The sequence below is a fragment of the Oceaniferula flava genome (assembly GCF_016811075.1).
GTDB lineage: Bacteria > Verrucomicrobiota > Verrucomicrobiia > Verrucomicrobiales > Akkermansiaceae > Oceaniferula > Oceaniferula flava.
The window spans coordinates 1-57,325 of record NZ_JAFBGL010000010.1; the positions used below are offsets into that span (position 1 = coordinate 1).

A 57,325-nucleotide genomic window follows, 5' to 3' on the forward strand; every position below is an offset into this window, starting at 1 on the left:
GCCCTCTAAAAAAAGTAACTGTTAGGCTATAGTGAAAATGAATTTTCAACTTTGCTTTTGACATACCTTCTCATGGAAGGGTTTGCACCCTTCGTTTGGCTCGAGGTATGCAGCGCGCTACGTGACGAAGGGGGCAAACCCTTCGCTACGGAAGCTGCACGCTCGTATCAACCCTAGTGCATGGTCTTGATAGCCTTCACTCCAGCTGCCAGCCGAAATAGGTTGGCGACGGCGTCACGTTTGATCTGCTCCATCAAGATATCGAAGAGTTTGAAGGCTTCGATCTTGTATTCCACCAGCGGATCTTTCTGCCCCTGGCTGCGCAGGTAGACGCCTTCACGCAGTTCATCCATTTCGGCGAGGTGGTCTTGCCATCCTTCATCAATGGAGAAAAGCAGCGCCCTTCTTTCTTCGCGATCCAGCAGTTCAGCGGGGATGTTTTCTAACTGCTTGTTGTAGCTGGTCTGCACCTGCTGGACGACTTCATCGACGATTTCGCTGGGCTGACCGATGGTCAGTTCATTCAGCTCCACGCCAAATGAGGATGCGATCCAGTTCTGCAACGGGGTGAGATCTAGGTCGTGGCGATCGCACTCGCTGAGCTTCTGCTGCACGCCATGGGCGACGATTTCCTCCATCGTCTGCAGCGCCAATTCGCGGATGTTTTCGGTAGCGAGCACATCGTTTCTGAAGTCGTAAACGATCTCGCGCTGCAGGTTCATCACGTCGTCGAAATCGAGCACTTGCTTGCGGCTCATCGCATCGCGTTGCTCGAGGCGCGTCTGTGCGGTTTCGACAAGTTTGCCGATCGGTGGGATCTTCCGGTCGCCCCGCTGCGCCATATCCACCAAGGCGGCCATCTGGGCTGGGTCGCCGTGGTTGCGCATCAGGTCGTCTTCCAAGGAGATGAAAAACTGGGAGCTGCCAGGGTCGCCTTGGCGCGAGCAACGACCGCGAAGTTGTCGGTCGACCCGCCGAGACGGGTGTCGCTCGGTGGCGATCACAAACAGACCACCGAGCTCCGCCACGCCATCGCCCAGTTTAATATCAGTGCCTCGTCCCGCCATGTTGGTGGCCACGGTCACGGCGCCTTTCTGGCCTGCCTTGGCAACGATGGTGGCTTCCTGTTCGTGATGTTTGGCATTGAGCACAGAGTGAGGGATCTTGGCGAGCTTGAGCATGCGCGAGAGGGTTTCCGAGGCGTCCACGGAGCCGGTTCCGATGAGCACCGGCTGACCGGTCTGGTGCGCGGCCTCGACGGTGCGGATCACCGCCTGGTATTTATCCCGGCGGGTTTTGAACAGCTGGTCGTTGCGGTCGATCCGTTGGTTCGGCAAGTGCGAGGGGATGGGCAGCACATCGAGTTTGTAAATCGCATGGAACTCAGCCGCGGCGGTCTCTCCGGTGCCGGTCATGCCTGCCAGCTTCTCGTAGAGGCGGAAGTAGTTCTGGATGGTGACCGTGGCGTAGGTCTTGGTCTCTTCCTCAATCTCCACACCTTCCTTGGCCTCCACCGCCTGGTGCAGTCCATCGGACCAGCGCCGCCCTTCCATCTCGCGGCCGGTGCTTTCATCGATGATGGTCACCTTGCCATCGCGCACGACGTAGTGCACATCGCGCTCATGCAGGCAGTAGGCGGTGAGTAGCTGGGAGATGCCGTGGATCGAGGCCGCCCTTGCATTGCGTTCGTCGCGGATGTCTTGCAGCGCTTCCGCCTTTTGTTGCTCGCTGCGTTCGCTATCGGACTGCACGGCGGCCATTCTTGCTGAGAAATCCGGCAAGGTGAAGCTGTCGGGATCATTGGGGGCGAGGAAGAGTCGACCTTTTTCCATCAGGTCGGCATCGCGGCGTTTGTCATCGATGGCAAAATAGAGCTCGGCCTTCAGCTTGTGGATGTCTTTTTTAGCGGAGCGTTTCTGATACTGCAGCTCCGTCTTTTCTAGCAACCTCCTGAGGTCCGGGTTTTCCATGAAGCGCAGTAGCTGGCGATGCCTCGGGTGGCCGAGCTTGAGCTTGAGCAGGGAGAGACCGGCGGCCTTGGTGTCGCCTGACTCGAGCTGCTGTTTCACTTCGCTGGCGATCTGATTACACAGCGCGGTTTGACGTTTCACCAGCTTCTGCACCTTCGGCTTGAGCGCCAGCAGCGGTTGCTCGGTCTGCTCCACCGGGCCTGAAATGATCAGAGGGGTGCGGGCGTCGTCGATCAGGATCGAGTCGACTTCATCGATGATGGCGAGGTAGTGGCCGCGCTGAACTTGCTCGTCGCGATCCTGAGCCATGCCATTGTCGCGCAGGTAATCGAAGCCGAATTCCGAGTTGGTGCCGTAGGTGATATCGCATTGATAGGCAACCCGGCGAGGCTGCGGATCCATGTCGCTCTGCAAACATCCGATGCTGAGGCCCAACGATTCATACAGCGCGCCCATCCATTCGGAGTCACGTTTGGCAAGGTAATCATTCACCGTGACCACGTGCACCCCAAGGCCGGTAAGGGCATTGAGATAGACCGGCAGGGAGGCCACGAGAGTCTTGCCTTCACCTGTCTGCATTTCAGAAATCAGCCCGCGGTGCAGGGCGATGCCTCCCACCAGCTGTACATCGTAGTGGACCATCTCCCAGGTCATCGGTTGGCCGCTGACGAGGATCTCGCTGCCACAGAGTCGACGTGCCGCATTTTTCACCACGGCATAGGCCTCGGGGAGAATCTTGAGCAAATACTTCGCTCGGGCGGCGGCGAATTGAGCTTCGATGTGCTGGAAGGCTGCCTTGGCGCTGGTAATGGATGCGCTGTTGGGCTCGACTTTTTTGGGCAATGACGAGAACTCCTTGCGCAGGGTGGCGAAGCGGGTTTCCAACGTCGTGGCCATTGCGCCGAGCTCCTCCGGTCCCATCCGCTCCAGCTCAAACTGGGTGACGCTTTCTAGCGGGTGGTATTTCGCCAGGTCCTGTTGCCACTGGCGTGTCAGCTCTTGCAAGCGTTCGGCCGGTTGCCGCTGGAGTTGTTCTTCGTGGGCGTTGATCCGATTCACGATCGGCTGGATCTTCGCGAGCTCACGCTGGTTTTTGTTGCCGAGGATTTTAGGAAATAAGGTGGTAATCATGGAATGAAATAAGTTGTGCGGATGCATGTCGATCCGCAGAAATGTTGTTTTGTTAGAAAAAGGCAGAGCCCTACCCAACAGGCAGGGAGTGGTCCCTCACACAAGGAGGGACGTTAGGGGCACACGCCAGCCGAGATAAAAACGATCAAGCCCCCCCGTCTGCGAATAGAACGCGAGGGGCTGGTCAGCTAAAGACGTGATGCGTAGGCTTAGCCACGCGGCGGTGCGCGACCGTAAACAGCGCTGCCACGACGGGTGACGACAAAGGGGCGCTGGTGGGAGCTCAGATCGGTCCGCTGAACCACTGGCGCTCTGAGCGAAACGCCACTGGCTGTGCAAGCCATGAGACCGGGGAAATCGCGGTCGGGTGACGTGGACGGAGACTCGTTGGTCGACAGCTGAGTGACGCTGCCGCCATTCACCTGCGATGATTTACGGAGTGAAACCTTAGTCGATGCCAGCGCGTTACAGCCCAACAAAGCCACCACCGCCAAGACCCAGGGGATCAATGCGTGAGGGTGAGCTTTCGAGCGTAAGGTGGTCATCGGAGATTCGACTCAAGATTCTAGAGGCTGATCGACTCCTCTAGAATCGGAGAGACCGAAAATTTGTCAAACGGTTTAATGCGGATGACGGAGGGAGCTTTGGAGCGCGCCGAGGTATCGGCGCTTATAAGCCGCGGGGATTGCTTGTTGGGTGAGAGGAGCTGGGAAAGCTTCCTCATGTGCCAAAGCGGCGATACCTCGCCGCCGTTTATAGTTACTTCGCAGTCAGGGCCTCGGCGGGGATGGCGGCGGCTTCTTGGGTTCCCGGGGTTTTCCACAGCAGGGCGGACTCAACAGCCTGACCTGATGTGCGCACGCTGAGGGTGAAGGGATGAAGGCCTTCTGTCAGGTTGAGCTTGCCGCCGCGCTGGTTGGATTCGGCGGAATCGGTGTCGGCGACGACGATGCCGTGAATGCGAAGCACTCCGCGAACACCTTTAGGCAGGCTGAACTGGTAGCGACCTTGCTGGTTCACCTTGATGGCTCCGGTGAACTGGGTATTGCCGGTGATGGCTTTGGTGTTCAGGGTTTTGACCGACTCACTGGGCACGGATGGATCTGAAATACGGATGGCGTAGGGGAACTTGCCTTCGATGCTCTGGCGCACCAGTTGCGGTGCTTGGGCGGCATCGATGGCGGGGATGGCCAGGCCGTCATAGGGGCGCTTGGCAGATTTGTTGGTGCCGTGCAGACGTGCCGATGCGGTGAGCCAGTGGAACTGGGACGGGATCCCTTTTTGACCTGCCAGATTGGTGCTTTCCTGAGGATCCTTCACCACATCGAAGACCATGAAGGGCGTGCTGGCGGTTTCCACATTGTAGCGGATGGCTTTCAGATTGCCTTCGCGCACGACCTGCATTTGGCCACGCTTGGCATTGCGGCGAGCGGCTGGGAATTCTGGATACGCCGGAGTTTTCTTGTGCTCGTAGTATTCGACGTAGATGCTCGACGGCTGTTGTTGGCCCTTACCAGTGAGGGTGGGGAGCAGGGAGACACCGTCGGTAACGGCTGGGGTGGGAGCCTTGGCGATGTCGCAGAGGGTCGCCATCCAATCGTGCATCTGAGAGGGGCTCTGGGTGATGCTGCCGGCTTTGATCACACCAGGCCAGCGCGCCAGAGCACCAGGACGGATGCCACCTTCCCAGCAATCGCGTTTGATTCCGGTGAAGGGGCCAAAGCTATCGAAGAAACCAGGTTTCAGTGGTTGCTCGATGTAGGACTCCTTGGACGGGCCGTGATCGCTGCTGAAGATCACCACGGTATTTTGATCCACTCCGAGATCCTTGATGGTCTGTAGCAGATCGGCCACGGAGTTATCGATGCGGCGGATCGACGAGGCATAGCGTTTGGCCACCTCGGTCCATGGCTGGAGTGGGGTGCTGGGATCGTTATCGTGATCGTATTTGCGCTCGGAGTAATCCGGGTGGATGTAGCTGTCCGGCTTATTGGAGGCGGTGTTGATCATTTTGCCGTCCTTGCCTAGCCACTGCATGCCGCCTTTGACGCCCAGGCCCTTGGGGTAGGGCATGGTGGCGATCTGCGTGGCGGCGTGCGGGGTGTCGTAGGACAGGAAAAGGAAAAACGGTTGGTCGGGTGACGTTTGCTGATGTTCGATCAGCCACTTTTTCGAGGCGGCGGTGAACAGATCGGTGGTGTAGCAACCTTTCAACTTGGCGCCGATCTCTTGGTTTTGTTCCCAGACCTCGGCGCGTTTTTTGAAATGGATCAGGTCGGCCGGGTAGTGCTCGTGGCCATCTTTGTGGCGGACTCCGCCGAGAAAGTAATCAAAACCACGCTTGGTGGGGTAGGCTGGCCAGCTCGATGGGTTTTTCCCTTTTCCCTGCAGTCCCCATTTGCCGATCAGGGCGGTGTGATAGCCTGCCTGCTTGAGGGTGGAGGCGAGCGTTGGCTGGTTTGGCAGTGCCTTGTCGAACTGGTTGTTACGGATGGCGGCGTTGCCTTGGTGTTGGCCGGCGAAGAGAGAGGCGCGTGATGGCGCACAGACGGGGGCAGCGACGTAATGAGCGCGGAGCTGGATGCCATCGGCCGCCAGCTGATCGATGTTCGGGGTGGAAAACCACGGTTTGTCCGCTTCATCCGCCTTCTCCCGAGCCTTTTGATTGAACACTCCGATGTCTCCGTAACCAAGGTCATCGCAGAGGATGAACAGGATGTTTGGCTTGTCGGCGGCCGTCAGGGGTGAGGCAAGCAGGGTGCAGAGGAAGAACGTTTTGATCGATTTCATAAGGTGTGGGGAATTCGTTGGGAGGAAAGGAGGCTAGGAAAAAAATCCCCCTAGACCAGCTGGCTAGAGGGAGGAGAAATTGGGGGGGAGATTAGAAAGGAATGTCGTCACTGGCGAGGTCCTCTGGTGAGGGTTCGACCTCCTGGGACGCTGGTTGAGCGCCTGTGGGTGCCTGATTGCCAGCGCTTTCTCCGCCTTGGATCTTCCAGCAGTTGAGGTTGACGTAGTATTTGCCCTTATACTCGTTGCCGCGGATATCGAAGTGGACGGTCACGTCTTGGCCGGGCTCAAATTTGTCGAGCCATGCGCACTTGTCTTTGACGATCTCAAACTTGATGTCCTGGGGGTAGTTTTCATCGGGGGTGGTGATGACAAACTCGCGTTTGCTGAACCCGCTGGGGAACGTTTGGGTATCGAGGATGACTTTGATTTTTCCGGTAGCTTCGTACATGCGCAAACTCTATTCAGGATCAGACCCGCAATACCACCGAAAAAATTGTCAACAGGGGCAGCCGCGCGGATGTTTGACTCTCGAAGGGTGGGCTGTCGCATTGCCGTCAGGTGCTTTGTTGGAGGTCGCGAGAAGACCGGTGATACGCACGAAGAAGGGGGATTCGGAGGGTAGGTTGAGACGTGTTGATACAACTTTCTCAAAATGAAACTTTACACTGTAAAGTTATTGTCGTATTAAACTTTCATGCCTGAGCACGCAGACTTACTTGAACAGCACCGGATCCCGGTGACCGCCCAGCGTTTAGCGGTGTTACGCGCAGTGGATAAGAAGCCTCATGCCACAGCCGATATTTTGGCTGAGACCGTGCGACAGGAAATAGGCACCATCTCACGTCAGGCTATCTATAACGTCCTGACGCTGTTTTCGGAAAAAGGCCTGGTGCGCCGCATCCAGCCAGCGGGCTCTTCGGCGCGTTATGAAAATAGGGTGGGCGATAACCATCATCACCTGGTGTGCCGCGAGTGTGGTCTGACCGTTGATGTCGATTGTGCCACGGGTGAAACGCCCTGCCTGCACGCGGCGGATGATGCCGGCTTTATCATTGATGAGGCTGAGGTGACTTACTGGGGGCTGTGCCCTGAGTGCCAGGCGTCGAAGGCCAAGAACTAAACGATTTTCTCTCTACCAAAAACAAACAGAAACTAACAAACTAAACTAACCATACGATGTCCAACGAATCCAAATGTCCGTTTTTCCAATCCGCTCCTGCCGGCGGTGGCACTTCCAATGAAGACTGGTGGCCGAACCGCCTGAAGGTGGAGCTGCTTCATCAGCATTCCATCAAATCCGATCCTATGGGCGAGGAATTTGATTACCGCAAGGAATTTGCGAGTCTGGATCTGGACGCGGTGAAACAAGATCTCACCGAATTGATGACCGATTCCCAAGACTGGTGGCCGGCAGATTTCGGGAACTACGGCCCCTTGTTCATCCGTATGGCCTGGCACAGCGCCGGCACTTACCGCACCGGAGATGGGCGTGGTGGTGGTGGTCGCGGTCAGCAACGTTTTGCTCCGCTGAACAGCTGGCCGGATAACGTCAGCTTGGATAAGGCGCGCCGTCTGCTGTGGCCGATCAAACAGAAATACGGTCGCAAGATTTCTTGGGCTGATTTGCTGATCCTGACCGGCAATGTGGCCTTGGAAAGCATGGGCTTCAAGACCTTCGGATTTGCCGGTGGTCGGGAGGACACTTGGGAGCCTGATCAAGATGTCTACTGGGGCAGCGAGACCGAATGGCTCGGTGGCGACAAGCGTTACGACCATGGCTCGGAAGGGGCGGATGAGGATCGCGGTGTCCTGGTGTCCGATGACGCCGCCGATGGCGATGTCCACGATCGGGTGCTGGAAAACCCACTCGCTGCAGTGCAGATGGGCCTGATCTACGTCAACCCCGAGGGGCCTGATGGTAACCCTGATCCGATTCTTGCAGCGCATGACATCCGCGAGACCTTTGCTCGCATGGCGATGAATGACGAGGAGACGGTGGCGCTCATTGCCGGCGGTCACACCTTTGGCAAAACCCACGGTGCAGGACCTGCCGACAATGTGGGCGATGATGCCGAGGCCGCTCCTTTGGAAGCACAGGGGCTCGGCTGGGCGAACAGTTACGGCACCGGCAAGGGTGGCGATACCATCACCAGTGGTCTCGAAGTCACCTGGACCTCGACGCCGGCGAAGTGGAGTCATGGATTTTTCAAGAACCTGTTTGAGAACGAGTGGGAACTGACCAAGAGCCCGGCAGGTGCTCACCAGTGGGTCGCGAAAGATGCTGCCGAGACAATTCCTGATGCACATGAAGCTGGGAAAAAACATCGTCCCACCATGCTGACCACCGATCTGTCACTGCGCTTTGATCCCGAATATGAAAAAATCTCCCGCCATTTCCTGGAGAACCCGGATGCTTTTGCCGAGGCTTTTGCCAAGGCCTGGTTCAAACTCACACACCGCGATATGGGACCGAAGTCTCTCTATCTGGGGCCAGAAGTTCCTGAAGAAGACCTGATCTGGCAGGATCCTATTCCTGCCGTTGACCATGCGCTGGTGGATACTGCGGACATCGTTGATCTGAAGAAGAAAATTGCAGAGTCTGGCTTGAGTGTCTCAGAGTTAGTCTCCACTGCTTGGGCATCAGCTTCTACGTTCCGAGGTTCCGATAAACGCGGCGGAGCCAATGGCGCACGCATTCGTCTTGCACCGCAGAAAGACTGGGAGGTGAACAAACCTCAGCAGTTGGAAAAAGTGTTAGGTAAGCTGGAAGAAATTCAAACAGCCTACAATGACAGCGCATTGAATGGTAAAAAAGTCTCCCTGGCCGATCTGATCGTGCTCGGTGGTGGCGTGGCCATCGAGATGGCAGCGAAGGCGGCCGGTCACGATGTCGAGGTGCCATTCACTCCAGGCCGCACCGATGCCAGCCAGGAGCAGACCGATGTGGAGTCCTTCGAGGCCCTGGAACCCAGAGCCGACGGCTTCCGCAACTACCTCGGTGGCAAGTTCACTGTGCCAGCGGAGCATCTGCTGATCGACCGCGCTCAGTTGCTGACCCTAACCGCGCCGGAACTGACGGTATTAGTCGGTGGTTTGCGCGTGTTGGAAACCAATGCCGATGACGAAGGTTACGGTATCCTGACGACTCGCCGTGGTCAGTTGACGAACGACTACTACGTCAACTTGCTGGACATGGGGATCGAGTGGAAATCCGTCTCGCCCTGTGGCAATGCCTACCTCGGCTCGGATCGCCAAACCAAGCAGCCAAGGTGGACCGGCACCCGTGCCGACCTCGTTTTCGGATCAAACTCCGTGCTGCGCGCCGTCGCCGAGGTGTATGCCTGCGCCGATGCCGAGCAGAAATTCGTCAACGACTTCATCGCCGCTTGGGTGAAGGTCATGGAGCTGGATCGCTTTGACTTAGTCTAACGAAATTCACCCAACAAACGCGCTTCACCATCATGTGGAGCGCGTTTTTTTGATCTCTGAAGTTGACTGTTAGTTAGAAGTTAGGGTGCGTCCTTGTTGACGATGGCACGGAACTCGCCGTCGACGTAGGTGGCCTTACTGACTCCGTAAATGGTCAGCCAGGAGAGCACAAAGCCGGGGATGATCTCATAGACACCCGGACCGCCGAGGAAGGACTGGTTCCAGTCCAGAGCGATCCATGCGATCACCGTGGCGGCTCCCACCACCATACCGGCAAGAGCGCCGGAGCCGGATGTCTTTTTCCAGATCAGTGCCAGAATGATCATCGGGCCAAAGGCGGCACCAAAGCCAGCCCAGGCGTTAGCCACCAGACTGAGCACTTGCGAGTCTGGATTTCCCGAGATCAATGCCGCGACAATGCCCACCGCCAGCACACTGAGCCGACCAATGAAGACCAGTTGTTTATCGCTTGGCTTCTTGTTAATGAACAGTCGGTAGAAGTCCTCTGTTAGGGATGATGAGGAGACGAGAAGCTGGCTGGAAATGGTCGACATAATCGCTGCCAGCAAAGCGGCGTAGAGGAAGCCGGTGATCAGCGGGTGGAACAGCAGGTCGGAAAGAATCATAAAGATCGTTTCCGGATCGTCAACGGTGATGCCATTGCGCTCGACGTAGGCCCGGCCGAAAATCCCCATGCCAACGGCGCCGATCAGGGCGACGAGCATCCAGCTCATGGCGTAGTTGCGCGCTTGGCTGACGTCCTTGACGGAACGCACCGCCATGAAACGCACGATGATGTGCGGCTGACCAAAATATCCTAATCCCCAGGCAAGTGCCGAGATCAGACCGACCGCTGTGACGCCACTGGTGAGGGACAGGTAGCTGGGGTCGATCTCGCTGAGTCGCTCGGCGGCGCCCCCGATGCCGTCGCCTTGCCCTGTGGTGAGAATGACGATGGGCATGATCACTAGCGCAAGCATCATGATGACGCCCTGGCAGAAATCGGTGAGGCTGACGGCGAGGAAGCCTCCCACCACGGTGTAAGCGAGCACCACAATGAGGGTGAACCAGACGCCGAACATGTAGTCGCTCATGAAGCCGAGGTTGACCATCTCCCCGAAGGCGCTGGCGAAGAGTTTGCCTCCGCCGACAAGACCGGCCGCGGTGTAAACGATGAAGAATATCACCACAATGATGGCAGAGGTCATCCGCAGAGGCAGGGCACGGGAGGGGAAACGATTGGCCAGGAACTGCGGAACTGTTAGCGCGTTGTCGTAGCGTTCCGTCTGTTCGCGCAGGCGGGGCGCGACGATGATCCAGTTGCACAAGGCCCCGACAAATAGCCCAATTCCGATCCAGGCTTCAATCAATCCCGCGGCAAAAAGCGCACCGGGTAAACCTAACAGTAACCAGCCAGACATATCAGAAGCCCCGGCTGAGAGGGCGGCGACGGCAGGGTGAAGGTTGCGCCCGCCGAGCATGTATTCCTCGGAATTCGAGGTCGATTTTTTCGCCGCGTAAAACCCGATGGCGATCATTAATGCGAAGTAAAGAAAGAGACTGGTCCAGATTCCGATGTGCATAAAGAGTTAGGTAGTGGGGTGGTGCCGCGCCTTATGATGGGAAAAGCTCAACCGTTGAGCCACACCGCGCGAGGAACCACAACCTCTCACAGCCATGCTGTCTGTCAAGGGAAGCTCTGGAAAGCTGCCGATGTGTTAGGAATGCAGAGGTCTTGTTCCTTAGGGTTTTTGTTAGATTGCTTTGAGCTTAACTCGACGGCTTTCCATAGAAGATTCGTTGACGCAAGACACGAGGAAATCGATGAAACGCTGGGCGTAGGGATGAGTCGTGCCTCGGGCGACGTAACTTGCCAGTGATGTCTGGGGCAGCTTCGGCAGGGTGTCGTTGATGCGTGGCAGCTTGTCGCCGAGCACGGAGCGGGGCAGGACGCTGATGCCAAGTCCGGCACGGACCGCCGATTGCACGGCATGGACGGAGTTGGCTTCGATAGCCAATTTCCACGGAGTGCCAATTTTTGTTAGGGTGTCAAAGGCAATCTTGCGATAGCAGCAGGGGGATGGCATGAGGACGAGATCGAGCGCCTGGGATGGTTGATAGTCGGCTGGCAGAGTCCCGGTCCATACCAGAGGCTCATCCCAGAGAATGTCGCCTTTGTTTCCCTCCGGGCCGGCGAAGACGAGATCGAGTTCGCCATTTTTGAGCTTAGGGAAAAGGTCCGCTCCCATACCGAGGATCAGGCTGAGATCACAGTTCGGATGCGCCCGGCGGAATCGTGCCAGCAGGGTGTGCAGGTGCTGGGGCGCGAGGTAATCGGCAAAACCGACACGGAGCAAGGTGGCCTCATCCGGTGCGGTCACCGCGAGGGCTGCTTCGTCGGCCAGTTCAAGGATGCGGCGGGCGTAGCTGATAAATGTCTCGCCAGCGGCGGTCAGGGCGACTGAGCGAGTGTTGCGATCGAGCAGTTTGGCGCCCAGACGGTCTTCGAGTTTGGCGACCTGCAAGCTAATGGCCGACTGGGTGCGGTGAATCCGCTTGGCCGCTGCAGAAAAACCACCTTCCTCAACCACCGCAATGAGGCTGCGTAAGGAAAGCAGATCGGTATCGAGGGTGAATTGAGATGTTTGCTCGGAAGCACATGGCTTATTCGATTAACTCATAGGTGGTATTAAAACAAGCAATTTCACAAATGAAACGATTGAGTTATGATACTGACATCGATTGGGAGAAAATGCTCCCGCAAACAAACTAACTACAAACAAAGAAAGATAAGAACGATGAAAGCAATGCTATTGAAGAGTTACGGTGAAGACGCAAAATTTGAAACTTCTGAAATAGAGAAGCCTCAGGTGCGCGCAGGTCACCTACTGGTGAAGATCGCCGCGACCAGTGTCAACACGGTGGACACGATGATCCGCACCATGGGCAAGGATCTTCCTCTTTCGCCAGATACCCCTGCACTGTTAGGTATGGATTTCGCAGGCACCGTGGAGGAAGTTGGCGAGGACGTGACTGATTTCTCCGTAGGCGATGAGGTATATGGTTGTGCAGGAGGTCTAGCAGATTTACCCGGCACACTGGCAGAATACATTGTCGCGGATGCAGATTTGGTAGCGAAGAAGCCAAGCAACCTATCGATGCGCGAGGCCGCAGCGCTACCTTTGGTGGCGATCACTGCCTATGAAGGCCTGCAGCGCGCGAATATCAGCAAAGGTCATAAGGTGTTAGTGCACGGCGGTTCCGGCGGCGTGGGACACATTGCGATCCAACTAGCCAACTACTGGGGCGGTGATGTGTATTCCACCGGCGGTGGTGATGAACAGCTGGCGTTAATCAATGATCTGGGAGCTAAGCCGATTAATTACAAAACGGAATCCGTGGAAGATTACGTGGAGTCTCACACCGATGGCGCAGGCTTTGATCTCGTATTCGACTCCGTGGGTGGTGAAAATTTACTGAACTCATTCGAGGCAGCCGCATTGAATGGTCAGATTGCGACCACAGTCTCCATGTGCGAACTCGATCTAACACCAGCCCACATGAAAGGCCTCTCGCTGCATGTGGTCTTTATGTTGATCCCCATGCTGCATCATCACCAGCGCAGCGAGCACGGCAGAATCCTCGCAGAGCTGGCAAAGATTGCCGAGGCGGGAGCATTGAGAGTGGTCCTTGATGAGAACCGTTATTCTCTCGAGCAGGCCAATGAAGCTCATGCACGATTGGAAAGCGGCAAGGGAATGGGTAAGGTCGTGGTGGATGTTTAATGATTAACTCAATAGAAAATATGAAAAAATTAATAAAGAAAAACGCTCTGATCGGGTTGCCAGTGGTAGCAGTGACAATGTTAAGTAGCTTGCTATCGAACGTGGCTGCCGAGGAAAAATCAGACGAGGGGGATAGCGCTGTGGTTGCTCTGGCTGATGTGAAGTGGACACCGCTGAATAAGGCGAGGGGTGACGCGAGTCCGCAGGCGGCGACCTTGTGGGGCGATCGAGCTGGTGATGCCGCTACCGGATTTCTGGTGAAATTCAAAGATGGCTTTTCCTCTCCACCGCACATTCACAACGTGACTTATCGAGGAGTGGTTATTTCCGGATTGATCCACAATGATGATCCAGCAGCCGCTAAGATGTGGATGCCCTCTAGCTCTTACTGGACACAGCCTGCAGGAGAAAACCATATCACGGCGGCTAAAGGAGAGAACAATATGGCGCTGATCGAAATCGATAGTGGCCCGTATTTGGTTCTGCCGTCAGATAAGGCGACAGATAACGGAGAGCGACCGATCAATGTGCATGAATCTAACATTGTCTGGCAGGATGCAACGGAAACGACACGAATCGAGGTGGGAGCCTCGCAGAAATCCCCTCAAATGGCCTTGCTCTGGATGAAGGCGGATCAGGCGCGAACCAATGGATCTCTACTGAAGCTACCCGCAGGTTTCCAAGGTGAGTTACGCACCGGAAAAGGGCGATTTCGTGCCGTAGTGGTCAATGGACAGGTGGCTATGCAGCAAGATGAAAAATCATCCAAGCTCGTGGCTGGCAGCTATTTCACTCACCTGGGAGCGACCGTGTATCGATTGAAGACAGAAAAAGAAACAGTGCTCTACCTACGCCATGCAGGTGGGTATCGGGTCGTGGCGAAGTAGCGAACAGGAATCTATGTTAGATGTGAATGATACAACGAATCAATTATTAGAAATGAAACAATATATCATGGAGCCAGGGGCGGATGCGATCCGTCTGGTCGATGCTGAGGTGCCGAAGCTGGGGCCGAAGGACGTTAAAGTGCAGCTGAAAGCCGCGTCGCTGAACTATCGGGATTTCCTGATGAGGCAGTATGCGAAGGAGGCCATCGTGCCGTTTTCCGATGGTGCGGGTGTGGTGGTGGAGGTGGGTGCCGAGGTGCAGGATTTCCAAGTGGGAGATCGGGTGCTGGGTTTGTTTTTTCCCAACTGGATCGACGGCGAGATCACCCGTGAGATTCATGGAGTGGCGCGCGGCGGTGGCTCGGTGGACGGAATGCTGTCGGAGTTCGTCCTCGGGCACGAGCAGAGTTTTGTCGCTGTGCCAGAGCATCTTGATTTTGCCGAAGCCGCGACCCTGCCCTGTGCCGGACTGACGGCCTGGCACGCCTTGTTCGAGCACGCACGACCCGCGAAGAAGGGCGATACGATTTTGATACAGGGAACGGGAGGCGTGTCGATCTTCGCCCTGCAGCTCGCCGTGGCATTTGGTCTGAAGACGATTGTGCTTTCGAGTTCTGATGAAAAATTGGCACGTGTGAAGGAAATGGGAGCCACGCATACCATCAATTATCGCGACACCCCGGACTGGGATCAGGAGGTGTGGGAACTTACTGGGAAACGCGGCGTGGACCTGGTGGTGGAGGTCGGTGGCGCAGGCACCTTCGAGCGCTCGATGAAGTCGGTGAAATACCACGGCGTGATCAGCCTGATCGGTGTGCTGACCGGCACGGCGGCGGAGGTGAATCCGTTTATGATCGTCGGCAAGAGCCTGCAAGTGTTCGGCATCTACGTCGGCAGCAAAGCCATGCAGCACCGCTTCCACGCAGCATTGGAAGAACACAGTCTCACACCCGTGGTGGACAGCGTCTTTGAGTTCGAAGATGCCGATTCAGCTTATGTTCACCAAAAGTCTGGTAAGCATTTTGGCAATGTGGTGGTGCGAGGGATGGATGCTTAATCGGCTGTGTCAGGGCGTTATTGTCTGACTAGATGGCAGACGTCTGCTTACAGTCCGGATAGCCGGTGCAGCCCCAGAATTGGGAGCCTTGGTTGGCTCCTGTTTTGGCAGTGCGGATGGCCATGGCTCTGCCGCAGGCTGGGCAGTGCGGGGCTTTGTGATCAGACGAATCCGTCTGATCGGAGCGATCTTGGTTTCGCTTCGCGATGCGAGCGGTGGCGAGGGTTTCACGGTAGCCACCGCCTTCTACGAAGGCCTGTTCCATGGCGATGAGTTGTTTGTCTAACAAGAAGTTCGCTTGGTGAATCAGGCAGAGGATCGCGTTGGCGCGGATGGCGGGGTCTGCATGCTCTAACCAAGGGCGGTAGAGCGTATAGCGGGCACGGTCGCCGGCGTCTGTGGGCAGGTTTAGATCCGACTGATCGGTCTGATCTGACGGATCTTGTTTTTGGCACTGGCGTGCCAGAGCCCGCACTTGAGATGCCTCGGGGGCATCCTTTGGCCAGAGCGGGAGATCGTTCTGGCGGAGGTAGTCTTCGAAATCCAGCAGCAGCTCTTCTTGAGATGCTCGCGCGACATTGGTGAGTTTCAGTTCGGAGTGGGTGCTGGTAGAACCAGCGCGGTTGCCCTCTGCAATATTCTGCCGACCACTACGTGCAGCCTGGACCATCTGGTCAGTGGTGCGGGAGTAGGGATCGATGAATTTTTTGCAGAAGGCTACCGTGGCATCGTAGATCAGGGTGGTTGTCTGGAATGATGCCAGTTTGCGGTAACCGCCAGTTGGGCGGAGTTTTTTCATGGGGTTAGTTTTAGATCGGTCTGATCCGTCTGATCAGACCGATCATCAGAATCACACGGAGGCCAGCTCCTCTTTGCTCATGTCATCACCGGTGTAGCCATTTTCCTCAGCATACTTTCTCACATCTGCGGTGATTTTCATCGAGCAGAATGTCGGTCCGCACATCGAGCAGAAGTGGGCGGTTTTGGCACCTTCGGCGGGGAGGGTTTCATCGTGGAAGTCGATGGCTCTGGCTGGGTCGAGGCCGAGGGCGAACTGGTCGCGCCAGCGGAACTCGAAGCGGGCTTTGGAGATGGCGTTGTCTCGTTCCTGCGCAGCCGGGTGGCCTTTGGCGAGGTCAGCGGCGTGGGCGGCGATTTTGTAGGTGATCACGCCTTCGCGGACGTCGTCTCTGTTAGGGAGACCGAGGTGCTCCTTCGGTGTGACGTAGCAGAGCATGGCGCAGCCATACCAGCCGATGTTGGCGGCACCGATGCCGGAGGTGATGTGATCGTAACCGGGAGCGATGTCTGTTGTCAGCGGCCCGAGGGTGTAGAAGGGGGCTTCGTGGCACCAGTCGATTTGCTTCTGCATGTTCTCTTCGATCAGCTGGAGCGGCACGTGGCCGGGGCCTTCGTTCATCACCTGGCAACCTTTGGCCCAGGCGCGGGTGGTGAGTTCTCCCTGGACTTCGAGCTCGGCGAGTTGGGCGTAGTCGTTGGCATCGGCGATGGAGCCGGGGCGGAGGCCGTCGCCGATGGAGAAGGAAACGTCATAGGCGGCGCAGATGTCGCAAATTTCATCCCAGTGGGTGTAGAGGAAGTTCTCGGCATTGTGGTGCAGTGCCCACTTGGCCATGATCGATCCACCACGACTGACAATACCGGTCATCCGGCGGGCGGTGTGGGGGACGAAGCGCTTGAGCACGCCGGCGTGGATGGTGAAGTAATCGACGCCTTGCTCGGCCTGCTCGATCAGGGTGTCGCGGTAAAGCTCCCAAGTGAGGTCTTCGATCTTGCCGTTGACTTTTTCCAGTGCCTGATAGATCGGCACGGTGCCGATGGGAACTGGTGAGTTGCGCAGGATCCATTCGCGGGTGGCGTGGATGTTTTTGCCGGTGGACAGATCCATCACGGTGTCGGCGCCCCACTTGGTGGACCAGCGCATTTTTTCCACCTCTTCATCGATGGTGGAAGCGACGGCGGAGTTACCGATGTTGGCGTTGATTTTTACCAGGAAATTGCGACCAATGATCATCGGCTCGTTTTCCGGGTGGTTGATGTTGGCAGGGATGATAGCACGGCCGCGGGCGACCTCGCTTCTGACGAACTCGGCGGTGATGAGCTTCGGAATTTCAGCGCCGTAGGTCTGGCCCGGGTGTTGGTGGTTCATGACGTTGCGCGAGACCTGTTTCATCGGATCGATCTCGGACGGACGCGGCATCTCGTAGCCTTCGGGCGTGGAGTTCTGCTGGCGGACGAATTCCTTGATTTGCTCGGACGCGTCATCGGGCAGCTCGTCAACGGTCGGGTAGCGATCGTGGATGGTTTTGAACTCCTCCATGCGACCGTTGTTCTCGCGGATCGCGATGTATTCCATCTCGGGAGTGATGATGCCTTGGTCGGCATACCATTTCTGAGTGACCGGGTGGCCGGCGGAGGCACGCAGCGGCTTGCGCTTCAGGCCGGGGTATTCCTTGAGCTTGTTCTTGGCGGCTTTGTTTTCGTTGTATTTCTCCGCGTGTTTCTCGGAGAGGTAGCCATTGTCGGCGGCGGTGATTTCGCGGCCATCGTATTCCTCGACGTCATTGCGGTCGAGAATCCACTGGCGGCGCAGGGCAGGGAGGCCTTCGCGGACGTTGCCGTCGAAATCAGGGTCACCCCAAGGGCCGGAGCAATCGTAGACACGGATCGGTGGGTTTTCTTCGACTCTTCCGTTCGGGTGCTCGGTGTCGGACAAGCGGATCTCACGCATCGGCACTTTCACGGACGGGTGGATGTTTCCCTCCACATAAACGCGGGTGGAGTTGGGGAAAATGGTCGGGTCTTTTTCCAGGGCGGCAAGCTCCTCGGAGTTATCGATGTCCTCGACAAAGTTGCCGGTGTAGTCGGAGCGCTGGTGGGCGTTTTCCGGAGTGATTTCGTTATCGTCGCGTGAGATCATGGTAGTTGTGGTGTGATGGTTGAGTTTGGGGGGATAAAAAAAGAAAACCCACCGCCTGGAATATGGAGCGATGGGTTTGGCGACGTATTTCGATGTCCGAAAAGAAACGCGACTCCCTTCGCCGGTGTTAACCGTGGCAGGTTCTGAGGGTCATGGGCGGTTTTGCTCATTCTCAGCCTCGTCGGCTCCCCTGTCTTAGCGTTCGGATTTTAATGACTCGGCCTGAAGTGTCAAGGTGGGGTTTTTACGAGGCGATCTCTGAAAATGGGGAGTAAGAGACAAATAAATAGAAAAAAATAGGCCGCTTCATCTTAACTAAAGGTTCGCTGTGAGAGGGTGGGCCGCATGAAACGACTCGATATTTCTTGGCTGACCAAGCCCTCTCTGCGGTCCGGCATGGTGCTGCCCTTGGTGGTGGCCGGGCTTACAGGCTGCCAGACGATGGATTTGAGCAAGCAACCCACTCAGCCGGTGAAGCTGCCGCAAAGCTGGCAACATGGTGCCGATTTCCCGCAAACGCAGGTGAACGTGGACCTCGCTCAATGGTGGAGTGAATTCCATGACCCCGTGCTGACCGAGCTGATCCGTGACTCCCTAGCCTCGAATCCCGACCTGAAATCAGCCTTCTCGGCCGTGCGTGAAGCTAGGGCGCGGAGGTCCATCGAGAAGAGTGGCCTGTTGCCGACGCTTAATGGCGTAGCTTCAGCCAGTGGCAGCCGCAGCAAAGATTCCAGCTCCAGCTCGACCACCTATTCTAGCACCGAAGTTTACTCGGCAGGTTTACAGGCGTCATGGGAAGTGGATCTCTTTGGCAAACAACAGGCTGCCGTAGCCGCCGCTCAGGCTGATCTGGCCAGTTCGGTGGCCACTCGGGAATCGGTTCAGGCGTCGCTGACGTCCGAAGTCGCCCTCGCCTATGTCACGTTGCGCAGCGCGGAAGCACGCATGAAAGTGGTGCAGGAGAACGTCAAAAACTTCGAGCAAACTTACCAGCTGGCGTCGTGGAAAGAGCAAGCTGGCCAGACTGACTCTCTGGATGCGCAGCAGGCGAAGAGCAATTTGGAGCAACTCCGGTCGACGCTTCCCTCGCTGGAGCAAACCATCGGTAATGCGAAAAACTCACTGACCTTGATGGCTGGGAAAACGCCGGGAGCGCTTGATAAGCTGCTGGCGAAACGATCGGGCAAAGTGCCTGAGCCACCACGGAAATTGGCAGTCGGCATCCCCGCAGACACGGTGCGCCAGCGCCCTGACGTGCGTAGCGCAGGTTATTCTTGGCTCGCGGCGGTGTATCGCACCGATGCGGCAGAGGCGGAGAAAATGCCTTCCTTGACCTTGAGTGGAAGCCTCGGCGTGGACAGCGATGGTCTTTCCAAACTGCTCCGTCCTGAGCAAGCTGCCGCCAGTGTGATTGCGGGGCTAACAGCTCCTATTTTCGACGGAGGAAAGATTCGCAGCCAGATCGAGGTGCAGAGCGAGCAGGAGGAACAAGCATGGCAGAGCTATAAATCCAGTGTGCTGACGGCGCTCTCGGAAGTCGAAGACGCATTGATCGCCTGTCAGAAAAACGAACAGCGGGCTGAGATCACCCAACGGGCGCTGCAGGCGGCGGAAAATGCCGAGCAACTCGCGCGGCAAAGTTATGAGGCTGGGGTGGAGGATATCGATACCGTCCTCAATACCCAGCGGGCATTGCTCAGCATTCAGGAGCAGGTGGTCACCGTCCAAGGCGATCGCTCAAGCTCCTTCGTGGCCCTTTACAAAGCTCTGGGTGGTGGCTGGCAGCGTTAACCCAAGAGATCTGAACAAGCAAAAAAACGATTCTAACAAGATAATGAAAACACAACAACATGACGACCTCGCGGACAAGATTCGCGCCAACTCACCCTCACGGCGGAAGCGCTTTATCACACTGCTGATTCTCTTGCTGTTACTCGCTGGAGCAGCCTTCGCCTTGCAAAAATACTACTATGGAGGTGACGATGGAAAACCGACCTATGTCACCGAAGCTATCGACCGCGGAAGCATCGCCGTCACAGTGACAGCCACAGGCAATCTGGAGCCCACCAATGAGGTGAGCGTCGGTAGTGAAATCTCCGGCACCATGGACAAGGTGCTGGTGGATTACAATGACACCGTCGAAGAAGGTCAGGTCATCGCAGTGCTGGATACCACAAAGTTAGAGCAGGAGCTGAACAGCCTGCGGGCATCGCTCTCCGTGGCCAAGGCTTCGGTGAACCAGGCCAAGGCAACAGTGGCTGAAAGTGAATCGTCGCTCAAGCGGCTGCAAGAGCTGCACCGTATCAGTGGAGGGAAAACTCCCTCGCAGGCAGACCTCGATACCGCCACGGCCACTCGAGACCGCGCCTTGGCCAGTTTGGAGTCGGCAAAGGCTGCCGTGTTGAAGGCGGAAGCGGAAGTGAAAGTCACCGAGACCGATCTGGATAAATCCGAAATCAAATCGCCGATCACAGGCATCGTTCTCTCTCGCAGCGTGGAACCTGGATCCACTGTGGCGGCGCAGTTTTCAGCCCCCGAGTTGTTCATCGTTGCTGAAACACTCACCAAAATGAAACTGGAAGTCGCCGTGGCTGAGGCTGACATCGGTCGGATGAAGCCGGGTCAATCGGCCAGCTTCACGGTGGATGCCTGGCCGGACCGGACCTATGAAGCCAAAGTGGTGAAGGTTTCCTACGCTTCCGAGATTACCGACAATGTGGTCACCTACGAGGCGGAACTTGAAGTGAAAAATGATGACCTCAGTCTGCGCCCGGGCATGACTGCCACGGCCGACATTCGTGTGGCCGAAAGCAATAACATCTTGATGGTGTCGAATGCAGTGCTCCGCTACAAGCCTGGTTCCGGCAGCACAGAAACCAAGGAGGCTCCCAAGCAGAGCCTCTTGGAGAACCTCACGCCTGGACCACCACGCCGGGCGATGCGCGGTGGTGGAGGTGGCCGCTCTGGTAAAGGACGGTCCGGTAAAGGCCAATCAGGTGAGGGTGGCAGAGCTAATGGCGGTGGAGCTGCAGGCGAAACATCCATGAAATCGATCTGGATCTTAGACAACGGCGAACCGAAACAAATCTCTGTAGCAACAGGTCTTACGGATGGTCGGCACACCGAAGTTCTTGGGCCCGAAGTAGAAGAGGGTATGCAGGTCATCATCAGAGAGAAAGTGGACACACCATGAAACAGGACCAACTGATTGAGCTCAAAGGAATCACAAAAACCTACGGCCAAGGCGATGCTGCCTTCCAAGCTCTGAAAGGCGTGGACCTCAGCATTGGCGAAGGGGAGTTCGTGGCTGTGATGGGACCGAGTGGGTCTGGCAAGTCGACTTTGATGAACTTGTTAGGCTGTCTCGACGTTCCATCCGGCGGGCAGTATCACTTCTCGGGCATCGATGTGGGAGGACTGAACTCCGACGAACGATCGCTGCTGAGAAGGTATGCTTTGGGTTTTGTCTTCCAAGGTTTCAACCTGTTAGCCAGAACCTCGGCGCGGGAGAATGTGGAACTGCCTCTGCTCTACCGTGGTGTCACCGCCAAGGAGAGGAGGGAGGCATCGATCGCAGCTCTGGAGTCGGTGGGTATGGGGGATAAGTTGAAAAACACCTCGGCCGAACTCTCCGGGGGGCAGCAGCAGCGGGTGGCTATTGCACGCGCATTGGTATCGCAACCAAGCATGCTGTTCGCAGATGAGCCGACCGGTAACCTCGACACTGTCACCAGCATCGAAATCATGAACCTGATGGTGAACCTCAATCAAGAAGCCGGGATCACCATTGTGATGGTGACCCATGAAGACGATATCGCGAGCTACGCGAAACGTGTGATCCGAGTCAAAGATGGCTTGATCGAATCCGATTACCTGAACCCAACCGACTGATGTTTTTTAATGCTTTATATATCGCCCTCTGTGAAATCCGGCGCAATCTCATGCGTGCGTTTCTCACCGTGTTAGGAATCATCATCGGCGTGGCCGCAGTGATCACCATGGTGACGCTGGGACAGGGTGCCACCAGCGCAGTGAAGAATCAGATTTCCAACTTGGGAAGTAACCTTCTGGTGCTGCGTCCCGGTCAGGGGTTTGGTCCACGTTCGTCATCGGCCGGGGTGCCAAATTTCAGTGAGAAAGATGCCCAGGCGGTGGAGGAACAGATCGGTGGTCTGGTCAGTGTGGCTCCCACGAGTTCGACCAATGTCAGCACCATCTACCTGCAGAACGCCCGCTCTACCGAGGTGACCGGCACCACGCCCGAATACTTCAGTATCGGAAAATGGAGCCTAGAAAGCGGTCGGTTTTTCGAACGCTCGGACTTGGTTTCTGGTAAGGCTGTCTGTGTGATTGGCGGCACGGTGAAGAAGGAAATGTTTGGCTCGGAAGATCCTATTGGGACGAAAATCCGGCTGGGTAAATCCTCCTGTGAAGTCATCGGCGTGTTGAAAACCAAAGGTCAGTCGGGGCAAGGTCGCGACCAAGACGATACCATTGTTGTTCCTCTAACAACTTTGCAGAGGCGCTTGGTCGGCAAGACTTCGGAGCATGATATTTCTACCATCCTCATCTCCGCGGAAGACGATGCCGACACCACTGCGATCATCAATGAGATCAGCCTATTGATGCGTGAACGCAGAAACTTGCAGGCGAACGAAGATGATGATTTTACTGTCATCGACACCCGTCAGATTGCCGAGGCCGTGAGCTCGTCCACCCAGGTGATGACTACTCTGTTAGGAGCAGTGGCTGGAGTGAGTTTGTTAGTGGGCGGTATTGGGATTATGAACATTATGTTGGTATCGGTAACCGAGCGGACGCGTGAAATCGGTATCCGCCTGGCGGTGGGAGCGAGGGCGCGTGAGGTGCTTCTGCAGTTCTTGGTCGAGGCGGTGACCTTGGCGTGCATCGGTGGCCTGATCGGGCTGGCCTTGGCCTTTGGTCTCTGTGTAGTCTTATCCAAGGTCATCGGCGTTCCGTTTCTATTTGATATGAAGATCAATTTAATCGCATTCTTATTCTCAGGCGCCGTGGGGGTGTTGTTTGGATTCATGCCGGCGCGTCGTGCCGCGGCCTTGGATCCCATCGATGCCCTCCGTCATGAATAATGAACTTCACACAGCATGAGATTATTGGTCATCGAGGACGATCCTGATTTGCGCCGTAGTTTGGTCGCCAACCTGCGTGAGGAGACCTACGCGGTGGATGAAGCTGAGGACGGCGGCGAGGGGCTGTTCATGGCTCAGGAGACGGATTACGACTGCATTGTGCTCGATGGCATGCTGCCAGTGATGGATGGCTGGACGCTTCTGGCCACCCTGCGACAGGAAAAGAAAACTCCGGTGCTGATGCTCACCGCGCGAGACGGCTTGGACGATCGCATCCGCGGCCTGGACGGTGGAGCGGATGACTATTTGGTGAAACCTTTTGATCTCGAAGAACTGTTAGCCCGTCTGCGCGCATTGATTCGCAGGTCCAGTGGCGAAACGCTTCGGGTCATCGAGATCGGTGATGTGGCGGTGGATTTGGCCTGCAAGGAAATCCGCCGCGCTGGTGCGGTGGTGGCAGTGACCGCCCGCGAATACGCGCTGGTGGAATATCTCGCCCTCAAACACGGCCGGGTGGTGAGTCGGACCGAGCTCTACGAGCACCTCTTCGACGCCGATGAAGACACGCTTTCGAACTTACTCGATGTCCACGTTTCCAATATTCGTAAAAAACTAGGATCCGGCCTGATTGTCACCCGACGAGGGCTCGGATACATGATCCTCGATTAACCGCTATGCGCCCATTTCATTCACTGCGCTGGAGCTTACAGCTCTGGCATGCCCTGATCCTCTCGGTGGTCATCGCGGCACTCTGTATTCTTTCCTACCGGACGGTGCGCGTGGAGCGGATGACGCAGCTGGAAGAGGAGCTGGTGGAGTTCGATCGCAATATTGTCGGCAAGGCGGTCTTTGATCGAGATGCACGAGCGGGCAGAGGGAGTCCCTACTCAAACGATGAGGCGCGTGCCCGGCTGAGTCACCTGGCATCCGAGCCCGGCGTGCCGCTGGCCGTTTCCGGTCATTCCGGGACAGAGAGCAGTGATCACTCCTACTTCGCGGCCTGGGATGAGCAGAAGAAACCTTTGTTTGTTTCCAAGAATGCACCGCAGGATGTGAAGGTGCTGGACGACGAGCCTGAAGGGGGCGAGCGGCTACTGCACCTTGAAGGAGATCATTTGGTCTTCCGCCACCGCACACCGCAGGGTTTTCACACCCTCAGTGGTCTGGATATCCGGGGTGAAATGGAGAAGTTGAATAAATTCCGTTTCGTTCTCATCGCGAGCGGCACCGGGCTTTGGTTGGCGGGGCTGGCCGGCGGCTGGTGGCTGGCGGGAAGAGCAATTCGGCCAATCGGAGTGATCGCGCAAACCGCCAGTCGTATTGCCGATGGCAACCTGTCCGAAAGGGTGGAAACGATGGAGAATGACGACGAACTCGCGTCCTTGGGTAAGGTCTTGAACGGCACCTTCGACCGACTCGAGGTGATGATCCGGCAGCAGAAACAATTTATCGCAGACGCATCACATGAACTTCGCACTCCAGTCACGGTGATCTTGAGCGAGACCCAACGCGGACTGAAAAAAAACGAGCGCACGGTGGAGGAATACCGCGAGATCCTGCAAACCACCGGTCGGATGAGCGAGCGTATGAAGGGGCTGATTGTTTCCCTGTTAGCCTTGGCGCATCAGGACCTCGCGGAGGTCGAAGGGGTGGATGAAGTCTGTGACCTCGGTGCGATTGTGCGCGAGTCCGGCGAGCTTCTGCAAGCGCTGGCCCAAGAGCGTGCCAGCCAGTTATCGGTGACGGCGCCGGATGTTCCCTATTCAGGAAACCCGCAAGCGCTCTCGATGATGGTGACGAATTTGGTGTCCAACGCCATCGATCACAACCCCGAGGGAACCGAGGTGGAGGTGAAACTGACGCATGGTGATGAGATTGTGCTGACTGTGGAAGATCATGGTCAGGGGATTGCGCCCGAGCACTTGCCGCACTTGTTCAATCGGTTTTACCGTGTCGACTCGGCCAGGCATTCAGGCGATCACCGAGGCTTGGGCTTGGCCATCGTGCAGTCGGCCGCGGTCAATCACGGCGGACGCGTGGATGTCGTGAGCACGGTGGGCGAGGGGACGACATTTACCGTCACGCTGCCGTTGAAAAACCCCAAGAAGCAAGCCGGCGAAGTGGGGCGTTGATGCTGATGCATGCCCCGCGAATCAACGCTCGTCATCAGTGGTTTTGATGATAAAATGAGGGCTATGAAACCTTGGATTTGTTTGAGTTTATGGCTGCTGGGGAATACGCTTGGGTCGGTATCGGCGCAGCAAGCGGCGGCGCAGATGTCAGATGCGGAGGTCGCTGCCCAAGTGGGTAAGATCCGCCAGTGGTATTCCCAGATCGAAGGGGCGAAGAAACTGAAGAAAACCACAATCAAGCAGGGAGAGGATGGTGGCCCCGGTGAGTATCAACTTACGCGCTACACCAGCGCTGATGGAGAGCTCAAAAAACTCCACGAACTGGCATCCGGCGAGCACGGCGTGTCCAATGAGACCTACTACTTTCATAACGGGCGCCTGTTTTTCGTCTACAGCGCGAGGGAAGAATGGCGTTTTACAGGAGAGAAAACGCCATCCGGTGAAGACGAAGTCATTGATCTGGCGAGCCAAGTGAGGCTGTATTTCCACGATGGGCAGTGCATCAAGGCACTGGAAAAACGCATCGCAATCTCGGGAGCTGATGAACTTCGCCAGCTCCTGCAAAAAACTCCGAATAAGCCAAAGAAAATCGGTGCAGAAGATCAAGTCTACGCAGCCCGTGCCAAGGCGCTGGCTGCCATCAAAACTCAACAGGACCTAAAAGCTTATCTCGAGTAAGTTGGCATCGCGACCGAACCGCTTAGCCATGAGTGCACAGCCTCTCATTGCCAGACTAAATTCGGAGTAGCGTCTAGGCCTGATCTGTGTCAGATTCCGGCAGAAAGATGGTGAAGGAATACAGAACTCTCACTGCTCGCCCTAGTGGCTGGCAAACATGGAAGGCGGCACTTTTTTCAGCCTTTGTCTGCGCTTGCATGGTGTTGCCTGGAGCCGCACAGACGGCGGCAGAGGAAACCAGCGAGGTCCCCACGGTGGCAGCAGCTGTCACTCCGCCGATCGAAGAAGCCGTCAGCGAACCTCGCTCCGCAGGGCTGGGCGGCTCCCTTCGCGTGCGACCCGATGCCCGCACCATGACGCTGTCCATCCCGGCCCCACGAGGGCTGATTACCGATCGGAATGGAGAGCCATTTGCGCAGACCAAGGTGGTTTGGTATCCGGCGCTGAAATTTTCCCAATTTGAAAAAGCCGACCGCGCTTTTGTGGTCGACTGGGCACGGAAACGGATCGCCCAGGCCAACGAACTGTTCGACATCGATTGGCAGGTGAAAGATGAAGAACTTTGGCAGCACTATCGCCACCGCCGTTGGATGGCGATGCCCTACACGCGAGTCGTTTCCGAAAAGGAAAAAGAAAGCCTGGAGAGCGAGCTCATAACGGGGCTGATTTTTCACCCGGTTTATCTGCGCAGCTACCCTCAACACGATGCGGGGGCACACATGATTGGTTATGTCGGCAGTTCTGGAAAGTTGGAAAAAGGACCGATCAACTACGGCGATCCAATCTTTGAGCGAAGTGAAGGCCGTGCTGGGCTGGAAAAGATCTACAACGACATCCTCACCGGCAAAGAAGGTTTGCTGCGGATGGACTTTGAAGCAGACGGCACCGAAGCCTTGAGAAAATACGAGCGTCGCCCACGACCGGGGGGAACCGTGGTGACCACCCTCGATATGGCTTGGCAAAAGGAAGCGGAGAAGGTGCTGAAGAAGTATTGCTCGCGTGGCGCCTTTGTCGTGATCGATATCCACACGGGCGAAGTTCTGGCCATGGCCTCTCGTCCAGGTTTCGACCTCAACGATTTCATTCCATTCATCAGCACGGATCAATATGCGAAGCTCCGCGATGATCCAGGCACGCCGCTTTTTGCCCGCTCTTACCAAGGGGCCTACCCGCCCGCCTCGACCTTTAAACCCATCGTGGCGGTCACGGCGCTGACGAATGGTGACGTCAGAGATGACACCTTGATCGACTGTCCGGCTAAAATTAAGATCGGCAACCACTGGTTTCACAACTGGAGCAAGGTTCCGGAAGGACGAATCAACGTGAAGCGCGCAATTGCCAGATCTTGCAACCCATGGTTCTACAAAGTGGGTATTCAGACCGGACCCACCGCCTTCCTCTCTGTGGCCAGTCGGCTCGGATTTGGTTCAAAAACCGGACTGCCTCTGATCGGTGAGACCGAGGGGCTTATCCCAACGCACCAGTGGATGATAAAAAATCACGGCCGTAAATTGATGGACGGCGACACCGCGAACTTATCGATTGGCCAGGGGGTGATGTTAGCCTCACCTCTGCAAGTCGCTCAAGGGATGGCAGGCATTGCGAATGGTGGAGCTCTCCCCAAGCTGCGACTTGTCAAACAGGTGCAGGACGTCAGCGGGCGCGTGCTGGTTTCCAACGATCCGGAACGCCGCAATTACCTGAATCTCGATCCGGACGCAGTGGCAACCGTGCAAGAGGGAATGATGCAGGTGGTGCACGCCAGCTACGGCACCGGCAAGCGCGCCAGTCTCAGCTACACGGTGCTCTGCGGCAAAACAGGCACCGCACAGTGGGGCCCACCCAGCAAGGAGCAACGACTGGCCTGGTTTGCCGGATTTTTCCCCATCGAGAACCCTCGTTATGCCTTTGCCGCTCTCTACGAAGGAAAACCTCACGAAACCTTGAGTGGTGGCCGCAAGGCGGCGCCGATGGTGCGCAGCTTCTTTGAGCACTTTAAGAAAGACATCAAAAAAGCCATCGCTCCACCACCGAAGGCCATGGTGATCGATGAAGGCGACGATGATGGCGGCGTGGAGGTTGACGATGAAGGCATGCTGGATACCGATTCCGCGCCGAAGGTGATTCTCGTGGAGGAAGACGAAGGGCTTGTTCCCAGCGAAGCTGAGCCACGCCCGCTGCGCGCTGAAGTGGTGGAGGAAGACCCTCAGGATACTCCAGCCGTTGAGGACGAACCGACGGTTGAACCGCCGCGGCCACGTGCCATTCCCGTTGAAGAGGATGAGTAGCGGCCAATTTCCTGCGCTGATCTTCTTCTCGCCTCAACTAGGGTTGTAGGCTGAACTCCATGCGCATGAATGCATGGTCAGCGGAGAGCTCATCGATGGGGAGTTGGACTTGGTAGCTGTTACTGCCGAGATCGATCAAGGCTCCACTGGGTAAGCTGTCCCAGTCGACCAGATCCGTGGAGTATTTTACTTCCGCGGTGACTAGTCGTTGGGCGTCTTCATTGAGGCTGTAATCCATGGTCAGAAAATCTTCCCCTCCGATATTTCCCAGCGAGGCATAGTGGTCGGTGTTCACCACCAAGGGATTGAGGTCTAGGAGATATTCACCGATGTTAGGGATGCCGTCACGATCAGCATCGGCATTCATACTGCTGTCCGTCAGCCCTTGTGCGGTAGCCCAGTCAAGATACAGCTGATCGGGGTCCAAGTCCATGAGATCGGAGAGGATTTCACGGCTTTGTAACGATTCGATACTGCTGCTGGTCGCCGTGTTGATGGCGTCGATCAGGATATTGGCGATCACCGACTGTCCATTGGTGGAGGGGTGGAGTCCTTTCCAGCAAAATAAATAATGTGGCCGGTTATCCTCATCAGGGTCCTTGTCTTTGATCATCTGATGAGCTCCAATGTAAATCGGGTCTGATGATAATAGCTGGTCCGTGAGGTCTGATATAGGAGCCAACGTGAGGCCTCGGTTGGCGGCCAGTGCGGAAACTGCGGCATTGAGGTTGTTGACGATGGCCGACGCATTGGCTCGTTTGGTTGCATCCGGGTGATCCAAGATAATGTCAGGTGTCGCCCCCAAGTCCGGCACATTGGCGAGGACAATGGGGACGGAGCTGTCGTAGCCTCGGACTTCATCCACCAAGGCGGTCAGGTTCGTGATCACCCCATCGATGAAGCTCACGGAAAAGGCATCACCTGGCGTAGCGTCATAGAGATCACTGTATTGAAAATTCACATCATTGCCGCCGACCATGATGACCACCACGTCCATATCGGAGTAGAGGTCGCGCATTGCCACAAGAGTTCGGTAAGAGAGTAGGTAATCGTCAGAGCTAAGAGGGTCTAGCACAGTCATCCACATTTCGGTATCGTAACCAGGGATGCCGAAGTTGTATTCGTGTCCGGCCTGTCGCCAATCGGAGTAGCCAAATGGCCACTCGGATTCATAATCGCCAAAGTCAAGGTCTGCAGATCTTTGCTGGGAGAGGATTTCCACCCAGTTCATGGTGTTCGCAAATCCTAGCAATGGAGTGGAGGAGGGCGCTGAGAATGGGAACTCGTAGTAATACTCTTCCGTCAAGCTGTCGCCAATGGTCATGATCTTCAGCGGAGCCGCTTGCAGATGAGTCAGCATCATGATGGCAAGGGCGAGTTGAGCCCAGAGCGAGGATTTTTGCTGTTGAGTCATAGTTCAGTGTAAACTGTATGATCGTGGACGCAAGTCGGGAGCTGGCACTTGGTTAAAAGTGCTCTAGGTAACAGAAATCATTGCAGTCTGAAAATACCTGCACCATAGTCAGTCAGATCAAATGCCTGAGGAAAGCCAAGAGACACCACCGGAAGATCTTTCTCCCATCGGAGAGATGAAGCCTAGCAAACATCCTCTCATGCGAAGATGGATGGGCTTGCTTTTGACTGGACTGGCCGCCGTCGTCCCGGTGGTCGGCACCATCTGGCTGCTGGTATTAATTTACAAAATCCTGCTGAGCGTGGGCGACCACATGATCGGTCTGTCGCTCAAGGCACTGAACTTGCTGCGATCCGGTGAGGACTTGACCTCCGAGCACTTTGCCTTCTACGGCTCGAACTTCGTGCGTTTCTTGATCCCGGTGATGCTCTTGTTCCTGATTGGCTTTGCCGTGGCGAACACCCCCGGCAGGAGAGTCTTGCACTGGATGAACTCGGCGATGGAGCGGATTCCCTATCTTGGCTTTATCTACTCGGCCTTGAAACAATTTGTCGATGCCCTGCGGAACCTCGGTGGCGATCGTAAATTCAAAAGTGCGGCGTATGTGGAATACCCCAGCCCAGGCTGCCGGATGTTAGGCTTCGTCACAGGGAATTATCACGATGCGCAAACTGGCAAGGATGTCACCACCGTGTTCCTGCCCACCAGCCCCAACCCCATGACCGGGTTTATTGTGATCATTGATGATGACAAGGTGCAGGACAGTGAGATGACTCTGGAAGAGGCCAGCAAGATGATTCTATCAGCCGGCTTGGTGGCTCCTGCCTCGTTCAATCAGGAGATCAAATAAAGCCAGCCTATCAGGCTTCGCAGAGTTCTTGCAAATACTCCGCAGCGACGTCCTTGACCTCTTGCAGGGAGGACACGGTGCAGAGCCGCTGACGCAGAGGTTTAGCGCCGGGGAATCCTTTGCAGTAGGTCATCAGGCGGGAGCGCATGGCCATGATAGTTTGCCGCTCATTGCCGTAGCGATCCGATTCCATGGCCATGCTGCAGTGGCGGATAATCATCTTCCATCGCTCGGTGACGGCCACCGGCTCCGGGTGTTCTCCGGTGGTGAGGTAGTGCTTGGCTTCGCGGAAGACCCATGGATTCTGCATCGCGGCGCGACCGATCATCACACCGGAAACGGCGGTGGTTTCACGGCGTAATTTAACGTCTTCTCCAGAGCAGATGTCGCCATTTCCAACCACCGGGACGGAGACCTCGCGAGCGCAGGCGTCGATGACATCCCAGTTCGCCTCGCCGCGGTATCCTTGGGCGCGGGTGCGGCCGTGAATGGAGATCGCCTGCATGCCTTCCTCTTGGAGGATGCGGCAGACTTCAGGGGCGTTGATGTTTTTTTCATCCCAGCCAATGCGAATCTTGGCGGTGACGGGGACTTGATCGCCTACCGCTTTGGCCACGCCTGAGGCCACGCTGGCGAGCGAGTCACAGCATTTCAGCAGGGATGAACCACCATTTTTGGCCACCACCTTATTGACGGGGCAGCCGAAGTTGATGTCGATGAAGTCCGGCTGTTTCCAGTCGATGATTTTCTTAGCAGCCTCGCCCATGCGTTCGCCATCACCGCCGAACAGCTGCACGCCACAGGGGCGTTGACCGTCGGTGAACTCGGTGTATTTCCGTGTTCGGTCGTCTTGGCGGATGATGCCCTCGGCGGAAACAAATTCCGTCACCATGACATCGGCTCCGAGCTCTTTGCAGATGCTGCGGAACACCACGTCAGTGACCCCAGCCATCGGGGCGAGGTAGAGGGGAAATTTGTTATCGGAGAACCAAGGGAGGCTGGACATGGTTAAAGTGGGTGAGTGACTTGAAATGAGGCGGTGGGCGCGGGGCTTAGCCTAGGCGTCGTCCTTTGTCGAGTCCGCGGCGGGCGCTTCGTCCTTGGCTTCGTCGTCGGAGCTCGCAGTGGGTTCGGGGGATTTTGCTTCTGTTGGTTCGGAATCGACGTTTTGGTCGCTTTCGTTTTCCTCATGATCGGTCTCCTGCGGCTCTTCCTCTGCTTTTTTTCGCCCTCCACTTTCCAGTAGATCGGCGATGTCTTGCTGCACGCTGTCGATTTCCGAGAGGGGGATGTTCGGGTCCTTGACGATGAAGACATCGCCGGACTTCCGGTGTTCGTAAATGCGGAGGATGCCCGTGGGGGTGTGTTGGGAGTCGGCCTCCACCAGTTGTTTCTTCCGTTCTAACATCACCGCGAGAATGTAGCGTACGCTTTCGGTGTGCTCCTCGTCTTCCTCCACCAGTCGGCGAAGCAGGTCCTCCGGGCTCTCCTCGGTGACTTCGACGGTTTCTTCCTTCACCGGCGCATGGTAGACGCTGCCCCAGAAGGAAAACGGCTGATCGGCATCGGCTCCCAGGCTGTCCCAGGCGTCCTCGCTGAAGTCCCGGCGGATGTAGCCGCTGGATTCCGGGTCGGGGTAGAGGGCGGTGTAGAAAGTTTCGCCATCAGTGAACTTCTTCTCCGTCACGCTGCAGGTGTGGGCGCGTGATTTGATCGACCAAGGTTCGTTGAGTGCCATGCCTCACTCTCTTGGTTGCGGTTTCAAGTTTCAAGTGGAATGAGTGAGGCCTCGACGTTTTTGTAAGACAAATGCCGCAAATTAGGTAGATTAGCAGCATGGAAACTGTCGATGAGGCTACGGCCGAAAGCACCCCCCGTGAGGCGACCAAGGACCGCGTGGTGGTGAAAAAATCGCGAGCGTCGTGGATCTGGGCCCTGTTCGGTGGGCTTTCGCTGCTAACAGTAGCCGGCTTTGCGAGCTTCTACTATTTCGTCTCCAAGCCGACGACAGCCCCGGTCCATCAGCTTGCCGAGGCTTTGTCCGGCGTTTTTGGCACTGAAGTGACCGTGCACGGCTCCACCGCCGTTTTGGAAAAGTCTGAGATTGGTGAGCTCGCGCTGGTGCAGCGGAAAACCCAAGCGATCACCAAATTTGAAACCACCTGGATGGGGAGCAACAAGCTGCTGATCGTGCGCGGTGATTTCCTGGTGAAAGCCGGCTTCGACCTGACCGAAGGTGGCCAGTGGGGGATTCTCGAGGGAAAGGTGGAGGGCGATTTGCCGCAGGGGAAGGTTCTCAGCTGTGAACCGATCGGCGATCTAGAAATCTACTACGCCGAGAGCGGAACGCTGAATCGGCTCAGCCCCGAGGATCATGCCTCGGCCTTCAATTACTTAAAAAATCAAGCCCGCCGCGATGCCGAGCGCAGCGATATCGGTAAGGAGGCCGAACAAGTGATGCTGCGCCGGATCAACGATCGCTTAAGCGGGGAGATAAAAGAAGGGCAGTGGAAAAACCAGCTGCCCTAATGATTTGGAGCAATGTTTAGTGCTCCAGAGGGCTGTCTCCGGAGGCATCTCCGAGGTGGGCAAGATCCTGTGGGAGGAATTTCTTAAAGCGGGTCTTATCGATCGCTTTCATGTAGGCCTCCTGTGGAGTGACCATACCGGACTGGAGTTTATCCCAGATGGCTTCATCCATGAACTGCATGCCTTCGGCTTTACCACCGATGATGACATCGTAGAGCTTCTGAGTGGCCCCCTCACGGATAATCGCGGAGACGGCAGTGTTGGCGAACATGATTTCATTCACCGCGGCACGGCCAGGTTTGTCACAGCGCTTCATCAGCAGCTGGGCAACGACACCTCGCAGGGAGGCTGCCAACATGGTGCGGACCTGACTCTGCTGATCGGCAGGGAAGACGTCGACAATACGGTCGACGGTTTTACGGGCGTTGTTGGTGTGCAGGGTTCCGAAGACTAACAGGCCGGTCTCGGCTGCGGTCAGGGCGAGGGAAATGGTTTCCAGATCCCGCATCTCACCCACTAGCACGATATCGGCATCTTCACGCAGCACGGCGCGCAGGCCATCGGCGAATGATGGTGTCTGGATCGGCACCTCACGCTGGGTGATGATGGATTTCTTGTTGCGGTGCACGAATTCGATCGGCTCCTCAATGGTGACGATGTGGCGGTTGAAGTTCGAGTTAATGTAATCGATCAGCGCGGCCAGGGTGGTGGATTTTCCTGATCCGGTGGGGCCGGTGACCAGCACCAGGCCTGAGCGCATGTGACCAAACTGCTTGATCACCGCAGGAATGTTGAGGTCTTCCAAGCTGGCGATCTCCGTAGGGATCAGACGGAACACCGCGGAGAGTCCGTTACGTTGTTTCAGGTAGTTACAGCGGAAGCGGGACTTTTCATCCATGGAGTAGGCAAAGTCCAGGTCGCCGGTTTCCATGTAGATTTCCCACGCTTTGGGATCGCAGATTTCCTTGAGCAGGCGGTGGATGCGATCGTGAGTGAGCAGCTCCGTGTCGGGGATGACGGAGACTGCACCGTGCACACGGGTCTTGGGGTATTCGCCTTCGGTGAGGTGAAGGTCAGATCCTCCGGTTTCCACAAGGTTGCTGAATAGGGCGTCGATTTCGGCCATGACGATAGTTAATTAAAGTGTTGAGATGATAGAAATTGAATGAGGAAATTACATGCTGAAGAACTCACGCATCTGTGATTTGTCTTCGCTGCGGAAGAGGATTTCTTCCTGGTCCACGGTTCCCTTGACGTAAAGTTGACGCAAGGAGTCGTCCATGGTGATCATGCCGACGTTTTTACCCGTTTGCATGATGCCGGGCAGCATGTAGGTCTTGCCTTCACGAATACAGTTGGAAACTGCAGCGGTGTTGACTAGCAGCTCGATCGCCAACTCGCGGCCAGTGCCGTCGGACTTGGGCACGAGCTGTTGGGAAATAATGCCGCGCAAGGACTCGGAAACCATGATCCGGATCTGGTCCCGTTGATCGACAGGGAATACGTCGAGAATACGGTCGAGCGTCCGCGGGGCGTTGCCGGTGTGCAGGGTGGCGAGCACCAAGTGACCGGTCTCCGCTGCCGTCAGCGCCAGCGAGATCGTCTCCAGGTCGCGCATTTCCCCCACCACAATCACATCCGGATCCTCACGGAGAGCACCGCGCAGCGCCTTCGGGAAGGAGTCGGTGTGGGTGTGAACTTCGCGTTGGTTGACGTGGCAGTTTTTCGATTCCAGAACGTATTCAATGGGATCTTCCAGTGTCAGGATGTGGTCTTCGCGATCGGTATTGATGAAATCGGCGATCGAGGCCAGGGTGGTGGATTTACCCGAGCCCACGGAGCCGGTGACCAGCAGCAGTCCGTTTTGGTAACGTGTCAGCGGCAGCAGCGATTCCACGGGCAGGCCGAGCTCTTCCATGGTGCGCACTGTGGTGTCGATGATACGGAAACAAATATCGTATCCCAAACGTTGTTTGACCACCGAGGCACGGAAACGTCCTTGCTCATTCTGATAAGCAAAGTCGACGTCGCCCTTTTCTTGCAGACGGTTCCACTCTTTTTCGGCCAAGAAGGACTTGGTGAGCTGCTCGGTCTGCTCGGAGGTCAGCGGCTCGGCAGCTTCCCAGATAGGCTGGAGCTGGCCGAATCGGCGCCATGCAGGTGGATAAGCGGTGGGTAGGTGAATATCGGAGCAACCGTATTCGATACCTACCGATAAATATTGATCAACGTGGTCGTAGACCGGAATGTCAGACATAATGGTTTAAGGAAGTAAGTTTCTCCCTAAACTGACAGGTTCGCTTATGTTGGAAAGAGAGAAGTTTAGGAAAATAAACCTATCTTTCTCAAATGGCACGCAGTCAGCGAGTTGCGGCCAATATTTTGTGTTTAAAGCCCTAACATGGCAACCACTTCGTCGCGAGTGAAGATAGTGGGGTCTTCAGCTGCTGCGTCCAGAGTTTCTACGATCACGAGAGCGGAGAGGTCTGAAACGGCGGAGCTGTCGTTGCTGGCCAGAGTTGTGTCAAGCTCCACAGGCGCTTGTTGAGCCAGTGAGCCGGCGGGGGCTGCCGGGGTGCTTGATGGATTCATCTGCAGGGCGATGAATGCGGCGGCAGCGCAGGCGGCGGCACCGAGAACCAACTTCGGTGGGGTGAAGAAGGCGGCCAAACGGGCTTTCCAGCCGGAGGCATTATTAGCTTCCAGATGGCGGACTTCACGCAGCACATTGCGGGCAAAAAAAGCATTCGGCTCCGGTGTGGAGGCTTCATCCATCAGCTTCCAGAGAGGGTCCGTAGAGTTCCACTCTTCAGCGGCATCAGATGGCACGATGGCGTTTTCTGAGGGCTTTCCGGAGGTGGAGTGATGGGGTGATTGCTGTTTCATGGCGCGTATTGAACCCTTAGGCGTTGTGATAGTTGCATAAAAGATGAGAAATTCAAACTCCTCTTTTTGCACCCCAGAGTTGGATGTGGAGCCGATCGCTAAAGCGGTAGTTCCGACCGCGGCAAAGATCGGCGAGCCAGAGGCGCCGTTGCTGTAGGGCTTCCTCGCTGCGTCCTTCCGGCATCAGTAGGATGCGATCGGTCGGCAGCGCATACTCGGCGATCAGTTCTTCCACCTCGGCGAGATCGTCTTCGCTGGCGATGACAAATTTGAACCACGCCTTGTTCGACCGAGCAAAGAAGCGCATCGCCTCGCCCCGGCGGCGGAGCTCCTTGGCATTGCCCGAGTTCGCCAGCTTGGCGGAGACGTTGTATTGATGCACCAGCTGATCGAAGCCCTCGCTGGGGAGCTGGGTGCCATTGGTCTCGACTTCGAAATAGTAGGCCGGGTTTTCAGCCAGCAGCCGCTGCATCAGTGCCTGCCACGCCTGATCTTGCAAAAGCGGCTCGCCACCGGTCAGGATCACCCGTTGGCAGGGGTAGCCGGCGACGATGGCCGCCACGTCCTCGACCGGCAGTTCCGTCAGGTATTCCTCCCTTTTGAATTTCCGGTAGTTGGGGTAGGCATCGTTTTCGTGCTGCCACGGTGTGCCCTCCCAGTTCCAGGTGTAATCGGTATCGCACCAGATGCAGTGAAGGTTGCACAGCGAGGCACGCACGAACACCGAGGGGCAGCCGGTGCTGACACCTTCGCCCTGGATGCTGTGGAAAATCTCCGCCTGTCCGTTCAGGCAGGCGAGTTTGAGTGTGGCGTCGGCCATGAGTTCATTGGGAGGTGGCGGGTGCCGCTCCGGAACATCGATGCGTGTTAAACCTGTGGGAAAACGCGCTCGAGCAGTTTCTTGGTGGCCACGATGCCATCGTGCTCGGAGAGTGTTTTTCCTTCGTATTCAATCCCGACGTAACCTTCGTAGCCGGCTTCCGCGACGAGTTTCATCGCCTTCAGGTAGTCGGTCTGCACTTCGTCGCCCTCGGCATTGAACTCGCGGCTTTTGGCGGAGACGCCCTTGGCGTAGGGCATCAGGTCCTTGATGCCCTGATAGCGATCGTATTGGTGGAAGTTGCCGAAGTCGGGCAGGGCTCCGCAGTTGTCCATGCCGACTGTTTTCAGCACGTCAGCCAGCCATGCTCCGTCCGAGGAGAGACCGCCGTGGTTTTCCACGATCACGTTGATGTCGAAGTCCTTGGCGAAGGTGCTGAGTCGAGTCAGACCGTCGATGACTTGTTTGGCCAATTCTTCGCGTGAGCCGGGGCCTCCGGCGTTGACGCGGATGGAGTGGCAGCCGAGGAATTTTGCCGCTTCCACCCACTTCTTGTGGTTCTCCACAGTTTGCAGGCGGGCTTTTTCCTGCTTGGCGCCCAGTTGGCCTTCGCCGTCGCACATGATCAGGACGTTGCGGACACCTTCGCTGTCGGCGCGTCCCTTGAGGTCCTTGAGGTAGGCCATGTCCTTGGCCTGTTGTTTGAAGAAGCTGTTAACGTATTCCACGCCGTGGATGCCGAATTTTTCCTTGGCGTAGCGGGGGAAATCGATGTTTTTCAACTCACCCTTGCGGATGGTGCGGTGCAGCGACCACTCGGCGAGCGAGAGCTGGAATCGGTCGCCGCCCGGTTTTGTCTCAGCATCCTTCGGGCGATCCGCGCAGCCCGGGAGCTGGCTTCCGGTGATGGCTGCGGTGGCGGCGAGTGTGGTTTTCAGAAATCCTCTGCGTGAATGGTTCATGAGCAAAATGCTAACCAGACACTATTTTCGTGCAAGCCAATAGGCAACCAACATGCTAGAGCTGTGCCCATGAGTATTATTACCAAGCGAGGCGACGATGGCTTCACCGATGCAATGTATGGCGGACGATTGCCGAAAGATGCCCCGGAGGTGGTGGCCTGCGGTGATGTCGATGAACTCAATGCCGCACTTGGCATGCTGCGGGTTTCAGGCCTGTCGTCGGAGCTGGTGGAGGAGATCGATACCATTCAGTCCCATTTGGTGGCGCTGATGGGTTTGCTGTCGGTGCCGGCGGCGAAACGGGAGGAGTATCTGGCGGATGGTTTTCCCTCGGTGACTCAGGCTGAAGTTGATTGGCTGGAAAGCATCGCCGTGGAGATGCCGACGAAGTTCAACGGCTGGGTGCGACCCGGTGCCAGCGGCAGTGTGCCGGCGGCGTGGATGGACATGGCGCGCACGGTGTGCCGTCGTGCCGAGCGCAGCGCCTGGCAGGTGCCTGAGGTGTCCTCGGAGGCTTGCCAATTTCTCAATCGCCTCTCCGATATCCTCTGGCTGTGGGCGCGGAAGCTGGAAGCGGCCGCTAGCGGTGAATGAAGAGGAAGATCGGCAGGGGCCAAATGGCGATGACGATGGCGGAAGCTGCCATGAAAATGGAGGCCGCCAGCCAACCCCAGCCGCGTTTGGTGCCACGACAGGCCCAGAGGCCGACGAGGAAACCGAAGGCCATGCCGGAAATGTGCGCCGTGTTGCCAATCGGGATGATATTGCCCATCGAGAGGAAGAAACAGAAGATCTGCCAAATCAGGAACCATCGCAGGGTGGAGCCGTTGAAACCTTCGAGGAAGCCGGTGAACCGGGGCCAAGCGCCCCACATAAAGCCACCCATGGCATAAACTACACCGGAGAATCCAATGCCGCCAGCCGGCGATGCCATGATCTGCCACGCCGAGCTGACCAAGGCTGCGGCGAGGAAAAAGGCCAGCGTTTTCCAGCTGCCGAGACCTCGCTCCATCAAGGTGCCGAAGCGAACCAGCCAATACATGTTGAAGAACACATGGAACATCTGCTGGTGCACGAAGGCGGAGGTGATCAGGCCCCACCAGCGCCCTTCGTAGAGTTCTTTCAGGCTGATCGCACCCAGCGAGCGGATCAGGCCTTCCTGGTCGACCATTTCACTGCCGCCACGGTTCAGCAGCAGGAAGACCGAGGCGCACCAGAGCAGCACGCCGTAGGTCACCACCGGGAGCAAGTCCGGAAAGCGCTCGTAGAGCCGGGAGCGCATGGCCGGGCCGGCATCGGCGGGGTTTTCAGGCGGGTATTGAAATTTCATCGGTAAGCGCATGGTTCACGAAGGGGAATGGCGGGCGCAGCATGTTTCTAAACAGCGATGCGGGCAAGAGGGAAGTGTCGGCGGGCAGAAGATCCATGGCTCGATCAGAGATTGCATTGCTCCGAGAGCCTTGCTAGATGTCTCGGCATGAAACCTGGTGGCAGTGAAGGAGGATCCGGCTCATTTTTGATGGGCGGCGGTTTGGTGCTGATGGCGCTGGGGATGTATCTTTTTCTCGACTCCGTGCGCGTGCAGTCGGGCCACTTTGGCTGGGTCTCCGGCATGATCGGTCGTGGTCGCCAAGGTATGGAAACCACATCTATGGGGATCGTGTTTCTGCCCTTCCTGATCGGAGTGGGGGTATTGTTTTTTGACGCGGCAAAGAAGTGGGCCTGGTGGCTTGCTGGGCTGGGCTTGGCGGTGATTGCCATCGAGATTCTCAGTCGGATCCGCTTTGTGCTCGATATGAAAACCACGCACCTGCTGATGATTTTGTGCATGGTGGCTGCTGGAGCGGGGATGGCCCTGCGTGCCTTTGCCACCGGATCGAGTGATAAGTAGGGGCTGTGGTGTGCGTATTGATCGGGCGATTCCGGTCGGCGATCTCGCTCGCATTGGCACTTGCACTTACCCCTTATCCCGCTAACTTGCGGCTCCTCTCCACGAGGCAATATCCCATCAAGCTTATGAATTTTCTGAAGATTACCCTGTCTGCCTGCTTTGCCATGATTTGTGCTGGTTCTGGCCTGACCCACGCAGCTTCCAAATCTCCCGAGTTGCTGGCTCCCTATCTTACCGTGGACAACGCCGTTAAAGGTGAAGTCGGCGCGATCGTGCCACCGAAGGAGATCAACAAATACATTTCCAAAGTTCAGGCCGCGGCGAAGGCCAATCCTGAATGGCACAAGGAGTTCGCCAAGGATGCCAAGCCAGGGGTCCCACTGCCATGGCACGAAAACTTGGGGCTGACCAAGGAGGAATATGCCGAATATCTTAAACTCTGGGATGCCCGCCAATTTAAAGCTGTCCAGCAGGTGGTGATTCGTCTCGAGGAACCCAAGCCCGGCGAGTGGATGATCCGCGTCAGTGGCGTCGGCATGCAGATTTCCCTGCTGCGTTTCGATCCCAAAACAGACACGTTCAAGTCGCCCAACGGTGAGCTTGAGCGCATCGAGGACATCGATGCCGAACCGCGCAGCATTCTTGGCGCGTGGGCCGGACACGAGTGGCGCTATGAAAACAGCACCGAATTCATCTCCACCAAGGAAAACTTGGCGATTGGGAAATACAAGGACGGCAAGCACTGCATCCTGATCTACCGTCTTCAAGAAAGCACTTCCGGTCACCGTTTGGCAGATAAAAGCTTGGTGATCCGCTTTGCCCCACCTAAGAAGTAAGCTTCGATCATGAGCGAGCCCACGCCACGAGACGAAGGGCGTTCCGCACCGCTCAGACGACGCCGGTTTTTCAAAATCGGCTACTGGCTCCTGCTGCTCACTCTGATTGGCTATGCCGCATCAAATCTCTGGTTGAGTTCCCCATGGGGCACCGCCATGGCGGAGAGAAAGCTCAAGGAGCGGACCGGCATGGACTGGGCGGTCGATTCCATGAGCTGGTCGCCATGGAATGGATTTACTGTCAAAGGGGCCAGCATGCTGCAGCCGGATGCGCTGCGCGAAAAGCTGGACCAACCATTGCTGGAGGTGGAGGAAATCCAGATCCAGCCACATTGGGGGCCTCTCTTCCGTGGTCATGCCCGACCTCGTGAGGTGACCATGCAGCGTCCCAAGGTGATGCTTTCGGTGGAAATGCTTGCGGCGATCGCGTCCCAGTCGAGCCCCCAGGAGGTGGTGCAGGTGCAGCCGAAAACCGAGCCTGCAACCACACCGCCGAAACCGACCGCCAAAACGCCCTCCCAGCCAAGCTCGTCACCGAAACAGCCGAAGCCGACAGTGGCGAAGAAGCCAAAGTCGAAGGAGACTCAAACGACCGCAGAGCAAGCTCGCCCGCCTGCCGGATTGCCCATCCGGGTGGTGGTCACCGACGCTCGAGTGGAGTTGGTTTCCCTTGCGAAGGGAATCGAGCTGCTCGATGTCAATGGTCTGGATCTCGACCTGCCAATTTTCGGTGAAGATGCCGAAGGCCTGGTCCGCATAGCCGAGCTCAAGGTCCCGGGAATCGAGCGTCTTGCTGGAATCGAGCAGAAAGTGGTTTGGAAGCGTCCCTACTTGGAAATTGAACCCCAAAGCATCGACCTGGGAGGTCTGAAAGTCAAAGGCCTGGCCCAGTTGAACCTGAGCGGAATGCGTCCGTTTTTGATCGATCTCTCGATGCCCCCCCAAGCCGTGGACCAGCTGCCGTGGCTGGAGCGCTTCGCTGCGGATGTGAAAGCGGAGCAGGCATCGGGTCGGCTGCAGATCACAGGTTCGGTCACCCATCCCATGTCATGGCGCGCTGGGATGGTGGCGCAGGCGAGCCAGGTGGAGTTGAAAGAACTGCATGGCAACAATGTCATCCGCTTCGATGAAGTCTCAGTCCCTGCCATGTTTCAGCAGGGACGGTTCCGCTGGAGCTCGGTGCGTGTGATCGGTGAGGATCTTTCAGTTTTGGGAAATGGCTCAGTTTCCCTGCACGAGGGCGTGAACTCGGTCACCCGCCTGGTCGCTTCTCCCGAGCTCGCCGTGGTGCTGAAGAATGCCATGATCGGTGCCGGCATGGTGAGTCGCCGGCGCTGGTGGGAGGATCTCGATACCCCCGATCGGCAATATCGCGATATCTATGTCAGGGGGAGTTTAATCGATCCCCAAGTCGATCTCAGCGCTCAGCACACCGACGTCCCACTATGGCAGGCGCTGGCCTCCGTGATGCACTTCATCCGTGTGGAGATGAGCGAGGAGGGCGTGGAGCTGAAACCGCTTCCCAATCAAGAATTACTGAATACACGATACCATGAGAATCATTAGTGGCACAGCAGGCAGCCGATCCATCACCGTGCCAGGATCGGTGGCTAGACCGAGCACCGACAGACTGCGCGAAGCCTTGTTTTCCATCCTGGGGCAGCGTGTTGCAGGTGCCAGGGTCTTGGATCTTTTTGCCGGCTCCGGAGCGCTTGGGCTGGAGTGCCTGAGTCGCGGTGCCGCCAGCTGTGATTCCGTGGATGCCAGTCGTGAAGCCTTCGCCGTCATTCGGAAAAACCTCACCGCGCTGGGTCTGAAAAATGGGAAGGCAATTCACCAAGATGTTTCACGTTTCTTGCAAGGGGCAGGGGGGAAATACGATCTCGTTTTTGCCGACCCTCCTTATTACAAGAATGCAGCCGACCGGGATTTCGTGTCCGAGCTGCTGCAGGACGAAACGCTGCCGGGGCTGATGGCTGATGACGGGCTGTTAATTGTCGAGGATCCACCTGCCAATCAGCGGGAGGATGAAAATGGGTGGAAATTGTTGGATTCTCGCCGCTACGGAGGCTGTGGGATTTTGTTTTACCAACGTTAATCATCGTCTAGTTTCCACCCGTCCTCATCATGTCGCGTTCTACGGTTCTTTTTATTTATAACTGCCTCTTGCCCATTTTCTTCATTGTCGCCTTTCCGGCGTGGTTGTTGAAGATGTGGAAGCGCGGAGGCTATGGCACAGGTTTGTTGCAGCGTTTCGGCCGATTCAAAGCCCGCGCCGATTGCGAGCCGAACCATGTGGTCTACATCCATGCCGTCAGTGTCGGTGAGGTGCTGATCGCGGTGAAGTTGATCGAGTCGTGGCTGGCCAGGCATCCCGACGATAAGCTGCTACTGGCTGCGACCACTTCCACCGGCTTGGCGGTGGCCAAGGAAAAAGCACCCGACCGCGTCCGAGTGATCTACAGCCCGCTGGACTTTGGTTTCATTCTGCGCTCGGTATTCCGCCGTTTCTCGCCTCGCCAAATCGTGTTGATCGAGGCCGAGGCTTGGCCGAATTTACTCAACACCGCCAGGCTCGCTGGCATCCCCGTGGCCATGGTGAATGCCCGCTTGTCGAAGCGATCCGAGGCACGTTTTCACAAAGTCTCAGGCCTTGTTCGTCCGCTCTTCGCGATGATCGATACCTTTGCTGTGCAGAATGAGGGAGATGCCAAACGCTTTGCTCAACTCGGAATCGATCCGGACAAATTGCATGTCACCGGTAGCATCAAGTTCGACCCCTCGGGAGGCAAAGCTCCACGGCGTCGGTCTGAATTCCAGCAAATGCTCGATGACTTTGGCCCCGGTCGACCCGTGGTTCTCGCCGCCAGCACCCATGCGGGTGAGGAGAAATTGATTGGTCAGGCCGTCATGGAGGCTCAGCCAGACGCTTTGTTCTTGGTGGTGCCTCGGCACGCCGAACGCCGCGCCGCCGTTGCCGCCGATCTCAAATCCATTGGCTACGAGGTAATCCTGCGCAGTGATTATCATCGGCCTAACCGACCCCACAAAGCCTGCTTAGTGGCCGATACCACAGGCGAGCTTCGCGATTGGACGGCCCACGCCGACATCGTGGTGATTGGAAAAAGCTGGCTCGGTGAGGGTGGGCAGAACCCAGCCGAGGCGATTATTGCCCAGGTGCCGGTGATTTGTGGGCCCCACATGGGTAACTTTGAACCTTTGATCTCGATGCTGCGTGAGAGTCAGGGGGTGAAGGTGTTAGGCTCAGCGGATACCTTGGCCGCTGAAGTGAAATCCTTGCTCAACGATTCCGCCGCCAGAGAAAGACTTACCGGATCGGCCACAGAGGTGCTGGCTGTGCATGAAAATGCAGTGGAAAAAACCATCGATCTGGTGTATTTGAATGCTTCCGTTAGATGACGGATCATGCCACAGTAGCTACGCCCATGAGTGACAACGAATCAGCCCCAGACGCAGAACCCAAAAAGCCCGCAGACACCGGGAGCAAGAAACCTGCTAAAAAAGAACAAGCCTTGCCAGATCTCACTGCTCTGAACTTCGGTCCCGCATGGGCGAAGAAAGAGCAACAACCACGTCGTTACGATTCGGCTGACAAGGGACAGCGGTCCAAAGGCGGTGGTCGTAAAGAAGGGGGGCGCAGTGGTGACGACCGCAAAGGCGGCGGACGCCGTGAACCTCGTGGGAAACGCGATGATCGCCAGCAACGCGGCGGTGACCGCAGACGTGACGCACGTGGTGGCGGCGGACAAGGGCGCGAAAGACGCCAACGTCCACCCCAAGTGCAGGCTCCGGACGGCATCAAAGCTCGGATCATGCCCATCGAGGATGGTCTCGACGCCATGGCCAAACAAATTTCCGCTACCGGAAGAACCCACTCGGTCTTCGATCTGGCCTGGTTGGTGTTAGGTGGCAACGAACGCTACAACGTTATTTTCGAAAGCGAAAAAGAGCCCCTTTACCGCAGCCGCAGTGATCATTCGGTTTGGCTCTATCAGAAAGAGTGTCTCGATCATTTTTGGAACCAAGGTGGACTTGCCAAATACTATGAGGAAGAAGTCTCCGAAGTTGAACCACCGTCAGGGAATTTTCAATCGGTTGCCCGCTGTGGCATCAGTCGCACCCTGATCGGCCCACCCAACCACCACGCCTATCAGCAGAACATCATGGACCTGCATCGGGAGAAATTCTCGAATATGTCCCTTGAGAAATACAAACAACGCATCGTCATCGAGCACGGTGAAGAGGCGGTGCAGGAATGGTTGGATAGCATGACCAAACAACTGCGCTGGCGTCCGAAGGCAGAACCGACAGAAGCGGCAGCTGTAACAAAAGGTGCCGCAGAGGACACTGCCCAAGCTGAGTCGACTCCCCCCGAAGAAGCTCCTGCCGCCGAGGAACCTACCGGCGAAAGCAGCGAGAGCGAAACTCCCGCTGAAACTGCAGAAACCCCAACACCAGCCGTGGAAGAAACGGTGGCCATCCTCGACAGCCGCCGCGATGTGGAAGCGCATTTCCTCGCGCATGGCTTTGAGAAAGAATACGAAACGGGCAAGATCATGTCCGCTTCGGGGAACATTTCCGCGAAGCTGATCAGCCCCGGCTTGCTCGCCCTGCAGAAGAATACCGTCACCGAAGCCCGTCGCTACCCAGGTGAACTGGCTTCCATCCTCTGTCGCCAAATGAGCGGCAGACACTTGGCCGTTTTCAAATGGAAAAAACGCCTGCACTGTGGCCCGTCACGGCCCAAACAGGTCTCCAAGGATCTGGTCATGGCCGATCGCCCCACTGTTATGTTCAAGTGGGTCACCGACACCCCAGGCGGCAATATCGATGCCATGTGGAAGAGCATTCTCCCCGAAGATATCGATGATGAAACGCGCCACCAGTGGTATCACGATCTGCACTGGCTGATCAACGAGGGCTTTGTTCTGTTGTTCGCCGATGGCACCTTGCACGCGGCCAAAGAGCTGGACAAGCCGGCGGGTAAAAAATCGGCGAAGAAAGCCGCCCAAAAATCCCCGCAAGAAAAGCCGGCAAAGAAAAGCCCGAAGGCAAACGAGCCACCGAAAGAGCTGACCAAAGCGATCGAAAACGCTGATGTCGCTCCGGAGAAATCGGAACAGCCAGAAGCTCCGGCTGAACCTGCAAAACCGGACGACGACACAGCTGAGCCGAAGTCGTAACCCGGACGGCTTAGCTCGATCAGATTGACCACCGCTACCATTGATCCAACGTGTCCGAGGGAACAAAGCAGAAAACCAAGCGCTATCCTGCCCGGATTTTCTGCCGGGCAACGATCGTTTGTCCTTCCTGCTTGAAACGTTTCAAGGAGCGGGCCGAGCAATGCCCCCATTGTGGGTTTGATGCACACAGCACTGTGCGGCAGTTTAACTACACGCCACCTGTGCTGGAGTGTCTGATGGATCACGCCGGTGTGACGGATGACCAAACGCGCAGTGCGGTGATCGCAGCCAGCGACCGGGTCTCGGCCATGTTTCCCCAGGTGAAACTGTATTTCTGCATGGTGCGCCTGGGCGAAGAAGTGAAGCTGCCAGAGTTTGGCTTCTGGATGATGAATGCCTGCATCCTGCAAGAGGGACAGACCGAGATCGACCGCGCGTGGAGCATCCTCCTGATTGTCGATGTCGAGCGCGGTATCGCATCGGTGACCCCCGGCTATGCCATCGAGGCCTTCATGGAGGATAGTGGTTGGGAAAAATTACTGACGGATATCTCCCCCCAACTCAACAACGAAGATTATCGCGAAGCTTTGTTAGGCTATGTGCAGGGAGTGGAATCATTGCTCAGCAAAGAATCACAGAAGGTCCGCAATATCATCAAGATCAAGTAAGTTATGAAACCGAGTGCATCGCGACAGCTAAGCCAGCGACTTTTCGTCTGTCTGGGGGCTTTGTTGATGCTGTTCGCTTGCGTCTCGGTGATGGCACAAGGTCCAGCCGCCGCCAAAGAGCTGCCATCGCGACCGATGGATCATATTTTAGACGACAGCCGTTTACTCAGTGTCGATGAACGGGAGGCGTTGCAGCGCGATCTCGGTCGGCGTTTTATTGAGCAGCAGGTGGATGTTTATCTGGTTGTCGTCGATCGTGCACCAGCGATGGGCGCAAAGGCTTACGCCCGTGCATTGGGGGAAAAGTGGTCACGTGCGCCGATGTGGTGTGTGGTTTTCTATCAGCGCGATTCGGATGCGGGAGTGTTGGCCGAGGCGGGGGGCATTGAGGTGCCGCAACCATCGATCGATCTGGCAATCGCCCAAGCGGTTCGTCGCTCCCGACGTGAAAGCGGGGAGAAAGAGATCCTTTTCACAGCATGCCGGGAATGTCCGAACGAGCTCCGCTTCCTGTTAGCCACCCATCAACGGTCGGCGGAAAAGCAAATCGAGAAACGCGGCGAACTTACCGATGCCTACCTTCACAAACGCAAGCTGATGAAACTGCTCGCCGTGGCCGCCGGCATCGGTCTGATCCTCAGCCTCATTGTGATCGTTTTCATTGTGCGCAAAATCAAATCTCGCCGGCGCAACTTCAGGTTTCCTGAAACGGTGTGGCGTGAGCGCTTTTTGGGACCTCACAGCGGTGGCAGCGGTATCGTGGTGCACTACCGTCAATAGTCCCAAATTTTGAAGTGCTGGCTTTGTGCGGCACAGGCTTCTGTGTAAGTTTGGGGCAAAGAACCCGAACTATGACCGAAGCACCACTCCCCAAGGAAACCGATCTGCCTGCACGTTGGAAACGATTGGTCGAAGCGATCGAAGCTAGTGATGCCGGGGCGGCTCACGATATTCTGGCGTCTGCGACCGTCGATGATCAGCGCCGGATTGTTAGCCAGTTGAACCTGGATCGACGCGAACGGCTATGCCGACTGCTCCCCGTGGACGAGACCGCGGATCTCATCGAGAACCTCGCTGAGCCTCAGGCAGTCGAGATGTTGGAAGAGATGCAGGCCGACCTGGCGGCAGACGTGCTAGAGGAACTGCCGGCGGATGTCAGTGGTGATTTACTCCGCGAACTGAATGATCGCAGTTCGGAGGCGATTCTCTCGGAGATCGATGACGCCGATGAGTCCATGGACCTTCGTGAGCGTGCTGGTTATGCTAGAGATAGTGCCGGCGGTCTGATGTCGGACCAAGTGGTGTCCTTTCCCCAGGATGCCACCGTGGCGGATGTGCTGGCGGAACTGGGAAATAATGCAGGGAACTATTCCGATGATGAGGTGCAGTATTTTTATGTCACCGATCACAGCATGCAGCTCACCGGGGTGCTGGCTTTGAGAAACTTGGTGCTCGGACGCAGAGACCTGTGTATCAGTGAGCTGATGATCCCGTCGCCAGTATGCACTCGGGTGGATACTGAGCTGGAGGAACTTCAGGATTTGTTTGAAAACAGAAATTACCTGGCATTCCCCGTGGTGGATGAAAATGGTCGACTGAAAGGTATCGTTTCTCGGGCGGCAGTGAACGAAGCTTTGTCCGAAACGCAGACAGACGATTACTTGAAGTCCCGGGGGATCGTCGGCGGGGAGGAGCTGCGGAGTATGCCATTGATCGAACGCTGCAGCAGGCGTTTGGCATGGTTGGGGCCGAACATTCTTTTGAACCTGTTAGCTGCCAGTATCATTGCCAGCTATGAGGACACGCTGCAGTCGGTGATTGCCTTGGCTGTTTTCCTTCCCATGGTGTCGGATATGAGCGGTTGCTCGGGGAACCAGGCGGGAGCGGTGACGATCCGGGAGCTCACACTGGGGATCATCCAACCTCGCGATTACCTCCGAGTTTTCCTGAAGGAGGTCTGGTTGGGCATGAATAATGGAATGGTGTTAGGTTTTGTACTGGGAGCGATCGCTGCGGTCTGGAAAGGCAGCGTCTTTCTCGGTCTGGTCATTGGCGGAGCCTTGATGCTGAACACCATCTTCTCCGTGACCGTGGGAGGTTTGGTGCCCTTGTTGCTGAAGCGATTTAAAGTGGATCCCGCTCTGGCATCGGGACCCATCCTGACCACCTGCACCGATATGAGCGGCTTCTTCCTCGTACTCAGCCTCGCCAATCTGGCGATGACCCATCTCGTCTAACCTGCATTTTTTCCAACGGGGAAGAGCATGACAGGGCACACAAAAAAATGGCGAAGCGGACTAACCACTTCGCCATTTGTTAGAAGGTTCCTTTTCGGAATTAACCGATCAGCTCAGGCCAGTCTTCGGTGTGGAAGAACTCGCCTTCTGGCTTGTCGGTGCGCTCGTAGGTGTGTGCTCCGAAGAAGTCACGCTGGGCTTGCAGCAGGTTGGCTGGCAGGCGCTCGGCACGGTAGGCATCGTAGTATGCCAGTGATCCACCGAAGGATGGAACAGGGATGCCGTTGGTGGCGGCCAGGGCCACTACTTCACGCCAGTCGCTCTGACCTTGGTTGAGGATCTCGGTGAAGAATGGGGCGAGCATCAGGTTGGTTGGAGGAGTGTCGGCAGTGTAGGCCTCGGTGATGCGGTTGAGGAAACGTGCACGGATGATGCAGCCACCACGCCAGATCTTAGCGATCTCACCAAGGTTGAGGTCCCAACCTTTGTCGGCGCCGACTTTGGAAATGAGGTCGAGCCCCTGAGCGTAGGAAACGATCTTGGAAGCGTAGAGCGCGTTGCGCACTTTCTTCACCAGGTCTTCCTTGCTCATTTCGAGGTTGAAGTCCCAGTTGCTAGGTCCTTCGAGGATGCCGGATGCCACCTTGCGCTGGTCGCGCATGGAGGAGAGAATACGGGCTTCGACTGAACCAGCGATGGTGGAGAAGGGAACGGCTTGCTCCACGGAGCCCATGACAGTCCAACGGCCGGTGCCTTTTTGGCCCGCTTTGTCGACGATGAGGTCGACGATGTCTTTGCCGGTCTCAGGGTCTTTTTGTTTGAAGATGTTGGCGGTGATTTCGATCAGGAAGGACTCGAGGTCGCCCTCGTTCCAGTCAGCGAAGATATCAGCCAGTTCCTCGTTGGAGAAGCCGGCGGCTTTGAAGATGTTGTAAGCTTCGCAGATCAGCTGCATGTCACCGTATTCGATGCCGTTGTGCACCATCTTGACGAAGTGGCCTGCACCACCTTCGCCGATGTGAACCACGCATGGTTCGCCGTCGACTTTCGCAGAGATGGATTCGAAGATGGGCTTCATCACTTCCCAGGTGGACTCAGGTCCGCCGGGCATGATGGATGGGCCTTTGAGAGCACCTTCTTCACCACCGGACACGCCGGCGCCGATGAAACGCATTCCGGCTTCCGCGCAGTATTTGTCGCGACGCTCGGTATCCGTGTAGAGCGAGTTGCCACCATCGATGATGATGTCACCTTCGTCGAGTAGTGGGATGAGTGACTCGATCACCGCATCGACAGGAGCTCCGGCCTTCACCATGATCTGGATCTTGCGTGGGCTGGCGAGGCTGTTGACGAATTCTTCGAGTGTTTCGCAGCCGACGAGTTTCTTATCGGGGTTCTCCGCGATGAATTCCTCCATCGTGGATGTGGTGCGGTTGTAGACAGACACTTGAAAGCCGCGGCTTTCGACGTTGAGGACAAGGTTTTGTCCCATGACAGCGAGGCCAATCAGGCCAAAGTCAGATTTTTCCATAAATATTGAGTTGGTTGAGCGCGCATTATCCACGGGCGACGACGCGAAGCAATGCGAACTTGCGACAGATTAGGCTAGAGATTGCGCGTTTGTGGGCTAAAAAGGACAACCATAAGACCTCACTGGAGCCAAGATTGGTGGAATGTGACATCTCCGATGTAATATTCCGCCTCTCCGGGGTAACCCCGGGGCACAGGAAAGCTGAGACACGGCGCAGCCAAGGGCTCGTCCCACTGCCATGGGAGAATCCCTTGGCCGTAATGGATAGGTTGGCTCCAGTGCAGGTTTTTGTTTTTCTCATGAGCAGCGATGAACTAGCGACAATTCTGCTGAGTGGCGCATTTGAGCAAGCCGCTTTCGAGGAACGTTTGGTGATGGCTGTGGGCGCTCCCAAGTTTTCGCGCAAACTCGCCGGGCGTGTGATCCGGCATTTCGGTAGTGGTAGTCGGCCATCTGTTAGGATGTTGGCCGAATGGCTTGAGAGCGATCGGAGATACCAGAAGAAACAGCGCCGTGGAGAACTGCAGCTGAGTGGCCAAATTCTACCAGCTGAAATGGCTCCGGATATGCGGGTGGCGGCTGATTGGAAAATACCGAGCATCACCACATCCGGAGATCTTGCCCACTGGTTAGACTTGCCTGTTTCCCAAATGGAATGGTTCGCAGGTGATTATAACAGCGTGCCGGCTGACACGAAGTTGTCCCATTACACCGTGCAAACGGTGGTTAAAAAATCAGGTGGGTTTCGAGTGTTAGAAAAGCCAAAGTGGCAGATGAAACAGGTCCAACGTTATATTCTCCATGGTATCCTCGATCATCTTCCACCCCATCCATGCTCGCACGGGTTTCAGAAGAATCGGTCCATTCTCAGCTACGTTCAGCCTCACATTGGGCGCAAGATGTTGATCAAAATGGATCTCAAAGATTACTTTCTAAGTATCGAACGATCACGTGTGCGCGCCTTGTTCCATCTGCTCGGTTATCCGCCGCTGGTGTCAGTCCAGTTAGCTGGTTGTTGCACGAACCGGCTCAGGCTTGCCGATGTTCCCAGCGGCGTTGCTCAGCGCGATCGCTACACGGTGTCCCACCTGCCACAGGGCGCGCCAACATCGCCAGCTCTTGCCGACCGCTTACTGTATCGCTTGGATCTTCGTCTGCACGGACTGGCTCAGAAAATGCACATGGACTACACGCGCTACGCGGATGATTTCGCATTCAGCACAAACGATTCAGTGCGTCGGCCTCAAGTTGAGGCATTTCTTAATCTAGTTGACCAAATTGTTAGGGAAGAGGGTTTGCAGCTGCATAAGACGAAAACCAGCGTGATGCATCACTCCCAACGCCAGCGTCTGGCTGGCCTGGTGCTGAATGAAAAACACAACGTGGCTCGTGGGGAATACGACCGCTTACGAGCGATCCTACACCGCTGTGGTCAAAACGGACTGGATGCGGAAAATAAAAATGATCACCCGAGCTTTCTTCAACACCTCGAAGGTCGCGTTGAATTTATCCGCCAAACCAATCCTCGCCGTGGGAAGAAATTGCAGGGTATGTTAGATAAATTGGTTTAAGTGTAGTTAGATCTGCTGGCAGTAGCCTGGAAAAGTTCATCTGATAGAGTCGATGCACTCTGAGCCGCTGCGGGGATTTTCCCTTAGCTCGTCGACATGGCTTCTTCGCGCTGGAGCAGGGCGCGGATGATCTTGGCTTCGCCGTAACCGAGTTTTTCACCTGCAGCCTCTACCACGGGAGCCAGTGCGCTTGCTCCGTGCTCTGCAAAGAGCTCCTGGCACAGTGCGATTTGTTCATCACTGACGAAGGCTCGGACGTTGAGCTCCTCACCGGTCTCTAGCAGCTTGGCGATGTGGCTTTCGATGGTTGATCTCGCAAGGTCGCGCTGCGCCGCAATTTCATCGAGGCTGTGCCCTTTTTTTACCAGAGCGAGGGTCACCATTGTGGTGGCTGACGGGCCGCGTTTGATTGATGACGGTTGGACGGCAGGAGCATCTGGCAGGGTTTGTTTCTCGTTCACCGCATCGGGGTGCTGCTGGAGGTAGTCGGCGATGGCGGAGAGGAAATCGGCACCATATTTCTCGCATTTATTCTGACCAATCCCATGCAGCAGGAGCAACTCATCCTCGTTCTCTGGCATGGCGGCGGAGATGGCGCGGAGGGAGCGGTCTGAGAAGACGACGTAAGGTGGCACCTTGGTGGCGTCTGCCACTTCCTTACGCAGGCTGCGCAGATGTTGGAACAAGCCTTCGTGACAGGGCATGGGCTCGCCTCCTTGGGCACGGCCACGGCTTACTTTTTCCGGCTCCACCCGAGTGTCCTCGCTCATGCTGAACTTTTCCCGTCCATACAGCACCTCAGCGCCCGCCTCGGTGAGCTGTGGCACGGGGAACTGCGCTGTGGAGAGCTGGAGCTGACCGCCCGCGATCAGCGCGTCTAACACAGAGCGCCAGTAGGACTTTGGCCGATCTCTCCCCACGCCATAGGTCGGCAACTGATCGTGTTCAAATTGTTTGATCTTCGCGGTGCTGGCTCCGGCGACAATATCACAGACATGCACGGCACCGAATTTTCCACCGGTGCGCATCACCGCAGAGAGTAGCATCTGGGCTGGGCGTGAGGCATCCACCTGGATAAATTCCCCCTTGCAGAAATCACAGCCACCACAGGATTCCTCCTGATACGGTTCGTTGAAGTATTCTAACAATCGCACCCGACGGCAGCCCGGCACCGAGGCGAAGCGTTCCATCGCCTGCAAGAGATCCGCCGATCGCTGTCGTTCAGCCTCGTCGCTGATGTCATCGAAGAAGCGGCGGATTTTCATCGAATCGCCCGGAGAGTAAAGCAGCAGGCAGTGGGAGTCGTCGCCGTCGCGACCGGCCCGGCCGGTTTCCTGGTAGTAGCTCTCGATGTTCTTGGGCAGGTCACCGTGGATGACGTAGCGCACGTCGGCCTTATCCACGCCCATGCCAAAGGCGACGGTGGCCACCATGACATCGATATCGTCGCGGATGAATGCGTCCTGGATGCAACTGCGCTGCTCCGCCTCCATGCCGGCATGGTAGGCGGCGGCATTGATGCCATTGGCTTTGAGTAGGTCCGCGGTGGCTTCCACGCTTTTGCGCGATGTGCGGTAGACGATACCACTTTGGCCACTGCGCGTTTTGACGAAATCGACCATCTGCCGTTCCCAATCCTTCTTGCTCCGCACTTCATAAAAGAGGTTCTTCCGATCGAATGACGCCCGCACCTTAACCGCCTCGCCAAGGCTCAGGCGCTGTTCGATATCGGCGGCCACTTTTTCCGTCGCGGTCGCGGTGAACGCCCCCACCGGGGTGTTGGGAAACAGTTTGCGAAGCTGGCTGAGAAAGAGGTAGTCCGGTCTGAAATCATGACCCCACTCGGAGATGCAGTGAGCCTCGTCGATGGCAAAAAAGCTCGGCGCCTGCTGTTGGTTCTGCCGCAGGGAGTCGGCAAAGCCCGGCAGTGCCAGTCGTTCCGGTGCGAGATAGAGCATATCCAGTGTTCCAGCACGATACCGGCTCATGACCTCGGTGGCTTCCTGCTGAGACAGGGTGCTATTTAAAAAGGCCGCGTCGATGCCATTGGCGTTTGCCGCATCCACCTGATCTTTCATCAGGGCGATCAGCGGGCTGATGACCACCGCCGTGCCGGCTAACATTTTCGCCGGAAGTTGATAACAGAGCGACTTACCACCACCGGTGGGCATGACACCGAAGGCATCCTTGCCCTCAAGCAAGGCGCGGACGAGTTTCTCCTGATGCGGGCGAAACTCGCTGAAACCGTAAATCTCACGGAGCACGCTGGAGGGGCTTGTCTTGCTGTTCATGAGAACATTTACTGATTTAATGGCGAAAATGTCAACGGGGAAACTGGAATTGTGCCAGATGAAGGCTTGCGACCCTTGTGGGATTGTTTAGAAATGTCGCCGCAGTTTATGAATTTACCCAATACGATCACCATGTTCCGCCTGGTTCTCACCGCAGTTTTTTGCGCGGCGGCATCTTCCGAAGGGGTGACCGGCTATGCCATTGCCTTGGCCGCCTTTGTGTTGGGAGCGATTTCCGATTGGCTGGATGGTTACCTCGCACGCAAGCTGAACCTGGTCACCTCCTTGGGAAAACTGCTCGATCCACTGGCCGATAAGATTCTGGTGTGTTCCGGCTTTGTTTACCTCTCCGCCAAAGGCCTTTGCCCGGTGTGGGTGACGGCACTGATCATTTGTCGCGAGTTTCTGGTCACCGGCATTCGCCAGATTGCGGTGGAAAAGGGAACCGTCATCGCAGCGGATGGACTCGGCAAGTGGAAGACTACGTTCCAGCTCACCTTCATCATCACCGCGCTGGTGTATCTCACTTTTGAAACCATTGTCAGCGACAACGCTGTGGTGACATTTTTGCAGTATTTATCCGATAAAGATCACTGGCTGTTCCCACTCTCGCTGTGGCCCGCCGTCGCCTTGACCGTGATCTCGGGTGTTTCCTATTTCTGGAAATCAAGGACGATGCTTCTTGATAAAGATTGAGCCTTTTGAGGCGTATCTGTGAAAAACAAGAGAACGATGAAAACTCTGATTACCAACGCGCATGTGGTATCGCCCGATGTAGAAATTGAGGGCGCTGCTGTTGAAATTACCGACGGAAAAATTGCTTGGGTCCACCAGCCTGGCGAGCCCCTGCCTGAGGCGGACACTGTGATCGATGCTGGCGGACGTTATGTCATGCCCGGCTTTGTCGATATCCACGCGCACGGCGCCGACTACAAGGATGTCTGCGACAACGACCTCGAAAGCATCCGTCACATTGCCAAGAAGAAACTCGGCGAGGGAGTCACCACCTGGTTGCCGACCACGCTCACCCAGTCTCAGGATTTGTTGGAAGAGATCGCCGGCAAGGTGGTGGAGTATATGGAAAACCAGGAGTTTGCAAAAACTCCCGGCATGCACGTCGAAGGACCCTTTATCAATCAAGCCAATGCCGGCGCGCAAAACCCACAATTTGTCCGCGAACCGAACTGGGAAGAGCTGAAGCGACTGCACGAGCTGGCTCCCGCGAAGGTGTTTTCGATTGCGCCGGATGTTCCCGGCGCCTGTGAATGTATCCGTCAGGCCAAGGCCGCGGGGATCAGTGCTTCCGCCGCCCACACGTCATCCACTTACCAGCAGGTGATGGATGCCAAGGAGGCCGGACTCACGCACCTTACCCACTATGGCAATGCCATGACCGGACTTCATCACCGCGAGATCGGTGTGGTCGGTGCTGGATTGTTAGACCCGGATTTGAAGATGGAGTTGATCTGCGATGGCATCCACCTCGCCCCTGATTTTCTCAAGCTGGTTTTCTCCCTGAAACCCATCGAACAACTGATCATGATCACCGACTCGATGGCCGGCTCATGGATTGGAAAAGGTGAGGTGCAGCTTGGAGGACTGGATGTGATCGTGGACGATGGTCAAGCCCGACTGAAAGAAGGCGGCGCCCTCGCTGGAAGTATCCTGCTCTACAACGACGGCGTGAAACTGATCGCCGAACTCACCGACCTGCCGCTGCACCAGATTGTCAAAGCCACGTCTTGGAACCAAGCCCAGTCGTTAGGCCTCGATGACATCGGAAAGATCGAACCCGGCTACTGCGCAGACCTCGTGATCCTGGAGAAAGATTTCAGTGTCTGGAAGACGCTGGTGGATGGAAAGTAGGACAAGTTTGCAACTTGTCGGCAAACTTGGGAATCATCATCCCAAGCACGGCTAGTTCACTAGGCTTGCCGACAACTTACAAAGTTGTCCTACTTTGGTAGAGATACTCGCCTTGTCTTAGGTTTTTGGGATTATTCCGAATGTATGCTTCGATTCGCTTCAGCTGCGCTTCATTACGCACGATATGGTCGTAGGATTCGTGCTGCCAGAGCTGGCCGAAGAGTCCCATGCGTTGATTAATCTCTCTGGCGGTATGGCGTTTCCATGAATGCAGTAGGTCTTTGATGGGCCAATTCTGGAATGGTGTCACTAATACATGCACATGGTTAGGCATGATGATAAAATCACCGAGCTGATAGCGTTCTTCGTGGAAGAACACGAGGGCATCGGCTACTATTTGTGCGTTGACGGGATCGCGTAATGGGCAAGATCCGTAACAGGCGTCCAGCATGGAATGGTAGCCTTTCCAGAAGGTCGCGTAATAGGTTTTTTTTTGCTCAGGGGTGAGCTGTTCCAGAATTTGGTCGAGGGGGAGGTTGCTATCTAACTTGCGACTTCTTAACCAACGAAGTCGCTCCTCGTTCCATTCGTCGAATTTTCCTTTGGGGATGGAATCGTGAAGGCGGAAGGTGATGAAGTAGGAGCAGCCGGGCTGTTGCCAGTGGGGGAGCTTTCTCCTTGATGTTTCCGTTTCTTCACCAGGATCGTAGTCTTTCACATTGGGGGGAGGTAGGACGACTTTTTAAGTTGTCGGCTGGCTTTGTGATGACTGCTGCTTGGGATGACTATTCCTTGGGTTGCCGACAAGTTGCAAACTTGTCCTACTTCAGCCAGCTTGCCGCATCTTTGGCGAAGTAGGTAAGGATGAGGTCGGCTCCGGCGCGTTTGATGCCTGTTAGGGACTCTAACACGATGGCTTTTTCATCGAGCCAGCCGTCTTGGCTGGCGGATTTGATCATCAGGTATTCGCCGCTGACTTGGTAGGCGGCTACCGGCAGGGTGGTGGTTTCGCGCATCTTGGCGATGATGTCGAGGTAGGGGCCGGCGGGTTTGACCATCAGGATGTCGGCGCCTTCTTCTTCGTCTAACAGGGTCTCGCGGATCGCCTCGCGGGAGTTGGCGGGGTCCATCTGGTAGGTTTTTTTGTCGCCAGCCTTGGGTGCGGATTCGAGCGCACCACGGAACGGACCGTAGAAGGCGGAGGCGTATTTGGCGGTGTAGGCCATGATGGAGACATTTTGGAAGCCTTCGAGGTCGAGGGTTTCACGGATGGCTTCCACACGACCGTCCATCATGTCGCTGGGCGATACCATATCGGCACCGGCGCGGGCGTGGCTGAGGGCTTGCTGACAGAGGACCTCGACCGTTTCGTCATTGAGGATTTCCAGATCGTCGCCATTTTTGACAACGATACCGTCGTGGCCGTCGGAGTTATAGGGATCGAGCGCGACGTCGGTGATGACGCAGAGACCAGGGTAGGCGGCTTTCAGCGCTTTGATGGTGCGGGGGACGAGGCCGTCATCGTTGTGGCTTTCCTCGGCCTGGGGTGTCTTGAGGTTTTCCGCGATGG

General features: G+C 56.4%; 49 protein-coding genes and 1 riboswitch (1 of these 50 cut by a window edge). Of the genes, 28 read left to right on the forward strand and 21 right to left on the reverse strand.

Going from position 1 to position 57,325, the window contains the following annotated elements; genetic code table 11:
- Positions 1-173: 173 nt before the first annotated feature.
- The 4 genes from secA to JO972_RS13900 form a co-directional block, all read right to left on the reverse strand.
- A complete protein-coding gene (gene secA / locus JO972_RS13885) occupies positions 174-3,101 on the reverse strand; it encodes a preprotein translocase subunit SecA (protein WP_309490672.1) in 2,928 nt (975 codons plus the stop codon).
- 209 nt (positions 3,102-3,310) lie between these two features.
- Positions 3,311-3,646 (reverse strand): hypothetical protein, encoded by a 336-nt coding sequence (locus JO972_RS13890; RefSeq protein WP_309490673.1) that lies wholly within the window; start codon positions 3,644-3,646, stop codon positions 3,311-3,313.
- 214 nt (positions 3,647-3,860) lie between these two features.
- On the reverse strand, positions 3,861-5,891 hold the full coding sequence (locus tag JO972_RS13895) for an arylsulfatase (protein ID WP_309490674.1): 2,031 nt from the start codon (positions 5,889-5,891) through the stop codon (positions 3,861-3,863).
- A 91-nt stretch (positions 5,892-5,982) separates the two neighbouring features.
- On the reverse strand, positions 5,983-6,342 hold the full coding sequence (locus tag JO972_RS13900; RefSeq protein WP_309490675.1) for a DUF3127 domain-containing protein: 360 nt from the start codon (positions 6,340-6,342) through the stop codon (positions 5,983-5,985).
- 246 nt (positions 6,343-6,588) lie between these two features.
- Here JO972_RS13900 and JO972_RS13905 point away from each other — a divergent pair, with 246 nt between their 5' ends.
- Positions 6,589-7,014, forward strand: a complete 426-nt coding sequence (locus tag JO972_RS13905; RefSeq protein WP_309490676.1) for a Fur family transcriptional regulator — start codon at positions 6,589-6,591, stop codon at positions 7,012-7,014.
- Positions 7,015-7,070: 56 nt separating this feature from the next.
- Complete coding sequence (katG, locus tag JO972_RS13910; protein ID WP_309490677.1) at positions 7,071-9,323, forward strand: catalase/peroxidase HPI; 2,253 nt, start codon at positions 7,071-7,073, stop codon at positions 9,321-9,323.
- Positions 9,324-9,403: 80 nt separating this feature from the next.
- Here the strand turns inward: katG and putP are convergent, their stop codons facing one another.
- A complete protein-coding gene (putP, locus tag JO972_RS13915; RefSeq protein WP_309490678.1) occupies positions 9,404-10,906 on the reverse strand; it encodes a sodium/proline symporter PutP in 1,503 nt (500 codons plus the stop codon).
- A 171-nt stretch (positions 10,907-11,077) separates the two neighbouring features.
- Positions 11,078-11,941: a LysR family transcriptional regulator gene (locus JO972_RS13920; RefSeq protein ID WP_309490810.1), complete on the reverse strand. Its 864-nt coding sequence runs from the start codon at positions 11,939-11,941 to the stop codon at positions 11,078-11,080.
- Between the two features lie 180 nt (positions 11,942-12,121).
- On the opposite strand from JO972_RS13920, the gene JO972_RS13925 reads away from it, so the two are divergent.
- The 3 genes from JO972_RS13925 to JO972_RS13935 are packed head-to-tail and all read left to right on the forward strand — an operon-like array spanning position 12,122 to position 15,052.
- Complete coding sequence (locus JO972_RS13925) at positions 12,122-13,108, forward strand: zinc-dependent alcohol dehydrogenase family protein (protein WP_309490679.1); 987 nt, start codon at positions 12,122-12,124, stop codon at positions 13,106-13,108.
- A gap of 20 nt (positions 13,109-13,128) precedes the next feature.
- Positions 13,129-13,995, forward strand: coding sequence for a DUF4437 domain-containing protein (locus JO972_RS13930; protein ID WP_309490680.1), 867 nt, complete (start codon positions 13,129-13,131; stop codon positions 13,993-13,995).
- A gap of 52 nt (positions 13,996-14,047) precedes the next feature.
- Positions 14,048-15,052: a zinc-dependent alcohol dehydrogenase family protein gene (locus JO972_RS13935; RefSeq protein ID WP_309490681.1), complete on the forward strand. Its 1,005-nt coding sequence runs from the start codon at positions 14,048-14,050 to the stop codon at positions 15,050-15,052.
- Between the two features lie 28 nt (positions 15,053-15,080).
- Here the strand turns inward: JO972_RS13935 and JO972_RS13940 are convergent, their stop codons facing one another.
- Both JO972_RS13940 and thiC read right to left on the reverse strand, forming a co-directional pair.
- Complete coding sequence (locus JO972_RS13940) at positions 15,081-15,851, reverse strand: four helix bundle suffix domain-containing protein (RefSeq protein ID WP_309490682.1); 771 nt, start codon at positions 15,849-15,851, stop codon at positions 15,081-15,083.
- Positions 15,852-15,902: 51 nt separating this feature from the next.
- On the reverse strand, positions 15,903-17,993 hold the full coding sequence (gene thiC / locus JO972_RS13945) for a phosphomethylpyrimidine synthase ThiC (RefSeq protein ID WP_309490683.1): 2,091 nt from the start codon (positions 17,991-17,993) through the stop codon (positions 15,903-15,905).
- Positions 17,994-18,089: 96 nt separating this feature from the next.
- Positions 18,090-18,195: riboswitch (TPP riboswitch) on the reverse strand.
- A gap of 143 nt (positions 18,196-18,338) precedes the next feature.
- Between thiC and JO972_RS13950 the strand changes: the two genes are divergently transcribed.
- From JO972_RS13950 to JO972_RS13985, 8 genes are all read left to right on the forward strand, one after another.
- A complete protein-coding gene (locus JO972_RS13950; protein ID WP_309490684.1) occupies positions 18,339-19,784 on the forward strand; it encodes an efflux transporter outer membrane subunit in 1,446 nt (481 codons plus the stop codon).
- Between the two features lie 43 nt (positions 19,785-19,827).
- Positions 19,828-21,186 carry an efflux RND transporter periplasmic adaptor subunit gene (locus JO972_RS13955; protein WP_309490685.1) on the forward strand — a complete coding sequence of 453 codons (1,359 nt, stop codon included), beginning with the start codon at positions 19,828-19,830 and terminating at the stop codon, positions 21,184-21,186.
- Positions 21,183-21,884 (forward strand): ABC transporter ATP-binding protein, encoded by a 702-nt coding sequence (locus JO972_RS13960; protein WP_309490686.1) that lies wholly within the window; start codon positions 21,183-21,185, stop codon positions 21,882-21,884. Before JO972_RS13955 ends, JO972_RS13960 begins: the two co-directional genes overlap by 4 nt.
- Positions 21,884-23,101 carry an ABC transporter permease gene (locus JO972_RS13965; protein ID WP_343221597.1) on the forward strand — a complete coding sequence of 406 codons (1,218 nt, stop codon included), beginning with the start codon at positions 21,884-21,886 and terminating at the stop codon, positions 23,099-23,101. The genes JO972_RS13960 and JO972_RS13965 overlap by 1 nt, the downstream gene beginning before the upstream one ends.
- 15 nt (positions 23,102-23,116) lie before the next feature.
- Entirely contained in the window at positions 23,117-23,770 is a 654-nt protein-coding gene (locus tag JO972_RS13970; RefSeq protein WP_309490688.1) for a response regulator transcription factor, read from the forward strand.
- A gap of 5 nt (positions 23,771-23,775) precedes the next feature.
- A complete protein-coding gene (locus JO972_RS13975) occupies positions 23,776-25,233 on the forward strand; it encodes a sensor histidine kinase (RefSeq protein WP_309490689.1) in 1,458 nt (485 codons plus the stop codon).
- 63 nt (positions 25,234-25,296) lie between these two features.
- Positions 25,297-25,911, forward strand: a complete 615-nt coding sequence (locus JO972_RS13980; protein ID WP_309490690.1) for a hypothetical protein — start codon at positions 25,297-25,299, stop codon at positions 25,909-25,911.
- A 197-nt stretch (positions 25,912-26,108) separates the two neighbouring features.
- Positions 26,109-28,199 (forward strand): penicillin-binding transpeptidase domain-containing protein, encoded by a 2,091-nt coding sequence (locus tag JO972_RS13985; RefSeq protein WP_309490691.1) that lies wholly within the window; start codon positions 26,109-26,111, stop codon positions 28,197-28,199.
- 37 nt (positions 28,200-28,236) lie between these two features.
- On the opposite strand, the gene JO972_RS13990 is transcribed toward JO972_RS13985, so the two are convergent.
- Entirely contained in the window at positions 28,237-29,613 is a 1,377-nt protein-coding gene (locus tag JO972_RS13990) for a GDSL-type esterase/lipase family protein (RefSeq protein ID WP_309490692.1), read from the reverse strand.
- 199 nt (positions 29,614-29,812) lie between these two features.
- Between JO972_RS13990 and JO972_RS13995 the strand changes: the two genes are divergently transcribed.
- Positions 29,813-30,463, forward strand: coding sequence for a DUF502 domain-containing protein (locus JO972_RS13995; protein ID WP_309490693.1), 651 nt, complete (start codon positions 29,813-29,815; stop codon positions 30,461-30,463).
- A gap of 10 nt (positions 30,464-30,473) precedes the next feature.
- Here JO972_RS13995 and dusB read toward each other — a convergent pair whose 3' ends face one another.
- Positions 30,474-31,469, reverse strand: a complete 996-nt coding sequence (dusB, locus tag JO972_RS14000; RefSeq protein WP_309490694.1) for a tRNA dihydrouridine synthase DusB — start codon at positions 31,467-31,469, stop codon at positions 30,474-30,476.
- Between the two features lie 51 nt (positions 31,470-31,520).
- Positions 31,521-32,201 (reverse strand): hypothetical protein, encoded by a 681-nt coding sequence (locus JO972_RS14005; protein ID WP_309490695.1) that lies wholly within the window; start codon positions 32,199-32,201, stop codon positions 31,521-31,523.
- A 98-nt stretch (positions 32,202-32,299) separates the two neighbouring features.
- Between JO972_RS14005 and JO972_RS14010 the strand changes: the two genes are divergently transcribed.
- Positions 32,300-32,992: a DUF4230 domain-containing protein gene (locus JO972_RS14010; protein WP_309490696.1), complete on the forward strand. Its 693-nt coding sequence runs from the start codon at positions 32,300-32,302 to the stop codon at positions 32,990-32,992.
- A 16-nt stretch (positions 32,993-33,008) separates the two neighbouring features.
- Here the strand turns inward: JO972_RS14010 and JO972_RS14015 are convergent, their stop codons facing one another.
- The 5 genes from JO972_RS14015 to JO972_RS14035 form a co-directional block, all read right to left on the reverse strand.
- On the reverse strand, positions 33,009-34,118 hold the full coding sequence (locus JO972_RS14015; protein ID WP_309490697.1) for a type IV pilus twitching motility protein PilT: 1,110 nt from the start codon (positions 34,116-34,118) through the stop codon (positions 33,009-33,011).
- A 48-nt stretch (positions 34,119-34,166) separates the two neighbouring features.
- Positions 34,167-35,249: a type IV pilus twitching motility protein PilT gene (locus JO972_RS14020; RefSeq protein WP_309490698.1), complete on the reverse strand. Its 1,083-nt coding sequence runs from the start codon at positions 35,247-35,249 to the stop codon at positions 34,167-34,169.
- A gap of 131 nt (positions 35,250-35,380) precedes the next feature.
- The gene (locus JO972_RS14025; protein ID WP_309490699.1) at positions 35,381-35,878 is read right to left on the reverse strand and encodes a hypothetical protein; all 498 of its coding nucleotides are present in this window, start codon (positions 35,876-35,878) and stop codon (positions 35,381-35,383) included.
- A 52-nt stretch (positions 35,879-35,930) separates the two neighbouring features.
- Positions 35,931-36,698 carry a 7-carboxy-7-deazaguanine synthase QueE gene (locus tag JO972_RS14030; RefSeq protein WP_309490700.1) on the reverse strand — a complete coding sequence of 256 codons (768 nt, stop codon included), beginning with the start codon at positions 36,696-36,698 and terminating at the stop codon, positions 35,931-35,933.
- Between the two features lie 47 nt (positions 36,699-36,745).
- A complete protein-coding gene (locus JO972_RS14035) occupies positions 36,746-37,660 on the reverse strand; it encodes a sugar phosphate isomerase/epimerase family protein (protein ID WP_309490701.1) in 915 nt (304 codons plus the stop codon).
- Positions 37,661-37,729: 69 nt separating this feature from the next.
- Between JO972_RS14035 and JO972_RS14040 the strand changes: the two genes are divergently transcribed.
- Positions 37,730-38,254: a cob(I)yrinic acid a,c-diamide adenosyltransferase gene (locus tag JO972_RS14040; RefSeq protein ID WP_309490702.1), complete on the forward strand. Its 525-nt coding sequence runs from the start codon at positions 37,730-37,732 to the stop codon at positions 38,252-38,254.
- Here the strand turns inward: JO972_RS14040 and JO972_RS14045 are convergent.
- Positions 38,241-38,990, reverse strand: a complete 750-nt coding sequence (locus JO972_RS14045; protein ID WP_309490703.1) for a rhomboid family intramembrane serine protease — start codon at positions 38,988-38,990, stop codon at positions 38,241-38,243. The two genes, JO972_RS14040 and JO972_RS14045, sit on opposite strands and share 14 nt — an antisense overlap.
- Before the next feature lie 147 nt (positions 38,991-39,137).
- Between JO972_RS14045 and JO972_RS14050 the strand changes: the two genes are divergently transcribed.
- The 9 genes from JO972_RS14050 to mgtE all read left to right on the forward strand — a co-directional run bounded on the left by JO972_RS14050 (position 39,138) and on the right by mgtE (position 48,496).
- Positions 39,138-39,551, forward strand: coding sequence for a hypothetical protein (locus JO972_RS14050; protein WP_309490704.1), 414 nt, complete (start codon positions 39,138-39,140; stop codon positions 39,549-39,551).
- Between the two features lie 125 nt (positions 39,552-39,676).
- Entirely contained in the window at positions 39,677-40,387 is a 711-nt protein-coding gene (locus JO972_RS14055) for a hypothetical protein (protein ID WP_309490705.1), read from the forward strand.
- A gap of 9 nt (positions 40,388-40,396) precedes the next feature.
- The gene (locus tag JO972_RS14060) at positions 40,397-41,953 is read left to right on the forward strand and encodes an AsmA family protein (protein WP_309490706.1); all 1,557 of its coding nucleotides are present in this window, start codon (positions 40,397-40,399) and stop codon (positions 41,951-41,953) included.
- On the forward strand, positions 41,940-42,485 hold the full coding sequence (gene rsmD / locus JO972_RS14065) for a 16S rRNA (guanine(966)-N(2))-methyltransferase RsmD (protein WP_309490707.1): 546 nt from the start codon (positions 41,940-41,942) through the stop codon (positions 42,483-42,485). Before JO972_RS14060 ends, rsmD begins: the two co-directional genes overlap by 14 nt.
- A gap of 29 nt (positions 42,486-42,514) precedes the next feature.
- The gene (locus JO972_RS14070) at positions 42,515-43,807 is read left to right on the forward strand and encodes a 3-deoxy-D-manno-octulosonic acid transferase (RefSeq protein WP_309490708.1); all 1,293 of its coding nucleotides are present in this window, start codon (positions 42,515-42,517) and stop codon (positions 43,805-43,807) included.
- 26 nt (positions 43,808-43,833) lie between these two features.
- Complete coding sequence (locus JO972_RS14075) at positions 43,834-45,591, forward strand: hypothetical protein (RefSeq protein WP_309490709.1); 1,758 nt, start codon at positions 43,834-43,836, stop codon at positions 45,589-45,591.
- A 50-nt stretch (positions 45,592-45,641) separates the two neighbouring features.
- Positions 45,642-46,259, forward strand: a complete 618-nt coding sequence (locus tag JO972_RS14080; protein ID WP_309490710.1) for a TPM domain-containing protein — start codon at positions 45,642-45,644, stop codon at positions 46,257-46,259.
- Positions 46,260-46,262: 3 nt separating this feature from the next.
- A complete protein-coding gene (locus tag JO972_RS14085; protein WP_309490711.1) occupies positions 46,263-47,039 on the forward strand; it encodes a TPM domain-containing protein in 777 nt (258 codons plus the stop codon).
- Positions 47,040-47,110: 71 nt separating this feature from the next.
- The gene (gene mgtE, locus JO972_RS14090) at positions 47,111-48,496 is read left to right on the forward strand and encodes a magnesium transporter (protein WP_309490712.1); all 1,386 of its coding nucleotides are present in this window, start codon (positions 47,111-47,113) and stop codon (positions 48,494-48,496) included.
- 100 nt (positions 48,497-48,596) lie between these two features.
- Here the strand turns inward: mgtE and gnd are convergent, their stop codons facing one another.
- Entirely contained in the window at positions 48,597-50,027 is a 1,431-nt protein-coding gene (gene gnd, locus JO972_RS14095) for a decarboxylating NADP(+)-dependent phosphogluconate dehydrogenase (RefSeq protein ID WP_309490713.1), read from the reverse strand.
- Positions 50,028-50,326: 299 nt separating this feature from the next.
- Between gnd and JO972_RS14100 the strand changes: the two genes are divergently transcribed.
- Positions 50,327-51,598 carry a reverse transcriptase family protein gene (locus JO972_RS14100; RefSeq protein WP_309490714.1) on the forward strand — a complete coding sequence of 424 codons (1,272 nt, stop codon included), beginning with the start codon at positions 50,327-50,329 and terminating at the stop codon, positions 51,596-51,598.
- An 83-nt stretch (positions 51,599-51,681) separates the two neighbouring features.
- On the opposite strand, the gene recQ is transcribed toward JO972_RS14100, so the two are convergent.
- Positions 51,682-53,889, reverse strand: a complete 2,208-nt coding sequence (gene recQ / locus JO972_RS14105; RefSeq protein WP_309490715.1) for a DNA helicase RecQ — start codon at positions 53,887-53,889, stop codon at positions 51,682-51,684.
- A gap of 108 nt (positions 53,890-53,997) precedes the next feature.
- On the opposite strand from recQ, the gene pgsA reads away from it, so the two are divergent.
- A complete protein-coding gene (gene pgsA, locus JO972_RS14110) occupies positions 53,998-54,585 on the forward strand; it encodes a CDP-diacylglycerol--glycerol-3-phosphate 3-phosphatidyltransferase (RefSeq protein ID WP_309490716.1) in 588 nt (195 codons plus the stop codon).
- Between the two features lie 36 nt (positions 54,586-54,621).
- The gene (gene nagA, locus JO972_RS14115) at positions 54,622-55,755 is read left to right on the forward strand and encodes an N-acetylglucosamine-6-phosphate deacetylase (RefSeq protein ID WP_309490717.1); all 1,134 of its coding nucleotides are present in this window, start codon (positions 54,622-54,624) and stop codon (positions 55,753-55,755) included.
- A 76-nt stretch (positions 55,756-55,831) separates the two neighbouring features.
- Here the strand turns inward: nagA and JO972_RS14120 are convergent, their stop codons facing one another.
- Both JO972_RS14120 and hemB read right to left on the reverse strand, forming a co-directional pair.
- A complete protein-coding gene (locus JO972_RS14120; RefSeq protein WP_309490718.1) occupies positions 55,832-56,473 on the reverse strand; it encodes a transposase in 642 nt (213 codons plus the stop codon).
- A gap of 103 nt (positions 56,474-56,576) precedes the next feature.
- On the reverse strand, positions 56,577-57,325 hold the 3' portion of the coding sequence (gene hemB, locus JO972_RS14125) for a porphobilinogen synthase (RefSeq protein WP_309490719.1). It continues 226 nt past the right edge of the window; 749 of the gene's 975 nt are visible here — the last part of the coding sequence; its start codon lies off the right edge, out of view; its stop codon occupies positions 56,577-56,579.

Excerpts from the sequence above, each read along its gene's own strand:
- JO972_RS14055 (WP_309490705.1), top strand. The coding sequence starts at position 39,677 with ATGAATTTTCTGAAGATTACCCTGTCTGCCTGCTTTGCCATGATTTGT.
- thiC (WP_309490683.1), bottom strand. The coding sequence starts at position 17,993 with ATGATCTCACGCGACGATAACGAAATCACTCCGGAAAACGCCCACCAG.
- JO972_RS13975 (WP_309490689.1), top strand. The coding sequence starts at position 23,776 with ATGCGCCCATTTCATTCACTGCGCTGGAGCTTACAGCTCTGGCATGCC.
- JO972_RS13940 (WP_309490682.1), bottom strand. The coding sequence starts at position 15,851 with ATGAAAAAACTCCGCCCAACTGGCGGTTACCGCAAACTGGCATCATTC.
- JO972_RS13950 (WP_309490684.1), top strand. The coding sequence starts at position 18,339 with ATGAAACGACTCGATATTTCTTGGCTGACCAAGCCCTCTCTGCGGTCC.
- JO972_RS13980 (WP_309490690.1), top strand. The coding sequence starts at position 25,297 with ATGAAACCTTGGATTTGTTTGAGTTTATGGCTGCTGGGGAATACGCTT.
- secA (WP_309490672.1), bottom strand. The coding sequence starts at position 3,101 with ATGATTACCACCTTATTTCCTAAAATCCTCGGCAACAAAAACCAGCGT.
- rsmD (WP_309490707.1), top strand. The coding sequence starts at position 41,940 with ATGAGAATCATTAGTGGCACAGCAGGCAGCCGATCCATCACCGTGCCA.
- nagA (WP_309490717.1), top strand. The coding sequence starts at position 54,622 with ATGAAAACTCTGATTACCAACGCGCATGTGGTATCGCCCGATGTAGAA.
- JO972_RS13955 (WP_309490685.1), top strand. The coding sequence starts at position 19,828 with ATGAAAACACAACAACATGACGACCTCGCGGACAAGATTCGCGCCAAC.
- JO972_RS13890 (WP_309490673.1), bottom strand. The coding sequence starts at position 3,646 with ATGACCACCTTACGCTCGAAAGCTCACCCTCACGCATTGATCCCCTGG.
- mgtE (WP_309490712.1), top strand. The coding sequence starts at position 47,111 with ATGACCGAAGCACCACTCCCCAAGGAAACCGATCTGCCTGCACGTTGG.
- JO972_RS14060 (WP_309490706.1), top strand. The coding sequence starts at position 40,397 with ATGAGCGAGCCCACGCCACGAGACGAAGGGCGTTCCGCACCGCTCAGA.
- JO972_RS14035 (WP_309490701.1), bottom strand. The coding sequence starts at position 37,660 with ATGAACCATTCACGCAGAGGATTTCTGAAAACCACACTCGCCGCCACC.
- katG (WP_309490677.1), top strand. The coding sequence starts at position 7,071 with ATGTCCAACGAATCCAAATGTCCGTTTTTCCAATCCGCTCCTGCCGGC.
- JO972_RS14100 (WP_309490714.1), top strand. The coding sequence starts at position 50,327 with ATGAGCAGCGATGAACTAGCGACAATTCTGCTGAGTGGCGCATTTGAG.
- JO972_RS13900 (WP_309490675.1), bottom strand. The coding sequence starts at position 6,342 with ATGTACGAAGCTACCGGAAAAATCAAAGTCATCCTCGATACCCAAACG.
- JO972_RS14025 (WP_309490699.1), bottom strand. The coding sequence starts at position 35,878 with ATGAAACAGCAATCACCCCATCACTCCACCTCCGGAAAGCCCTCAGAA.
- JO972_RS14085 (WP_309490711.1), top strand. The coding sequence starts at position 46,263 with ATGAAACCGAGTGCATCGCGACAGCTAAGCCAGCGACTTTTCGTCTGT.
- JO972_RS13995 (WP_309490693.1), top strand. The coding sequence starts at position 29,813 with ATGCGAAGATGGATGGGCTTGCTTTTGACTGGACTGGCCGCCGTCGTC.
- dusB (WP_309490694.1), bottom strand. The coding sequence starts at position 31,469 with ATGTCCAGCCTCCCTTGGTTCTCCGATAACAAATTTCCCCTCTACCTC.
- JO972_RS13935 (WP_309490681.1), top strand. The coding sequence starts at position 14,048 with ATGAAACAATATATCATGGAGCCAGGGGCGGATGCGATCCGTCTGGTC.
- JO972_RS14005 (WP_309490695.1), bottom strand. The coding sequence starts at position 32,201 with ATGGCACTCAACGAACCTTGGTCGATCAAATCACGCGCCCACACCTGC.
- JO972_RS13965 (WP_343221597.1), top strand. The coding sequence starts at position 21,884 with ATGTTTTTTAATGCTTTATATATCGCCCTCTGTGAAATCCGGCGCAAT.
- JO972_RS13960 (WP_309490686.1), top strand. The coding sequence starts at position 21,183 with ATGAAACAGGACCAACTGATTGAGCTCAAAGGAATCACAAAAACCTAC.
- pgsA (WP_309490716.1), top strand. The coding sequence starts at position 53,998 with ATGAATTTACCCAATACGATCACCATGTTCCGCCTGGTTCTCACCGCA.
- putP (WP_309490678.1), bottom strand. The coding sequence starts at position 10,906 with ATGCACATCGGAATCTGGACCAGTCTCTTTCTTTACTTCGCATTAATG.
- JO972_RS14045 (WP_309490703.1), bottom strand. The coding sequence starts at position 38,990 with ATGAAATTTCAATACCCGCCTGAAAACCCCGCCGATGCCGGCCCGGCC.
- JO972_RS14010 (WP_309490696.1), top strand. The coding sequence starts at position 32,300 with ATGGAAACTGTCGATGAGGCTACGGCCGAAAGCACCCCCCGTGAGGCG.
- JO972_RS13930 (WP_309490680.1), top strand. The coding sequence starts at position 13,129 with ATGAAAAAATTAATAAAGAAAAACGCTCTGATCGGGTTGCCAGTGGTA.
- JO972_RS14020 (WP_309490698.1), bottom strand. The coding sequence starts at position 35,249 with ATGTCTGACATTCCGGTCTACGACCACGTTGATCAATATTTATCGGTA.
- JO972_RS14030 (WP_309490700.1), bottom strand. The coding sequence starts at position 36,698 with ATGGCCGACGCCACACTCAAACTCGCCTGCCTGAACGGACAGGCGGAG.
- JO972_RS13925 (WP_309490679.1), top strand. The coding sequence starts at position 12,122 with ATGAAAGCAATGCTATTGAAGAGTTACGGTGAAGACGCAAAATTTGAA.
- JO972_RS14075 (WP_309490709.1), top strand. The coding sequence starts at position 43,834 with ATGAGTGACAACGAATCAGCCCCAGACGCAGAACCCAAAAAGCCCGCA.
- gnd (WP_309490713.1), bottom strand. The coding sequence starts at position 50,027 with ATGGAAAAATCTGACTTTGGCCTGATTGGCCTCGCTGTCATGGGACAA.
- JO972_RS14040 (WP_309490702.1), top strand. The coding sequence starts at position 37,730 with ATGAGTATTATTACCAAGCGAGGCGACGATGGCTTCACCGATGCAATG.
- JO972_RS13985 (WP_309490691.1), top strand. The coding sequence starts at position 26,109 with ATGGTGTTGCCTGGAGCCGCACAGACGGCGGCAGAGGAAACCAGCGAG.
- JO972_RS14015 (WP_309490697.1), bottom strand. The coding sequence starts at position 34,118 with ATGGCCGAAATCGACGCCCTATTCAGCAACCTTGTGGAAACCGGAGGA.
- JO972_RS14050 (WP_309490704.1), top strand. The coding sequence starts at position 39,138 with ATGAAACCTGGTGGCAGTGAAGGAGGATCCGGCTCATTTTTGATGGGC.
- JO972_RS13895 (WP_309490674.1), bottom strand. The coding sequence starts at position 5,891 with ATGAAATCGATCAAAACGTTCTTCCTCTGCACCCTGCTTGCCTCACCC.
- JO972_RS13905 (WP_309490676.1), top strand. The coding sequence starts at position 6,589 with ATGCCTGAGCACGCAGACTTACTTGAACAGCACCGGATCCCGGTGACC.
- JO972_RS13970 (WP_309490688.1), top strand. The coding sequence starts at position 23,117 with ATGAGATTATTGGTCATCGAGGACGATCCTGATTTGCGCCGTAGTTTG.
- JO972_RS13990 (WP_309490692.1), bottom strand. The coding sequence starts at position 29,613 with ATGACTCAACAGCAAAAATCCTCGCTCTGGGCTCAACTCGCCCTTGCC.
- JO972_RS14070 (WP_309490708.1), top strand. The coding sequence starts at position 42,515 with ATGTCGCGTTCTACGGTTCTTTTTATTTATAACTGCCTCTTGCCCATT.
- recQ (WP_309490715.1), bottom strand. The coding sequence starts at position 53,889 with ATGAACAGCAAGACAAGCCCCTCCAGCGTGCTCCGTGAGATTTACGGT.